58 protein-coding genes, 5 pseudogenes and 1 other annotated feature (2 of these 64 cut by a window edge) are annotated in these 56,585 nt (G+C 49.7%); of the genes and pseudogenes, 33 read left to right on the top strand and 30 right to left on the bottom strand.

Annotated elements, in window-relative coordinates; all coding sequences use genetic code 11:
• The 4 genes in view from I2123_RS25165 to I2123_RS25150 are tightly spaced (each overlapping or abutting the next) and all read right to left on the bottom strand, a layout consistent with a single transcriptional unit that may run on beyond the window.
• Positions 1 to 632, bottom strand: the 5' portion of a protein-coding gene (locus I2123_RS25165) for a hypothetical protein (RefSeq protein ID WP_213052980.1). The gene continues 202 nt to the left of window position 1, outside the view; the window shows 632 of its 834 coding nt (coding positions 1-632); the start codon lies at positions 630 to 632; the stop codon falls past the left edge of the window.
• The gene (locus I2123_RS25160; RefSeq protein ID WP_213052979.1) at positions 625 to 1,968 is read right to left on the bottom strand and encodes a lipopolysaccharide biosynthesis protein; all 1,344 of its coding nucleotides are present in this window, start codon (positions 1,966 to 1,968) and stop codon (positions 625 to 627) included. Before I2123_RS25160 ends, I2123_RS25165 begins: the two co-directional genes overlap by 8 nt.
• Entirely contained in the window at positions 1,965 to 2,714 is a 750-nt protein-coding gene (locus I2123_RS25155; RefSeq protein ID WP_213053060.1) for a nucleoside/nucleotide kinase family protein, read from the bottom strand. The genes I2123_RS25160 and I2123_RS25155 overlap by 4 nt, the downstream gene beginning before the upstream one ends.
• A complete protein-coding gene (locus I2123_RS25150) occupies positions 2,698 to 3,456 on the bottom strand; it encodes a nucleoside/nucleotide kinase family protein (protein ID WP_213052978.1) in 759 nt (252 codons plus the stop codon). Before I2123_RS25150 ends, I2123_RS25155 begins: the two co-directional genes overlap by 17 nt.
• Positions 3,457 to 3,806: 350 nt before the next feature.
• Between I2123_RS25150 and I2123_RS25145 the strand changes: the two genes are divergently transcribed.
• Entirely contained in the window at positions 3,807 to 4,529 is a 723-nt protein-coding gene (locus I2123_RS25145; RefSeq protein WP_213052977.1) for a dTMP kinase, read from the top strand.
• A gap of 58 nt (positions 4,530 to 4,587) precedes the next feature.
• On the opposite strand, the gene spt is transcribed toward I2123_RS25145, so the two are convergent.
• From spt to I2123_RS25125, 4 genes are read right to left on the bottom strand one after another with little or no spacing between them, the layout of a single operon-like run.
• Entirely contained in the window at positions 4,588 to 5,760 is a 1,173-nt protein-coding gene (gene spt, locus I2123_RS25140) for a serine palmitoyltransferase (protein ID WP_213052976.1), read from the bottom strand.
• Positions 5,747 to 6,007, bottom strand: coding sequence for an acyl carrier protein (locus I2123_RS25135; protein WP_213052975.1), 261 nt, complete (start codon positions 6,005 to 6,007; stop codon positions 5,747 to 5,749). The genes spt and I2123_RS25135 overlap by 14 nt, the downstream gene beginning before the upstream one ends.
• Before the next feature lie 30 nt (positions 6,008 to 6,037).
• The gene (locus tag I2123_RS25130; protein WP_213052974.1) at positions 6,038 to 6,952 is read right to left on the bottom strand and encodes an NAD-dependent epimerase/dehydratase family protein; all 915 of its coding nucleotides are present in this window, start codon (positions 6,950 to 6,952) and stop codon (positions 6,038 to 6,040) included.
• The gene (locus tag I2123_RS25125) at positions 6,952 to 8,685 is read right to left on the bottom strand and encodes a fatty acyl-AMP ligase (protein ID WP_213052973.1); all 1,734 of its coding nucleotides are present in this window, start codon (positions 8,683 to 8,685) and stop codon (positions 6,952 to 6,954) included. Before I2123_RS25125 ends, I2123_RS25130 begins: the two co-directional genes overlap by 1 nt.
• A 639-nt stretch (positions 8,686 to 9,324) precedes the next feature.
• Between I2123_RS25125 and I2123_RS25120 the strand changes: the two genes are divergently transcribed.
• From I2123_RS25120 to I2123_RS25850, 3 genes and pseudogenes are all read left to right on the top strand, one after another.
• The gene (locus I2123_RS25120) at positions 9,325 to 10,449 is read left to right on the top strand and encodes an N-acetyltransferase (RefSeq protein WP_213052972.1); all 1,125 of its coding nucleotides are present in this window, start codon (positions 9,325 to 9,327) and stop codon (positions 10,447 to 10,449) included.
• A gap of 197 nt (positions 10,450 to 10,646) precedes the next feature.
• Entirely contained in the window at positions 10,647 to 11,006 is a 360-nt protein-coding gene (locus tag I2123_RS25115; RefSeq protein ID WP_213052971.1) for a diacylglycerol kinase, read from the top strand.
• Between the two features lie 75 nt (positions 11,007 to 11,081).
• Positions 11,082 to 11,195: pseudogene (locus I2123_RS25850) on the top strand (hypothetical protein); the annotation flags it as partial.
• A gap of 32 nt (positions 11,196 to 11,227) precedes the next feature.
• On the opposite strand, the gene I2123_RS25110 reads toward I2123_RS25850, so the two are convergent.
• Positions 11,228 to 12,327 (bottom strand): IS3 family transposase gene (locus I2123_RS25110; RefSeq protein WP_213052970.1). Its coding sequence is split into 2 segments (ribosomal slippage): positions 11,228 to 12,066 and positions 12,066 to 12,327, totalling 1,101 coding nucleotides; the frame shifts between segments, so codons are not numbered across the junction.
• Between the two features lie 303 nt (positions 12,328 to 12,630).
• Between I2123_RS25110 and I2123_RS25105 the strand changes: the two genes are divergently transcribed.
• Positions 12,631 to 13,680, top strand: coding sequence for a tyrosine-type recombinase/integrase (locus tag I2123_RS25105; protein ID WP_213052969.1), 1,050 nt, complete (start codon positions 12,631 to 12,633; stop codon positions 13,678 to 13,680).
• A 91-nt stretch (positions 13,681 to 13,771) separates the two neighbouring features.
• Here I2123_RS25105 and I2123_RS25100 read toward each other — a convergent pair whose 3' ends face one another.
• Together I2123_RS25100 and I2123_RS25095 are read right to left on the bottom strand one after the other, a co-directional pair.
• Positions 13,772 to 14,251, bottom strand: coding sequence for a GNAT family N-acetyltransferase (locus I2123_RS25100; RefSeq protein WP_213052968.1), 480 nt, complete (start codon positions 14,249 to 14,251; stop codon positions 13,772 to 13,774).
• Positions 14,248 to 14,508 (bottom strand): type II toxin-antitoxin system TacA family antitoxin, encoded by a 261-nt coding sequence (locus tag I2123_RS25095; RefSeq protein ID WP_112198336.1) that lies wholly within the window; start codon positions 14,506 to 14,508, stop codon positions 14,248 to 14,250. The genes I2123_RS25100 and I2123_RS25095 overlap by 4 nt, the downstream gene beginning before the upstream one ends.
• 151 nt (positions 14,509 to 14,659) lie before the next feature.
• On the opposite strand from I2123_RS25095, the gene I2123_RS25090 reads away from it, so the two are divergent.
• The gene (locus I2123_RS25090; protein ID WP_213052967.1) at positions 14,660 to 15,001 is read left to right on the top strand and encodes an MFS transporter; all 342 of its coding nucleotides are present in this window, start codon (positions 14,660 to 14,662) and stop codon (positions 14,999 to 15,001) included.
• Positions 15,002 to 15,347: 346 nt separating this feature from the next.
• Positions 15,348 to 16,808: a sensor domain-containing diguanylate cyclase gene (locus I2123_RS25085; RefSeq protein WP_213052966.1), complete on the top strand. Its 1,461-nt coding sequence runs from the start codon at positions 15,348 to 15,350 to the stop codon at positions 16,806 to 16,808.
• Positions 16,809 to 17,113: 305 nt separating this feature from the next.
• Here the strand turns inward: I2123_RS25085 and I2123_RS25080 are convergent, their stop codons facing one another.
• Both I2123_RS25080 and I2123_RS25075 read right to left on the bottom strand, forming a co-directional pair.
• Positions 17,114 to 17,452 carry a type II toxin-antitoxin system RelE/ParE family toxin gene (locus I2123_RS25080; protein WP_244879964.1) on the bottom strand — a complete coding sequence of 113 codons (339 nt, stop codon included), beginning with the start codon at positions 17,450 to 17,452 and terminating at the stop codon, positions 17,114 to 17,116.
• Between the two features lie 14 nt (positions 17,453 to 17,466).
• Positions 17,467 to 17,736: a hypothetical protein gene (locus tag I2123_RS25075; protein ID WP_213052965.1), complete on the bottom strand. Its 270-nt coding sequence runs from the start codon at positions 17,734 to 17,736 to the stop codon at positions 17,467 to 17,469.
• Positions 17,737 to 18,277: 541 nt separating this feature from the next.
• Here I2123_RS25075 and I2123_RS25070 point away from each other — a divergent pair.
• A complete protein-coding gene (locus I2123_RS25070; RefSeq protein ID WP_213052964.1) occupies positions 18,278 to 20,899 on the top strand; it encodes a TrlF family AAA-like ATPase in 2,622 nt (873 codons plus the stop codon).
• 63 nt (positions 20,900 to 20,962) lie between these two features.
• Here the strand turns inward: I2123_RS25070 and I2123_RS25065 are convergent, their stop codons facing one another.
• From I2123_RS25065 to umuD, 8 genes are all read right to left on the bottom strand, one after another.
• Complete coding sequence (locus tag I2123_RS25065) at positions 20,963 to 21,562, bottom strand: DUF2913 family protein (RefSeq protein ID WP_213052963.1); 600 nt, start codon at positions 21,560 to 21,562, stop codon at positions 20,963 to 20,965.
• Positions 21,563 to 21,664: 102 nt separating this feature from the next.
• The gene (locus I2123_RS25060) at positions 21,665 to 22,603 is read right to left on the bottom strand and encodes an Rpn family recombination-promoting nuclease/putative transposase (RefSeq protein ID WP_213052962.1); all 939 of its coding nucleotides are present in this window, start codon (positions 22,601 to 22,603) and stop codon (positions 21,665 to 21,667) included.
• A gap of 423 nt (positions 22,604 to 23,026) precedes the next feature.
• A complete protein-coding gene (locus tag I2123_RS25055) occupies positions 23,027 to 23,908 on the bottom strand; it encodes a RepB family plasmid replication initiator protein (protein ID WP_213052961.1) in 882 nt (293 codons plus the stop codon).
• A gap of 327 nt (positions 23,909 to 24,235) precedes the next feature.
• Complete coding sequence (locus tag I2123_RS25050; protein ID WP_213052960.1) at positions 24,236 to 25,042, bottom strand: FRG domain-containing protein; 807 nt, start codon at positions 25,040 to 25,042, stop codon at positions 24,236 to 24,238.
• A 93-nt stretch (positions 25,043 to 25,135) separates the two neighbouring features.
• Positions 25,136 to 25,405 carry a ribbon-helix-helix domain-containing protein gene (locus I2123_RS25045; RefSeq protein WP_213052959.1) on the bottom strand — a complete coding sequence of 90 codons (270 nt, stop codon included), beginning with the start codon at positions 25,403 to 25,405 and terminating at the stop codon, positions 25,136 to 25,138.
• A 30-nt stretch (positions 25,406 to 25,435) separates the two neighbouring features.
• Complete coding sequence (locus I2123_RS25040; protein WP_213052958.1) at positions 25,436 to 26,086, bottom strand: AAA family ATPase; 651 nt, start codon at positions 26,084 to 26,086, stop codon at positions 25,436 to 25,438.
• A 499-nt stretch (positions 26,087 to 26,585) separates the two neighbouring features.
• Positions 26,586 to 27,860, bottom strand: coding sequence for a translesion error-prone DNA polymerase V subunit UmuC (umuC, locus tag I2123_RS25035; RefSeq protein WP_213053058.1), 1,275 nt, complete (start codon positions 27,858 to 27,860; stop codon positions 26,586 to 26,588).
• The gene (umuD, locus tag I2123_RS25030; RefSeq protein ID WP_213052957.1) at positions 27,860 to 28,282 is read right to left on the bottom strand and encodes a translesion error-prone DNA polymerase V autoproteolytic subunit; all 423 of its coding nucleotides are present in this window, start codon (positions 28,280 to 28,282) and stop codon (positions 27,860 to 27,862) included. Before umuD ends, umuC begins: the two co-directional genes overlap by 1 nt.
• A gap of 269 nt (positions 28,283 to 28,551) precedes the next feature.
• Between umuD and parM the strand changes: the two genes are divergently transcribed.
• The 6 genes from parM (at position 28,552) to I2123_RS25000 (ending at position 33,586) form a co-directional block, all read left to right on the top strand.
• Positions 28,552 to 29,517, top strand: coding sequence for a plasmid segregation protein ParM domain-containing protein (gene parM / locus I2123_RS25025; RefSeq protein ID WP_213052956.1), 966 nt, complete (start codon positions 28,552 to 28,554; stop codon positions 29,515 to 29,517).
• Between the two features lie 18 nt (positions 29,518 to 29,535).
• Positions 29,536 to 29,931: a plasmid partitioning/stability family protein gene (locus tag I2123_RS25020; RefSeq protein ID WP_213052955.1), complete on the top strand. Its 396-nt coding sequence runs from the start codon at positions 29,536 to 29,538 to the stop codon at positions 29,929 to 29,931.
• Between the two features lie 37 nt (positions 29,932 to 29,968).
• Complete coding sequence (locus I2123_RS25015; RefSeq protein WP_213052954.1) at positions 29,969 to 30,202, top strand: hypothetical protein; 234 nt, start codon at positions 29,969 to 29,971, stop codon at positions 30,200 to 30,202.
• Positions 30,203 to 30,500: 298 nt separating this feature from the next.
• On the top strand, positions 30,501 to 30,734 hold the full coding sequence (locus tag I2123_RS25010) for a hypothetical protein (protein ID WP_213052953.1): 234 nt from the start codon (positions 30,501 to 30,503) through the stop codon (positions 30,732 to 30,734).
• Positions 30,735 to 31,272: 538 nt separating this feature from the next.
• Positions 31,273 to 32,511: an IS110 family RNA-guided transposase gene (locus tag I2123_RS25005; RefSeq protein WP_213052952.1), complete on the top strand. Its 1,239-nt coding sequence runs from the start codon at positions 31,273 to 31,275 to the stop codon at positions 32,509 to 32,511.
• A gap of 652 nt (positions 32,512 to 33,163) precedes the next feature.
• On the top strand, positions 33,164 to 33,586 hold the full coding sequence (locus tag I2123_RS25000) for a GNAT family N-acetyltransferase (protein WP_095463659.1): 423 nt from the start codon (positions 33,164 to 33,166) through the stop codon (positions 33,584 to 33,586).
• 118 nt (positions 33,587 to 33,704) lie between these two features.
• On the opposite strand, the gene I2123_RS24995 is transcribed toward I2123_RS25000, so the two are convergent.
• Positions 33,705 to 34,016: a hypothetical protein gene (locus tag I2123_RS24995; protein ID WP_213053049.1), complete on the bottom strand. Its 312-nt coding sequence runs from the start codon at positions 34,014 to 34,016 to the stop codon at positions 33,705 to 33,707.
• Positions 34,017 to 34,045: 29 nt separating this feature from the next.
• On the opposite strand from I2123_RS24995, the gene I2123_RS24990 reads away from it, so the two are divergent.
• Positions 34,046 to 35,179, top strand: coding sequence for a glutathione-independent formaldehyde dehydrogenase (locus I2123_RS24990; protein WP_038626485.1), 1,134 nt, complete (start codon positions 34,046 to 34,048; stop codon positions 35,177 to 35,179).
• A 356-nt stretch (positions 35,180 to 35,535) separates the two neighbouring features.
• Here I2123_RS24990 and I2123_RS24985 read toward each other — a convergent pair.
• From I2123_RS24985 to I2123_RS25755, 3 genes and pseudogenes are all read right to left on the bottom strand, one after another.
• Positions 35,536 to 35,847 (bottom strand): annotated as a pseudogene (locus I2123_RS24985) (alpha/beta hydrolase); the annotation flags it as partial.
• 285 nt (positions 35,848 to 36,132) lie between these two features.
• Complete coding sequence (locus I2123_RS24980; RefSeq protein WP_213053048.1) at positions 36,133 to 38,784, bottom strand: excinuclease ABC subunit UvrA; 2,652 nt, start codon at positions 38,782 to 38,784, stop codon at positions 36,133 to 36,135.
• Between the two features lie 386 nt (positions 38,785 to 39,170).
• Positions 39,171 to 39,317 (bottom strand): annotated as a pseudogene (locus I2123_RS25755) (metal-sensitive transcriptional regulator); the annotation flags it as partial.
• 51 nt (positions 39,318 to 39,368) lie between these two features.
• Between I2123_RS25755 and I2123_RS24975 the strand changes: the two are divergent.
• Positions 39,369 to 40,504 (top strand): IS3 family transposase gene (locus I2123_RS24975; protein ID WP_213053047.1). Its coding sequence is split into 2 segments (ribosomal slippage): positions 39,369 to 39,615 and positions 39,615 to 40,504, totalling 1,137 coding nucleotides; the frame shifts between segments, so codons are not numbered across the junction.
• Between the two features lie 268 nt (positions 40,505 to 40,772).
• Here the strand turns inward: I2123_RS24975 and I2123_RS24970 are convergent.
• A complete protein-coding gene (locus tag I2123_RS24970; protein ID WP_213053046.1) occupies positions 40,773 to 41,078 on the bottom strand; it encodes a putative quinol monooxygenase in 306 nt (101 codons plus the stop codon).
• 125 nt (positions 41,079 to 41,203) lie between these two features.
• Between I2123_RS24970 and I2123_RS24965 the strand changes: the two genes are divergently transcribed.
• On the top strand, positions 41,204 to 42,190 hold the full coding sequence (locus I2123_RS24965; protein ID WP_048242218.1) for a GlxA family transcriptional regulator: 987 nt from the start codon (positions 41,204 to 41,206) through the stop codon (positions 42,188 to 42,190).
• Positions 42,191 to 42,268: 78 nt separating this feature from the next.
• Here I2123_RS24965 and I2123_RS24960 read toward each other — a convergent pair.
• Positions 42,269 to 42,436, bottom strand: a pseudogene (locus tag I2123_RS24960) (family 1 glycosylhydrolase); the annotation flags it as partial.
• A 297-nt stretch (positions 42,437 to 42,733) separates the two neighbouring features.
• Here I2123_RS24960 and I2123_RS24955 point away from each other — a divergent pair.
• Positions 42,734 to 43,729, top strand: coding sequence for a zinc-dependent alcohol dehydrogenase family protein (locus I2123_RS24955; RefSeq protein ID WP_213053045.1), 996 nt, complete (start codon positions 42,734 to 42,736; stop codon positions 43,727 to 43,729).
• Positions 43,719 to 44,738 carry a zinc-dependent alcohol dehydrogenase family protein gene (locus I2123_RS24950; RefSeq protein WP_213053044.1) on the top strand — a complete coding sequence of 340 codons (1,020 nt, stop codon included), beginning with the start codon at positions 43,719 to 43,721 and terminating at the stop codon, positions 44,736 to 44,738. Before I2123_RS24955 ends, I2123_RS24950 begins: the two co-directional genes overlap by 11 nt.
• Positions 44,739 to 44,760: 22 nt before the next feature.
• Here I2123_RS24950 and I2123_RS24945 read toward each other — a convergent pair whose 3' ends face one another.
• Positions 44,761 to 45,660, bottom strand: a complete 900-nt coding sequence (locus tag I2123_RS24945) for a LysR family transcriptional regulator (RefSeq protein ID WP_213053043.1) — start codon at positions 45,658 to 45,660, stop codon at positions 44,761 to 44,763.
• Positions 45,661 to 45,796: 136 nt separating this feature from the next.
• On the opposite strand from I2123_RS24945, the gene I2123_RS24940 reads away from it, so the two are divergent.
• From I2123_RS24940 to I2123_RS24910, 7 genes and pseudogenes are all read left to right on the top strand, one after another.
• Positions 45,797 to 46,537: an SDR family oxidoreductase gene (locus I2123_RS24940; protein ID WP_069729916.1), complete on the top strand. Its 741-nt coding sequence runs from the start codon at positions 45,797 to 45,799 to the stop codon at positions 46,535 to 46,537.
• Between the two features lie 121 nt (positions 46,538 to 46,658).
• The gene (locus tag I2123_RS24935) at positions 46,659 to 46,868 is read left to right on the top strand and encodes a DUF1471 domain-containing protein (protein WP_048242214.1); all 210 of its coding nucleotides are present in this window, start codon (positions 46,659 to 46,661) and stop codon (positions 46,866 to 46,868) included.
• A 202-nt stretch (positions 46,869 to 47,070) separates the two neighbouring features.
• On the top strand, positions 47,071 to 47,598 hold the full coding sequence (locus I2123_RS24930; protein ID WP_069729917.1) for a recombinase family protein: 528 nt from the start codon (positions 47,071 to 47,073) through the stop codon (positions 47,596 to 47,598).
• Positions 47,599 to 48,114: 516 nt separating this feature from the next.
• A complete protein-coding gene (frmR, locus tag I2123_RS24925) occupies positions 48,115 to 48,390 on the top strand; it encodes a formaldehyde-responsive transcriptional repressor FrmR (RefSeq protein WP_069729918.1) in 276 nt (91 codons plus the stop codon).
• Positions 48,391 to 48,420: 30 nt separating this feature from the next.
• A complete protein-coding gene (frmA, locus tag I2123_RS24920; RefSeq protein ID WP_213053042.1) occupies positions 48,421 to 49,530 on the top strand; it encodes an S-(hydroxymethyl)glutathione dehydrogenase in 1,110 nt (369 codons plus the stop codon).
• A gap of 41 nt (positions 49,531 to 49,571) precedes the next feature.
• Positions 49,572 to 49,970, top strand: coding sequence for a VOC family protein (locus tag I2123_RS24915; RefSeq protein ID WP_069729919.1), 399 nt, complete (start codon positions 49,572 to 49,574; stop codon positions 49,968 to 49,970).
• A 65-nt stretch (positions 49,971 to 50,035) separates the two neighbouring features.
• Positions 50,036 to 50,420: pseudogene (locus I2123_RS24910) on the top strand (alpha/beta hydrolase-fold protein); the annotation flags it as partial.
• Between the two features lie 41 nt (positions 50,421 to 50,461).
• Here I2123_RS24910 and I2123_RS24905 read toward each other — a convergent pair.
• Positions 50,462 to 51,672, bottom strand: a protein-coding gene (locus I2123_RS24905) for an IS3 family transposase (RefSeq protein WP_420834365.1) whose coding sequence is annotated in 2 segments (ribosomal slippage) — positions 50,462 to 51,387 and positions 51,387 to 51,672 — 1,212 coding nt in all. Because the reading frame shifts where the segments join, the coding sequence is not laid out codon by codon here.
• Positions 51,278 to 51,394, bottom strand: a sequence feature (AL1L pseudoknot). It overlaps the preceding gene by 117 nt.
• A 63-nt stretch (positions 51,673 to 51,735) precedes the next feature.
• Here I2123_RS24905 and I2123_RS24900 point away from each other — a divergent pair.
• A complete protein-coding gene (locus tag I2123_RS24900; RefSeq protein ID WP_213053057.1) occupies positions 51,736 to 52,083 on the top strand; it encodes a GNAT family N-acetyltransferase in 348 nt (115 codons plus the stop codon).
• Positions 52,084 to 52,170: 87 nt separating this feature from the next.
• On the opposite strand, the gene I2123_RS24895 is transcribed toward I2123_RS24900, so the two are convergent.
• On the bottom strand, positions 52,171 to 53,409 hold the full coding sequence (locus I2123_RS24895) for an IS110 family RNA-guided transposase (RefSeq protein ID WP_213053040.1): 1,239 nt from the start codon (positions 53,407 to 53,409) through the stop codon (positions 52,171 to 52,173).
• Between the two features lie 328 nt (positions 53,410 to 53,737).
• Between I2123_RS24895 and I2123_RS24890 the strand changes: the two genes are divergently transcribed.
• The 6 genes from I2123_RS24890 to I2123_RS24865 form a co-directional block, all read left to right on the top strand.
• The gene (locus I2123_RS24890) at positions 53,738 to 54,196 is read left to right on the top strand and encodes a plasmid SOS inhibition protein A (RefSeq protein ID WP_213053056.1); all 459 of its coding nucleotides are present in this window, start codon (positions 53,738 to 53,740) and stop codon (positions 54,194 to 54,196) included.
• A 629-nt stretch (positions 54,197 to 54,825) separates the two neighbouring features.
• On the top strand, positions 54,826 to 55,176 hold the full coding sequence (locus I2123_RS24885) for a hypothetical protein (RefSeq protein WP_213053039.1): 351 nt from the start codon (positions 54,826 to 54,828) through the stop codon (positions 55,174 to 55,176).
• Between the two features lie 50 nt (positions 55,177 to 55,226).
• On the top strand, positions 55,227 to 55,583 hold the full coding sequence (locus I2123_RS24880) for a hypothetical protein (protein WP_244879969.1): 357 nt from the start codon (positions 55,227 to 55,229) through the stop codon (positions 55,581 to 55,583).
• Positions 55,580 to 55,915, top strand: coding sequence for a hypothetical protein (locus I2123_RS24875; protein WP_420834364.1), 336 nt, complete (start codon positions 55,580 to 55,582; stop codon positions 55,913 to 55,915). The genes I2123_RS24880 and I2123_RS24875 overlap by 4 nt, the downstream gene beginning before the upstream one ends.
• A 50-nt stretch (positions 55,916 to 55,965) precedes the next feature.
• Positions 55,966 to 56,340: a hypothetical protein gene (locus tag I2123_RS24870; protein ID WP_213053038.1), complete on the top strand. Its 375-nt coding sequence runs from the start codon at positions 55,966 to 55,968 to the stop codon at positions 56,338 to 56,340.
• Positions 56,337 to 56,585, top strand: the 5' end (the start) of a protein-coding gene (locus I2123_RS24865; RefSeq protein ID WP_213053037.1) for an N-6 DNA methylase. Its footprint extends 552 nt past the window's final position; the window shows 249 of its 801 coding nt (coding positions 1-249); it begins with the start codon at positions 56,337 to 56,339; its stop codon lies beyond the right edge, outside the window. Before I2123_RS24870 ends, I2123_RS24865 begins: the two co-directional genes overlap by 4 nt.

Genomic DNA, 56,585 nt, shown 5'->3' with positions numbered 1-56,585 from the left:
AGAGTGTCATAAAAGGAAACCTGCTGACTGATGATTTTGCGGACATCGTGAAACTCCTTACCGGTCAGCATCGGGTTAGCGATCAACGTTTGCAGTAGCAGCAACTGCTCCTGACGATAGGCAATAAATCCGCTTTCTGTTTCTAATTCAAGATGACGCAGACCATAGCTGACCCGTGACCAGACCGGCTTACTGAGGAACACCCGCAAAATATTGCCGTAGAGATTCAGGTTCTTTTGATTTCCATTGCGGAAGGCATCCTGGAAGTGGCCAAGAAGCACGGTAGTCAGATGGAAAAGACGGCCCGACTGATGTTTTTTGCCATACAGGCGCTGAGCAAAACGTAAATGCTTATAGCGCGCGCGAATATATTTGTAGCGTAAACGCGTCGACGCCGACATTTCACGTCCCCTGAGGAAGTCACTCACCAGACCCAGTAACTCCTCACGGGTAAAGCCGTCCTCCCAAAATTGCAGGCAGAGCGCATAATTATTTCGCAGCCCCTCCTGAGAGCACGGCAAGGCGATCTGCTGCGGCAGACTGAAATTCGCATCAACAATGTCGTCCTCTTCCACCGCGGCAAATAATAATTCCGTGGTTTCCACAGAAAATTTCTTCCAGGTATTATCCATTTTGTTGGCTCTCTTGGGACAGGGTAAACCGCAGGGCAGTGCGATGGCGCCAGGCATGGAACGTGGGGATCATCGTTAATAATACGTCTAAGGATTGCCCACCAAAGTAGGCGAAGGCCGCGCCCCGCAAGCCAAAAAAGTGCGACATGCCGATCAGCAGGGCAATATAACAGAGCGAAGAAATCGTCTGCATAATCAGAAATGCCCGCTGCTTGCCCGCCATAAACAGCAATGACTCCTGCGGGAAGCCCAGCATAGAGACGATAATCGCCCCCAGCATTATTTGCATCAGGTCATAAGCCTGTAAATATTTATAGCCGAAGACCACGGAAATAAGCGGCTTGCCAACGACAAGTACGAGGACCGCAACCGCCACCCCTATCCCTCCGGCAAACAGCGCGGAGCGCAGGCCGAGTTGCCACGGCTTGCTGGTGCGCGGATCCAAACGCATGATTTCAGGATAAAAGCTTTTCTCCATCAGCTTAGCCGGCGTGCCGGTGGCATCAAAGAAGGTCAGCGCAATTTTAAACAGGCCGGCCGCCGCCGGACCTAAAACGATCCCAACCAACACCGTACTGCAGGAGTTTCGCGCTGCCCAAATGGTATGAGCAAAATTGGTGGTCCAGACAAAGTCCCACGCCCCTTCAATTCGGCGAGCGGTCTTCATCAGTCGGGGGGTTAACGCATTATGAATATCCCTGCTACGCAACTCGCGTGCGGCGAACCACCAAAACAGCGTGCCACCAATCAGGTTGGAAACATACCAGGTAATAATAAAGCCGGGGAAACCCAGCTCGAAATAGAAGCAGAAGAGACTGCCGACCGCCTGCAGGAACGGCTTAATCGCCTGCTGCACGGCAATTAAGTCGAAGCGGTTGAATGCCCGCAAAATACCGGTCGGTGTGGACGAGGTCATCGACGGAATTAACGTACAATAAAGCACCGCCAGCCAGAGGCTGTGAGTATCCAGACCCAGCGAGTGAGAAAGGAAAGGCAGCAGCGCCATTCCACCCAATACAGCCACGACGCTACTAAGAATATCGAGCCCGAAAGAGAACGAAATCACATCGCGGAAGCGGGAGATATTCTTCCCTTCCAGGGCCGGCGTGCCGAATTGCACCACGAACTGCCAGGTCTGGAACTTAATTAAATCACTGACCGCTTTGGTGTAGGCCTGAATAACCACCAGTACGCCAAACATTTCTGTCGACATGCCTTTGCCGGCACAGGAAAGCGCCACCAGGCCGAGCAAGGCACTTGCCACACTGCCGGATCCGAGGTAAGCGGCATTTTTCAACATAGTGCGAAAGGCGCCATCCGTAAACCAGTGCTTCATGATGTGGAACCGGCGGCAACAGCCGTGATCGAATCCAGCGCTTTCGCCAGTACTTCATCGTAAGGCGCGCGGGCGTCCAGCTCGATAATACGGGAACCGTTATAGTGAATTCTGACCATGGCAGAAATTTTATCTTCTAACTCTTCATAACTGTGGTCCGGTTTACGCGCATAGGCCGTATCCACATCAATATCCAGACGCAAAATAAGCTGCGGACGAATCAACGCCATCTGCTGATATAAGCGTCGTTCACTTTCGGCCAGTCGGCTCATTAACCAGCCTTTTGCCCTTTCCACGCCAATGCCGGGACCATCATAATAAAAACCGGAAATTTCAGCCTGGGGATATCGGTCGCTGATCACCAATACGCCGCTCTGCGCCAGACGGATGACCTTCTGTAAATTAGAGGCACGCCATAATGAAAAACCGTACATTATCAGTGCCGCCCAAAGCGCCGGTGGCTTATTACTCATGCGCTGAGTTTTATCCGATTTCGCCGCCAACCGACGTTCAAGCCAGATGCCAATAATGGGTAAGCGTTTAATTTTATCGCCATCTTCACCGGAGATAAGTCCTAAATAACGGCGTTCCGTCACCCTTTTCTTCTGCAAATTTCTGACCAAATCAACCGTCAGCGTTGATTTCCCAGTGCCGTCACTGCCAACGACCGCAATAAGCCCTACGATACAGGGAGAAACCTCTTTCGCTTCATCTTCTGTCGGCTCGGTATTAATTTTCTTCAGCATGATGGTCATGAAATAACTCTGTCTCTGAATAGGTTAATGAGGCCTGAACCGCACGTAATGATTCATCCAGAATTTTATTCTCCGGGTCCCTGCCATCGAGATCGAGAATGGTTGCGCCATTGAAGTTCAGATGAGGAATAACGGCAATTTTCTCGTGCAGCGCGGAGAGCGCGTGATCGGGTTTGCGGGCATGCGCGGTAGCCGCGTCGATATCCAGACGGATCAGTAATAATGGCGGATATGAGGCCATCCATTGATAGAGTTTTTGCTCTTTATTCCTGAGCCAGCCAATCCAGCGATTTCCGCCGCGGGTTTTGGCAAGCTGCGGCCCATCAAAGCGGAAGCCAGGCACTTCGGCCTGCGGGTAGCGGTCGGCGATCATCAACTGACCTGATTGATTTTTTCTGAGCATTTTCCAGAACTTATAAGCACGCCAGAATGAAAGCAGAAAAATAACCAGTGCGGTAACGTTGCCGGGAGGAGTCGAAGGCCGCTCGTGAACGCGATCGGATTTCTTCAGTAAATAGCGTCCAAATGGCGCACCTATTATCGGTAGATCGGCGATCCATTTTCCTATCAGCCCTGATGACTGACCAAGATAAATAAACTCCGTCAGTTGCTGCGAAGAGAAGTGGCTTACCAGACTGGCAGCTAACGTCGATTTTCCGGAACCATCGCAACCTGTAATAGCGATCACGCGTACCGGGGAATAACGCGAGTGGGAGTTTATCTTCTGGCGCACAACAAGCTATCCACAGGTAAAAAAACCATTTTATTCTGTTCCTATACGTGTTCAAGTCATTTATCAGCGGGCAGCAGGTATTGTTAAATACCTGCTAACAGCATAACCGAAAAGCCTTTTCATTCTTTTTTTCTTATTATTTCGTGCTATAATAACACAAAGTATACCTCTCACGATTTATATACCCTTGCCCGTCCGCAGAATAAATCACCTGGAAAAGACGCAACCACCTGATTTAATTTTTCGCGCACAGCTTTGACAACAAGTAGCATTTAATAGCCATGTCTCACTAACGACTTCTTGCGGCCAAAATGCTAAATTCGCATAGTGTTTATAAAGAGCAAAGTATTATGACCTCCAGACTCCCGCCGCTTATTGCGGTAATTGGCAGTGATGGCTCCGGAAAGTCGACTGTCTGTGAACATCTGATTGTTCATGTCAAAAAATACGGTCCTGCAGTAAGGGTTCACCTCGGTAAACAGGCCGGAAATGTCGGACGTGCCGTTTCACAACTGCCTTTAATGGGCAAATCCGTCGAGCGGGCTATCGAGCGGAATACCAAAAAAGTTAAAACCAAAAAGACCCGCATTGGCTTGTTGCCCTCAGTGGTGATCATGACCTTTGTCGTGCGCCGCTTATTACGTTTTCGCCGCATGCTGGCTTATCGTCGACAAGGGCTCATCGTATTAACCGACCGTTTTCCACAGGCGCAAATTCCCGGTGCCTATGATGGAACGGTATTTCCACCCGAAACCCAAGGTAACGGCCTGGTGAAATGGATGGCCGGTCGCGAGCGTTCAGCCTTCAAATGGATGGCCGCGCATAAGCCGGACCTGGTCATCAAACTGAACGTTGACCTCGAAGTTGCCTGCGCACGTAAGCCCGATCACCGCCGAGAACAACTGAGCAAAAAAGTGGCGGCCACCCCGCTTCTGACTTTTGAAGGCGCACAGCTGGTTGATATTGATGCCAATAAACCTGTCGACCAGGTGATTAACGCGGCGGAACAGGCTATCTCTGAGTTTATGGCCGCCCAGGGTTATGAAGGTGAGCCGGTCGCCCACTCGCAATAACCTCCCCTTTCAGCTTGCTTTCACTGCTTATGGTCACCCAAAAGCAGTGAGTGGATAATTACTTTTTCAGTTCCGCAAACGCCTGAATGATCTTATCAATCTCTTCTTCACTGTGTGCCGCATTGACGCTACAGCGCAGCAGCGTTACGCCAGACGGCGCCGCCGGCGGCAGAACCAGATTGACGTAAACTCCAATCGCTATCAGATCACGCCAGAAATTCAGGCCGTCTTCTTTCGAGCCAATCATCACCGGCACTACCGGGCTGATACGTGGCCCCAACTCATAGCCGATCTGCGCCAATCCCTGGTAAAGACGGTTAGCATTACTCCAAAGCTTTTGGCGTAATTCGGGCTGCTGCGCGATTTTTCGCAGGGAGGCACGCACCGAAGCAATGCTGGATGGTGAAGGTGACGCGGTGAAAATATAGGGACGACTGCTGTAGCGCAGCACCTCCATGGCCTTACTACCCACCGCAAAACCACCAATCGACGCCAGACTTTTGCTGAAGGTGCCGAGGATAATATCGACCTCCTCTTCCACGCCCAGTTCTTCTGCCAGACCGCGACCGGTTTCGCCCATCACGCCAAAGGAATGAGCTTCGTCGACCAGCAAATACCCGCCTAACCGGCGTTTGATATCGACAATTTCCACCAGTGGGGCAACGTCGCCGAGCATGCTATAGATGCCTTCGACGATGATGATCGCCTCTTTTGCCCGTTCGCCAAGACGCACCATCCGGCGTTCCAGATCTTGAGCATCGTTGTGACGGAAACGGATAATTTCAGCGCCGCCCAGGGCACACCCATCATAAATACTGGCGTGGCTGTCGGCATCGATCAGCACCACCGCGCCGGGGCCCGCAAGGGTGCTGATGACGGCGAGGTTAGCGGTATAGCCAGTGGAGAAGACGATGGCACAGGGGCGGTTGAAAAAAGTCGCCAGCTCCTGCTCCAGTGCGAGGTGTGAACCATAGCTGCCGTTAGCCATACGTGAGCCGGTGGTGCCGGTTCCCTGCACGGCTAATGCAGCCCGACCGTCAGCGATGGCCTGCGCATCAAAGGTCAGCCCAAGGTAATTGTTGGTGCCTGCCAGCACAATTTTCTGGTCGCCGATGCGCCCTTCCGTCGCGGAGTAGATCTCATCGATACAGGTGCCAAATGGATTCAGTCCTGACGTCTGGAATTGCTCACGCTCACCTGCCAGGCGTGAAAACTTATCATACAGGCCCATTGGCGTTCTCCAGGTGAGGTTGCAGCGCGACAAGCAATTGCTCAGGCGTTCTGACATCGAGCAGGATGTTAATCGGAATAGAAATATCCAGTTTGTCTTCCAGCATCATCAGCAAATCCATCACTCTGATTGATTCCAGGCCAAGATCGTTGACAAGATCGCTGTCCGGCCTGACATCCACCTCACCTTTAACGATGTCCTGTAAGCAGGTAAGAATATAATCCATCACTTCGTCGCGATTTAGCATAAGAACGTTGAAAACCTCTACTCGTAAGAATTAAAACAGTCTTTCACGCAGCGCGCGTTCCAGACTGACCTCTGGAAACCAGTGGATGGTTTCAGATAAAGATGTGTTGCTTGCCGACCAGTCCTGATGGGTTAATTCGCGGATTTTGCTGTGGGTCAGCATCGGCTCTTTTCTGGCCAACCAGTTCCACAAAATACTGACCTCGGCGAAGAATTTAAGCGCCGGCCACGGCACGCCCAGTAACCACACCGGGCCTCCGCGCACCGCTGAACCGATAGCCTTTAATCGCAGCCAGTTATATCCCCCCTGCACGCCATCGCAGAGCTCGCAAATTTGCGTCTCCGGCACCTCGGCCAGCAGCCACTGGCTGACGGCTTGCGCAAGATCGCTCACATGCAAGAAAGAGAGCTTCGCTTCTGGCGAGCCCAATCGGGGAAGTACACCGCGTAACAGCCAGTCGAAAACCGGCTTCAACTCTTTATCACCAGGCCCGTAAACCGCCGTCGGGCGAAATATGCCCAGAGACATGCCAACGGCCATCGAGATCAGCTCCCTCTCGGCGGCAAATTTTGATCGCGCATACCAGGACAGTTGAGGATGGCGGGCAGCCAGAGACGACAGGAACAGGAATCGCTTACAGCTGCCGCTTAACCGGGCAGCCTGCATCAGGCCGACGCTGCCGTTAACGTTGCATTGGGTGAAGGTGTCTTGCGAACTGCCCCGCACCTGCCCCGCGCAGTGCACAACACTGGTTGCCCCGCGCACCAGCTCCCAGAGCGAAGCCTGATCTTCCAGCGAACCGTGGATCCACACCAGATTGTCGTCGGTGGAGGGTTGCGGTGTGCGGGTTAACGCCCGCACCCTGAAGCCCCGCGACAACAGATTCCCGACGATGTGTTTACCAATGAAACCCGTTGCGCCCGTCACTGCTACAGTGGTGCTCATCAGACCAGCCCTGCCAGTTGCACCGCCGGATAGAGTGCTGCGGATAACCAGCGTATTTTGGCTTCAGCACGCGCAGGTTTTCCTGATGAGGTGCGTGGAATGCTGTGAGGTGGCAGAAGTTCTATGTCCACCGCCACGCCGAATTCGCTTTGAATGCTGGCCGACAGCGAGTGAACAATCTGCTCCCTGCGTTCCTCAGAACCGATCCTGCACTGGATCTGCAATATAATTCTGGCGCCCTCGCCGTGCTCTTCAGTAACAAACGCAATCGCATCGCCGGCATGAATTTCCGGCTCCGCTTCAGCAACATATTCAATATCCTGCGGCCAGATATTGCGGCCACGAATAATAATTAAGTCTTTCTTACGGCCAGTGACATACAGATTTCCGCCTGACAGATAGCCCAAATCGCCGGTATCCATCCAGCCCGTCGCCTTGATCATTTGCTGCGAGACATCGTCGCGGAAATAACCCTTCATCAGGCTGGGGCCTGAAATATAAATATGCCCGATCTGACGCTCAGGCAACGTCGTTCCGTTTTCACTACGAATATCGATGCGATGCCTAGGTAAGGCTCTGCCGCAATTCACAAAGGATGAGGTGGTCAGCGTATTTTTGCCTGGCGCGACAGCCCGGCCTTCATATTCCAGCACTTCACGGTCAATCTCATGAATTTGCGCACCGGCATTCTCTTCCGAGAAACTCACCGCCACCGTATTTTCAGCTAAGCCGTAGCAAGGCATAAAAGCATTGGGATTGAAGTTGAGTTCACTGAAATGCTCACCGAACTGCCTGAGCAATTCGGCAGGAATAGGTTCCGCACCCACACCCGCCACGCGCAAGCTGGAAAGGTCCAGCCCGGCCAGCTCTTTCATGTTGCTGCGTCGCAGGCACAAATCGTAGCCAAAAGGTGGCGCGACAGTCACCGTGCCACGATTTTTGTCGATCAGTTTCAACCACTGCAAAGGCCGCATAGCGAAATCTTGCGTCCGCAGATAATCGACGGAAAGCTGTGTCGCCACTGGCGTTAGCAGGAAACCTACCAGCCCCATATCGTGATAGAACGGCAGCCAGGAAACGCAGCGGTCGCCAGCGCGTAATTTGATGCCGTCGTGGCTGATAACCTGCAGATTCGCCATCACTGAACGCTGGGTAATAATCACCCCGCGCGGGAAACGGGTGCTGCCGGAGGTATATTGCAGGTACGCAATATCATCGGCGGCAGGTTTGTTGAGCTCAATATCCCATTCCGGCAAGGCATTGAATTCGGCATTGCTGAGAATATGCGGAGGTGGTGCATTCTCTGTGGCTGAGCTGATTAACGGCACCCACTCTTCACTGCTGATAATCGCCGCAGGTGCGCAACTGGAAATCAATCCTTTCAGCTTGGTGACATACGAAGCACGCTGCCCGATACCCATAGGAATGGCCAGCGGGACCGCGACCAGACCGGCATACTGGCAGGCAAAGAACGCTTCGACAAAACCGACGCTGGTCTCTGCAATTAGCGCAACACGGTCGCCCTTTTTCAGATCCAGCGAGAGCAGACGACGAGCGCCACTTATCGCCCGCTCTTTCAGCGTCCGATATTCCAACACGCCGACAAGTTGATTGCGACGGTCATAGAAGTTCATTCCCGTGCTGCCCTGGGCGGCGTAATCTAACGCCTCCACCAGTGAGCCAAAATCGGCATAGCGCATAGGAAGAGAATGGGTTGAGCTCGTTTCAGACATAGACAAATCAGCCATAGATTAAAATCACCAAATGCGACAGGCAAGGTTGGCGAGAGAGTTGATGTTTTATTATGAATTTTTTTTATAATCCGTTATTTAACTCTTTTTTATTCCGCCATTAACTTCGCAGGCAGTTTTGCATTCGCAAACCACCCATTACTAAAAAAAGAGTCTCACTGGCATTCATATTCAGGATGCCAGGATATATTCCGGCATCTTCACATGTTCATCACTGAACCTAAACACTTCATAAACAGTAGCCGGAAGCCGGTTAAAAGTGAATAGCTGATTCACGATGATTATGACAAAAGCATTAAGTGATAAAAAATAGCTTCACGTCAGAAAAATAAAATCAGTAGACTGCAAATGATCAGAGGTCTTTACAAAACTAATAGAATGAAAGAGTAAAGCATAAATTGCTTACCCTGTTGCGGATGTACTCTGCCAATAATTCCAGCAGCACGTAATGTTTAAATTAACGCTTACCAGCGCGAAGCCAGATTTTTATTAACAAATAATGCTTTTGCCATCATCTGCATCAGCTTTCAGGCCTGTTTAATCATCGCTTTGAAAACTTAAAAATGCCTGCCAACTGGCCTTGGGCTTCTTCGAACAGACGAAAATAATTAAAGGTTTTTTATGATTCATATTAAAAAAGTCACTGAAAAGCGTGATTTGAAGGCATTTATCGCTTTTCCCTCCTCACTGTATCACGGCGATCCTAACTGGATTGACCCGTTATTTATCGAGCGTGAGGAGCATCTATCAAAGAAGAACCCGAGCGTTGAGCATATTGAGTGGCAGGCATTTCTGGCAAAAAAAGAGGGTAAGATTGTCGGGCGAATTACCGCGCAAATTGACAGTCTTCACCGCGAGCTTTATGGTCAGGATACCGGCCATTTCGGCATGATTGATGCCATTGACGATGCGGAGGTCTTTGCGGCGTTATTTGCGGCGGCAGAGGCGTGGCTTAAGTCGAAAGGGGCAATGAAGATAACCGGCCCTTTCAGCATGAATATCAATCAGGAAAGCGGCTTATTAATTGAGGGCTTCGATACCCCACCTTCCGCTCTGATGACGCATGGCAAACCCTATTACGCTGATTACATTGAACAACAAGGTTATTTACAAGGCATTGATCTGTTGGCCTATTGGATGAAGCGTACCGATCTGCATTTTGAACCTTCGCTGACTAAACTGATGGCTCAGGTGAGAAAAAAGGTCAGTATTCGCCGCCTTAATCGTAGAAAATTTGCTGAAGAAATGCAGGTATTGAGGGAAATCTTCAACTCCGGCTGGCAGAACAACTGGGGGTTTGTGCCCTTCACCGAACATGAATTCGCCACCATGGGCGATCAGCTGAAATACCTGGTCCCTGACGACATGATTTATATCGCCGAAGTGGATTCGGTGCCCTGCGCATTTATCGTTGGCCTGCCGAATATTAACGAGGCTATTGAAGGGTTAGAAGGCCGTTTATTCCCCTTCGGCTGGGCAAAGCTGTTGTGGCGACTGAAGGTTAGCGGCGTGCGCACTGCGCGGGTTCCATTGATGGGGGTTCGCCACGATTTCCAGTTCAGTCGGATGGGGCCAATTATGGCGCTATTGCTGATTGAGGCGCTGCGTGATCCCTTTGCCAGACGCAATATTGATGCGCTGGAGATGTCGTGGATCCTCGAGTCCAACACCGGCATGCGCACTATTCTGGAGCGCATTGGTGCAGTGCCTTATAAGCGCTATCGCCTCTTTGAGAAGACGCTCTGATCGGTCTGCAGGCGCTAACTTCCCTGAGCTCTCGCGGTGGTGTTGCTTATCCGCAACCGGACATGTTGCTGGCTGCTGTTAAAGGCTATCGCCACGAGGTGATTAATTAATATAATTAATCATTATAAAACCAATATAACTCACCTGACGTTATTAGTTGGGTGGGTTAATTCAATCTAATTTATAAGAGTAAACGCATGTCCTTTGAAAAGAAAAAAGGCATAAATCGCTTCATCAGCAGCGTCAATAATTCATGGGAAGGTTTGAAAGATGCCATCTTCACCGAAGATGCTTTTCGCCAACTCATTATCATTAACGCATTCTTACTAATCATTACATTTTTTCTGGGCATCACTAAAACAGAACGGCTGCTGTTAATTGCTACCTGCTTTATTTTGCTGATCGTTGAATTATTGAATACCGCCATTGAAACTGTGGTTGACCGTATCTCTTTGGAGATCCATCCCCTATCCAAACGAGCCAAAGATATTGGCGGTGCAGCACAGTTAGTGGCAGTGATTATGACGATAATCATTTGGCTTAGCGTTATCTTTTAGCGATTACCAGGGCTTAAACCGCAAAATAAAAGCGTTTATCGTATGCTGTCGCTAGCTTTGGTGAGGCTTTGTTGAATAAATCGAACTTTTGGCCGTAGTCAGGATCAGATCTTCACACTCCTGATCCTGCAGCGATATCACGTGGCAAAACAAAAGTTCAAAATCACCAACTGGGCTACCTACAATAAGTGATCTCTTCCCAATATCGGTGCCAGGCTAAATCAGAGATCCGGGCCTGTTTGCAGGTTTCGGATAAATTCTGCCGGAGTCTGGTTATTTAACGAGGAATGTGGCCGGTACTGGTTATATTCCTGCCGCCAGTGCTCGATCTTCTCCTGAGCATCTTCCAGTGACAGGAACCAGTGCACGTTCAGACATTCATCACGCAGGCTGCCGTTAAATGACTCAACCAGGGCGTTATCTGTGGGCGTCCCGGGGCGTGAGAAGTCCATCGTTACCCGGTTTTCATACGCCCAGCGATCCAGCGTTTTCGAGATAAATTCGCTGCCGTTGTCCGTCTGTAGCCGCTGTGGTACACGCTGCTGTGTCTGCCTGATCCGTTCCATCACGGCGACCACATCGTCACCGCGAAGTCCCTGGCCTACCTCGATCGCCACGCATTCACGACTAAAATTATCGACTACAGTCAGCGCACGGATCCGGCGCCCGTTGAACAGATTATCAGCAACGAAATCCATGCTCCAGCACTGATCCACAGCGGTCACGGCCGGGCGGATACGCCTGTGCCTGGCCGTCACGTGCCGCCGCGGGCGTTTTGACCGCAGGTTCAACCCTTCCAGACAGTAAATCCGATGGGTTTTCTTGTGGTTAACCAGCCAGCCCTCGCGCCGCAGCAGGATATGGATCCGCTGCACACCATAACGAATGCGGGTTTCTGCAATCTCCCGTATCCGCTGCGTGAGGGCCCGGTCATCGCGGCAGCTGCGGTAGTTGTAGACCGTTCGGCTCTGCATCATCAGCCGGCATCCCCTGCGAACCCCGATGCGGTACGCCGCCAGCAGGTATTCGACCGCCTCGCGTTTCTGCACCGGCCTCAGAACTTTTTTCGGATGACGTCCTGCAGCATTTCCTTGTCCAGACTGAGATCGGCGACCAGCCGTTTCAGGCGGTGATTCTCTTCCTCCAACTGGAGCAGCCGACGCAGTTCCGTCACGCCCATGCCGCCAAACTTCTTCTTCCAATTGTAAAAAGTAGCCTCAGAAATCCCCATCTTTCTGCACACTTCCTCCACCCGAGTGCCGGTTTCGGCCTGTTTAAGGGCAAAGGCTATCTGTTCTTCGGTATAACGGGTCTTTTTCATGGTTGATATGCCTCTCAGTGAGATGAAAGAAAGACCGGATACTTCAGTTTAGACTGGCACTGTTTTCAGGGAGGAGATCAAATTCAGTGGTCAATATTATTAACTTTATATAATGGGACTTATATAAAGTTATCTATTCGCTACAGTAGCTGATAATCTATCCAGTAGTTATAGGGGCAGGTAATTTTTCGCAGATGACCTTGTAGGTTTTGCTACGTGAAATCTGCAAGGGAAATCCCCTGCATCTTTCTCAGAATCCACGTAGCGTTGTCAGTGACCGGGAGTTCGCTTTTTAAGCTATATATGGGCAAATTGTCACCAACCAACCAGGCACTACCTGCTATCCAGGCTGAAGAGGATGTTCTGGCGAGGCTTAAGGAATTTGTTCAAGACAAAGAGGCGTTTTCACCCAATACCTGGCGACAACTGATGAGTGTTATGCGGATCTGCCACAGATGGTCGATTGAAAATAGCCGCTCGTTTTTGCCCATGCTTCCGGCCGACCTTCGCGATTATCTGAACTGGCTGCAAGAGAGCGGTCGCGCTTCTTCAACGATTGCGACGCATGGATCATTGATTTCAATGTTACACCGTAACGCTGGCCTAATCCCCCCTAATACTTCACCGCTGGTTTTCCGCGCAGTGAAGAAAATAAATCGTGTTGCAGTTGTCACGGGTGAACGTACTGGCCAGGCCGTACCCTTTCGTCTTGAAGATCTGCTTGAGCTTGATGCGCTCTGGTCTGACTCGATATCGCTTCGCCATAAACGTGATTTGGCATTTCTGCATGTCGCTTACAGCACGCTGCTGCGTATCAGTGAATTAGCCCGTCTCCGTGTTCGTGATATCTCCCGGGCAACAGATGGCAGAATCATCCTTAATGTGAGTTACACCAAAACTATTGTTCAAACTGGCGGCCTGATCAAGTCCCTAAGTTCGCAGTCCTCCCGCCGGCTAACTGAGTGGATGTCGGTGTCTGGTATCAATGCTGAACCTGACGCCTTCCTCTTTTGTCCGGTGCACCGCTCTGGGAGTGCAACTCTTTCAGTCACCCGTCCGCTGAGCACGCCTGCGATTGAATCAATTTTCGCACAGGCCTGGCTTACAATTGGAGCAGGTGAACCTATCATTCCAAACAAAGGGCGCTATACGGCCTGGACTGGTCACAGTGCCCGCGTAGGCGCTGCACAGGATATGGCGGGACGTGGCTATGCTGTTGCTCAGATCATGCAGGAAGGGACATGGAAAAAACCTGAAACATTAATGCGTTATATCCGTAATCTTCAGGCGCATGAAGGTGCGATGACCGATATTATGGAAAAAAACACTCTAGATCATAATAATACAAAATAACAAAAATCACACTTCATCATTATGAAGTATTACTTCATATTTAGTGTTTTTCGGTTTCATCACATGCTGTGCTTCATAGTCTTTGGAAACGCTAAAGGCGTAGCATTAATGTCATCGGATTAATTGGCGATGATGTAAAACCGTAGTGTTCATAAAATTGTTTAGCCGGTTCATGAAGTGCATGTACGAGCAATGCTCTGACCCCTGTGTTTTCAGCAATTGAGTGAACTCGAAGAACGGCATCCTGTAGCAATGATGAACCTAACTTTACTCCTTGAGTACGAAGGTCGACCGCCAGTCTTCCCAATACAATGACCGGAATAGGATCAGGCATATTACGCCGAACAGATCCTGCCGCTTCCCTGTGCGACACAGCACCGGCTGCGAGTGCATAATAACCAACAACACTTTTATCGTGAGCCGTGACAACAAAAGTACGACTTGCACCGTTTAAGTGGTTTGTCAGAGCGAGCCGTTTTAACCATTCATCTAACGTTGTTTCCCCACAACCGAAAGCGTCAAGGATATGTGCAGTTGTAAGTGGCTCAGGAGCAGACAATTGTAAACTCATGCCCAAGGCGCTTTAACTGCCATCAGACGTTCCAGACCTTGATTTGCATTTTGAGGTGCGTCAAGCATCGCTGTGAATTCATGAAATTTCTCAGTATCTAACTGGAAAAAAACTTGGTCGAGCAGAATAGCTTGTGCGCGCTCACACGCTACTTCCAACATAAAATCAGATCGGTTTTTACCTAATAGGCTGGCGGCTTGATCTATGAGATCACGTTGTTCCGGCAAAGCACGCAAATTAATCGCAGCGTCACGCATTTTTTATATCTCCTGTATTGACAATGGATATACATTATAAGATTGTATATCTATTGTCAATACACTATGCCTTTGGGCAACTCTCGATAGATGTGTAAGCACACCTGTTTTAGTTCCACGCACTTTTTTCGGTGCATCAGGATTTGGAATAATGGTTCTGGGCCTGACGGCGACGCCCATCGCAATGAAGCATTACGGTTTCGATTTGTCACAAATCGCCGCCGAGATCCAACTCTATATACTGAGCCGGTTTGTAACGTCGTTTTGCTCAGGAAAACTGATCGACCGGTTCGGTGTCATTAAAATTAAGCTGACGGGTCTGCTTCTTATGCTTGCCTATATTGCTCTGGCTGTTTCGGATGTCTTGTGTGGGATATTTGCCATTACATTAGTCCTGATGGGACTAGATTGGAATTTTCTCTACACCGTCGGAACCAGCCTGCTGGCAACGACTTACACCACGGGTTATGCTGGGGTGCATTATATGTTTTAGTTACCGGAAGATATTTTTACGGGCGAGTTAGGTACATTAAATTTCAATATAAACAATGGATTAACCTCTTAGCGTGGTTTTTTTACATCATTGGCCCTCGGCCTCCAATACGGTGCATAAATAAATGCTATACAGGAGTTTGTCGCTCAGTAGAACGAAATTCGTAATAATATTGCTGTGCCGTAACGGATCACAGGATCGCGAAACGGCTAGAATTATTGGCACGAGGGAGCACAGATGAGATCATTTAGGTTCCAAAGGGTCACTAACTAATAAGAGTAACAGGCCCGGCTTAACTGCCTAGACAAAGTGCATTTACCATTAAAAGACATTTTAGGGAAATTGAATGAACAGCCCTTATTGGTTGACGAAAAGACGGGTCATTATTTTATTTACTTTCATGCTATTAACCGCTTTTATGCTCATCAGCTGGAGCAGTTACGAAGTCGCTCGGCAATCCCTAAATAATGAAATTGAAGAAAATATCCTGCCTCTAACCAGCGATAATGTCTATTCAGAAATTCAGCAAGATCTGTTGAAACCCATTCTTATTGCATCTTTGATGGCTCACGATACTTTTGTTCGTGATTGGGTTCTAAATCGTGAACAGGATCCTGATGCAATGATTCGTTACCTCAACGAAATAGACCATCGTTTCGATACTATTTTTTCCTATTTCGTTTCTGATAAAACCTACCGTTACTATGACCCCAAACGCATCCTCGAAACAGTCTCTGAAGAGAGTCTACGGGACCGTTGGTTCTTCCTGGTTAAAGCGCTGCCCGTGGACAAACCCTATTCGATTGATGTCCGTCCAGATCCAGAGGACCATACCCATCTTGACGTATTCGTTAACCATAAGGTCAATGACTATAAAGGTGACTTTATCGGCGTTACTGGTATTGGTATTTCAGTGGAAAAGATTAAGGTGCTGATTGAAAAATATGAGCAGCGCTATAGCCGGACTATCTACTTTGTAGATAAAAGCGGACAAGTAGTCCTGCATGGTCAATCCTTCCAACGAGCAGCGAATATCAGGCAGCAACCAGGATTAGGTCCACTGACTACCGCTATTCTTACTGTTCCCGGCGGAAGCTACCGGTATCAGGTCCAGGGGCAGCAAGTGCTACTCAATACTCGTTTATTACCCGAGTTCGATTGGTATTTGATGGTAGAACAAAGCAATCATCCTCTGGAAAAGGTGCTTTTCATCACGCTACTGAAGAACCTGAGCATCGGCATTGTGGTCAGTGTGCTGTTTTTATTACTGCTATGGCTGACCATCGGCGGATATCAGCGCCGGCTGGAGCAAATGGCCACCAAAGATAAGCTCACTGGAGTCATGAACCGCCAGGCATTTGAACATCATTTCCTGCGTATGCGTTCAAATATGTTGCAACAGGGCAAGCTGGCGAGCTTGACGATAATCGACATAGATTATTTTAAACCCATCAACGATCTTCACGGTCATAGCATTGGCGATCTGGCCATTGGGCACATCGCCAGGCTGATACAAACATCTCTGCGGTACACCGACGGCATGTGTCGCTGGGGGGGGGATGAATTTCTGGTGTTGATGCCGGAATGCAACGGCGAGCAAGCTGTGGCGCGTATGCGAACCCTGTCCGAGCACATTGCACAATCACCGTTAATCTCAGGAAGCAAAACCATACCGACCACCATAAGCTGTGGAATTGCAGAGACCCAAGGCAATGAGGAACTGAGATCCTTGGTGGAGCGCGCAGATATTGCTTTATATCAAGCCAAGCGGCAGGGGCGGAATTGTGTCGTAAAAATGGATGAATAATCCGGCAGGCAGCGGAGTGATGGGCTGCCGCGATGCTGATACTGATCGTTTCTACATAAGAAGGCGACTTACCTCACTATGTGAAACACTGTAATTCTAGGTGTCATCGACGGCGATTTGCCTCAAATACTGCATATTATCAGCTAATGTTAATTGCTGCCCGGCACACGCCAATGCCAATAAAGAATGGCGTCTTGCTGACCTGCCGCTAGGATTAGATACAAGGCTCAGTTAGTAATGTCGGACCTTTGACCCGCTCCCTTAAAGCAGACATAAAAAAGCCCGGTATAACCGGGCATTGAGCATCATTTCAGAATGTTATAACGGTAAAGCAACTTCCCAAAATCTTGTTTCATACTAACAAAAAGCAGTATCTCAATATTCGTGCCGTCAAAATCGTAGAGCACACGATACTCACCTTCTACATCAAGCCTTTCACGCAACATCAAACCACGATCTGAAAGGTATACGTTGAAGCGATACCTCTGAGGATCTTCAGTAATGTTAGCAACAGATTCTGTTAGTAGGTTATCGACGAAACTCGCAGCCTGTTGCTGCCCGATCGTCCCACTTTTATATGATTCAATATCTTCCAAGCACTGCTGCGCCATTGGCGCGACTACAACTGAAAACTGATTTGACACTCAATACCCCACTATTATTTTCTTGCGGCACGTAGCCTCCCTAAAACATCTTCTGGGGTCATGCCTTTGCCATCTGCGATTTCCTTTTTAGCCATCATTGTCAGCTTAAAAAGGGCATTTATATTTCTTTCCTGCTCAATTTCTCTCAGTTCCGCCTGACGTTCTGCGGCGGTCTGAATGAAAAGCTCTGCGACACCGTTTTTTGTTACGTACATACCTCCCTCAAAAGTTTGTGCATTTCCAAGACTGTCTCTGGCAAGTTTCTGCGACATGGTCTGAGTCATATTTTTTCCACTTAAAGCGAGATCTACTGGCGAGAACAGTAATCTCGTTGCTCCTCGGATAGGGCTTCGCATAATTGCTAAGCTAATTTCTCGCTCGCGCGACTTGTGCGCGTTATAAGATTATAACATCTCGGGTAATATTGTGTACATATTTGTACGCGCTGGGTCTCGCCACGAGTAGATCCGCTAAAATGCCCATCGTGACGAGTGTCTTTCCGCATAGACTCACGCCGTATAAAGTGTGGTGAAATCATCCTGAGGGTTGAAAATTTTCAACACATCACAAATGACATTTAGGTATACCTAAATATCATGTTAATTTTAATAATCACATAGATAAAATTAACAATTGTTATTAATTTGGTGCGAAGTGTTCTATAGGACAATACCAGCGGACCTTTTTCCTTGAGTCGGAACTTTAGGCAGATCGTGAATTCGCTTGATGAAAACGAAAAGGGAGTGAAGCTGAATTTAATCCGGCCTAGAATCGACTCATACTGCTCATGAGTCATTGAGCTTTTAATGAATAAGGTGTCAAGGAATGTTTCCCATCTTCAACAATGGCAGTTGCTGGATTAAAGCCGATTTTCATCTCCATACACAGGCAGACAAAGAATTCAGGTATAGAGGCGAACCGGACAGATTTATTTCTGACTACGTGAAGACCCTCAAAGAGGCGGATATAGGGCTGGGGGTTATCACCAATCATAACAAGTTTGATGTTGATGAATTTAAGGCTTTGCGTAGAGCGGCTGGTCGGGAGGGGATCGGATTACTGCCGGGAGTGGAGTTGTCGGTCAATGATGGTAAGGCAGGTGTACATACTCTTGTGGTATTTGCAGATGCCTGGTTCATTAATCAGCAGCAGACTAATCATATACAGAGCTTCCTTACTGCAACCTTTGCAGGGATTGATAACTTTGAAAATGAGAATGCCAGGTCTACGGAAAATATTGTTCAGACCATCCGTAGCCTAGACCGATATGGACGAGATTACTTTATTGTCTTTGCTCATGTTGAGGCAGATAACGGATTATGGGGTGGGATGACTCCTGGTAGGATTAAAGAACTTTTTGAAAATGAGCATGTTTGCCACCGTGCACTTGGTTTTCAGAAAGTCACGACTCGTGATTGGCGCGTAAAAATTCAGGAAAGTCTTGGTTGTCTTTATCCCGCCGAATTACAAGGTTGTGATGCAAAAAAACTTGAAGATATAGGTGCCAGAAAGGTCGCCTGTTACCTAAAATTGGGGAACTATAGTTTTGATGCCGTGCGTTTTGCATTGCAGGATTTCAATAATCGGGTCAGACCCGATATGCCGCTAGTAACACACAGCCATATCCGACAGATAGCGTTTGAGGGCGCCGGCTCTCTGGGAGGAACTGTTGTGAGATTTTCTCCAGAGCTTAATACCTTGATAGGGATCCGCGGAAGCGGAAAGTCATCCATTTTAGAAGGGGTGCGTTACGCTCTCGATATACCGTTCGGTGAAAAGGCCTCTGACAGGGAGTATAAGGAAAATCTCGTCAGCAATCTGCTGAAAAGCGGTGGAAAAATTACAGTGGATGCGATTTGCCGTCGTGGGATGGCTTATCAGATCACCCGTATCTACGGTCAATCGCCTGAAATCACCGTAAACGGGCAGGTACGAGACGGAATTGCCTTGCGAGAGACCATCCTGCATAAGCCTGTCTACTTTGGTCAAAAAGATTTATCCAATACCGGTGCTGGATTTGAAAATGATTTAATTGAAAAACTTGCGGGGGAATTATTGATTCCTGTTCGCGAGAAAATAAGCCACCAAAACGCTGTTGTCATTGACGTGTTACGCCAGTTGCTACGCCTGAAAAAAACGGGTGAAGAGTTGGCAGAGTGGCAGGCGAAAGAGAAGGATGCAAAATTTAGACTCAGTTTTTACACACAACACGGTATTGAAGAAAAACTTGAGCGGCAGACAATCTTTGAACGCGATGAGCGTTACATTAGCAGTACCAACAAGCAGGCAACCGAAGCTCTGGACGCATTGCACGAAAAAATTGACGAAACTCTCGCTGGATTGAAATCCGAGCAGGTACATTTGTCAGCCCATAACCAACTCGACATTGATGATTACCGTGCGGGGTATGACCGCCTAACTGCTCACCTTGACACACTGTCTACTGTCATGGCCGATTCTCGCCAAATCCTTGAAGAACTAAATGGAAAACAGCAAGCTTTCACTCAGAAAAAGCATGCTCTGAATGATGAATTTGCCGAAATTGAACGTAGTCTGGCCGAAGACTTGCGACAGGCAGGTGCAGATAAAATTGACCCGACCGAGTTTCTGCAACTCAAATCAGGACTGGAAACAGCGGAGCAGAAGATCGCTGGGCTCATCCGAACCGAAGCCGGAAAAGAAGCCCTGAACCAAAGACTTAAGGAGGAACTGTCCAAACTGGGTGATCTATGGGCAGGGGAATACAAAGAAATTGAAACGGTATTAGCCTCTGTCAGCCGAGCGGATTCAGCATTGAAGATTATCCCCGCCTTTGCGAATGATAAAAAAACCATGCTGATAGTTTTGAAAGAGGCTTTTACCGGTAGCCGATTGCGGGAAAGCACTATCCAAGCTGTTATTGATGAATTCAGTGACTTTGGAGGACTCTGGTTAAACAGGGACAAAGTTTCAACCATCGTTACGGGATCCGCCGACACATTTATCGAACATTTAGAAAAGCAGATAGAGACTCTCATTACTTGGCAGCCACGCAATACCTATGCCATCGAGTTCAAGGGCAAACCGTTGGAGGAACATTCACTAGGCCAACGAGCTTCAGCGTTAATGCTTTTTGTCCTGAATCAGCAAGATAACGATGTGGTAATTATCGATCAGCCAGAGGACGACCTTGATAATCAGACTATCTATGATGATGTAATCAAGATTATCAGGATTATGAAACCCAAGACCCAATTTATCTTTGCCACGCACAATGCCAATATTCCAGTTCTAGGCGATGCAGAAAACGTGCATACCTGTGAATACGAACGTGGCAAAATTAAGTCTACTGGGGGCGGAGTTGATGCGCCGACCGTTCAGAAGCAAATTATTGCTGTAATGGAGGGGGGACGTGAAGCCTTTGAGCGACGCCGGGCTGTTTACGGTTCCTGGCTTAGCCAGAGTTGATTTAATCAGGCCTTTCTAAAAGCAGGCCTGAGAGCATTCGTTTACTCGCTTAAACTTTGGCAATTAGCTTGATTCAAGGGTAAAAACGGAAAACTCTGTTAATTCAGGTTGCTGTCGGAAAGAGAGGTAACACTGTTCCATTAGGGCGTAAATACCTGAAATATCGCCCGTGAAGCGTATTGGCAAAGATTTTATCAGCGCTCCGGTGTCATCAAATGACGGATGAAGCTGGGCTTTTGGGGTATAGACGGCACTAGCTGTTTCAGAGCACTTCCAGCCGTTCTCCCAGTCTTTAGGCGGAACCAGAAAATCTAGCCATCCCATTGTCTTAAGGGTTTCGATAAAATAGGTGAAGCGAAAAAGTACGCTCTGGGTGGCGAGTTCGCCCACGCTGGAACGATATATATAATCTATTTTGTTAAACAGATTGGCAGAGAAACCATATTTTTTGCCCTGAGCCAACAACCATGCAATATCCGGTGCGACGTTTTTGGGCAGCAGACGCCGTTTCTGTGCGGTCATCAGCCACTGCATGATAAAGAGGTGTTGTTGCAGTTGGGACTGCGCTTTTCCTTCCTGCTGCGCGAGGCGGACAGCGACAAGCGCACACCAGGCTAAGTGGGATAATTCGGATGTCGGGCGGGGTTCGTAAGCGGCGGTCACTGGGCAATCTCGTAGTCAGATGTGGCGAGGCGTAATAGCTCAGCTCATGAGTGCGGAAATAAAATTAAAGAGAGGTCGGGTAAGTCCCAACCTCAGAGAGTATTAGTGGCGGATTTGCTCGACTTCAGTTTCGGTCAGACCGGTCATTTTCATGACCATTGCGCGATCGAGACCGCTGGCCAACATCGTGCGGGCAATTTTTAATGCAGCTTCGCGTTCGCCTTCTTCACGCCCTTTTTGCTCACCTAATTGCAGACCTTTCTGGATTCCGCGTTGTTCACCCTCAAGGCGTAACTGCTCAGCGATGGTCATAAGAGTCTCCTCATGTTGCGGCACGCGTGATGCCAACGTATTAATCAGGGCTGCCGGGTCACGGGATTCACCGGCCTGAAGCATATAGTTTATCACAGATATTAACTGTTCCTGCGTGGTGTTGCCACCGAGCAACAAGGTAGTCAGCTGGTCCAACAGTTCTGTCAGGTCGCGCTGGCGAATGTGTTTTTGCAGCAACTCAAGTATGGCCATCCGACGATGCTGCATAATTTCATCATCCGGGATTATCGTGATATCTACCAGTGGAAAATTTTCACCATACAGGGTTCGTGCATATTCAGGCGTTTCAAACTCATCCAGCCAGCTCATCGAATACGGGTAAGGACTGACTTTGCCCTGGTAAAAGAGAACCGGGATAACCAAAGGCAAAGTTTTATGCCCTGCATCGAGATGGCGTTGCATTGCCGCAATGGCATATCTCATGAGGCGGAACGCCATGTGTTTATCTGGCGTGCTTTGGTGTTCGATGAGGCAATAAATATATCCTTCACCATTGCCCGCCTTCAGGGAGTACAGCACATCGGAATAATACGGCCGCAGGTCGTCTTCGATGAAAGATCCCGACGCCAGCTGCAACGTATTTAAATCACAAAGTTTACGCAACGCCGGTGGCAGATGGATATCCAGGAAATCGCGAGCAGTTTCGGGATGGGTCAAAAACTGTTTGAACACAGCGTCATGTAATGTTGGGGTCGTATTCTTCTTCATGGCAACTCCTGCCGACATATTCCTGTGATGATCTTACCATAGGCATCCTTCTGGCAATATTCATCCTTGCCAAACTTCCCATTCAGCCGTGTAATCACACTAATATTATTTTTTAAACAGCTAAAATGACTATTAACATGGAATTTTTCAATATCTATAAAATATCATTTTAATATTAAATTAATAGGTTTTTGCACATCCAAACCGCAAAGCGGTTACTTTCATAATGAAGGCGGTCACTTTCATAAAATCTGGTAAAATGATGCTGCTTTCATAATACACCCCTTGGATTTGTATACTATTCGTACATAAACGGTGAGAAGCGAAGACAATTTTAATGATATTTATGAAAGTGGCCGCTTAGCTCAAGGTTTTTATGAAAGCAACCGCTTTTCCCGCAAACATTTATGAAAGTGACCGCTTTTAAGAAGTCGCTAATCCGAGCTTGGGTGAACGGGTATGGATTATGAACATAATCTCCCTGCCCTTTTTCGTCTCTGTGTAGTCGATATAACCGATTTTCTTCAAATCAGTCATTGCTCGGCGGATCGTCGCGTTTTGGTCTTTAACTTGCGATTCCATCGCCAGACGCTCCCGGAGACGTTTCATTGAAATAAACAATGTAGATGGGGGCATACTTTCAAAGTACACATACAGTGACTGCGCTGCTTCTTTACGGGATAGCTCAGAAAGTGCTTTTAACCCAAGCAAAACCTTGTGGTCGTATCTGTAAAGTTCCCAAAGGCTTGGATCCCCAACAATTTCAACCAGATCAGCATCCATATCTAACACCGCACGTTGAACTAGATGCGTCACTAGGGAGCGTTTGCCATCTTTGCTGCGAAATGCCAGGGTAACACTCGATAAATTGAACAGAGAGTCGCTGAGACGCGTTCTGGCTCGTCCGTTGATATCTGTGGGCTTCAAACCACACATACGTGCAAACTCAGAAAACGGTAAGGTTATCTTTTCACTGGAATAACCGTATTTTGAAAAGGCAGAGATGATCCCTATCCACGTTTTGAAATCAGTGGACATACCGAGCTTGGCGCCCTGAATTTTGATATTTGTATACCCTTCCTGCCTAGCTACCTCTAAGCTGGAAAGTTCTTCTGACGCATCAATCAGAAATTCCCGCTTCCCCTTTTCCTTAGGTGAAACAGGGGTAAACACGCTCAATCTAAGTAGTGCTACAGGCTGGACAGTTTTGCTGCTGTTCGGGATCAGTTCATAAGCTGTGCCTGAATCTTTCTTGATGATCGCGAATGGACTTTCTGGTGGATTGATATCATTAGAGTTTTCCATTTATCCACACCGTATTTGAAATTTGAGAACTTTTTATGAAAGTAACCGCCTAAAGGTTATGAAAATAACCGCCTTTATTATGAAAGTAAACGCTAAATTTATGAAAGTAACCGCTTTTCTTATGAAAGTAACCGCCAAGCGTGCCGATTTAAGTAATGTTTTCAATAGAATACGAGGCTGGTGATCTGTTTTTCTTTAATATGATCTAATTATGATCTTAAGAATTGTTATATCAGGTGTATATGTGGATAACTTATTGATACTAAAGTCTCTGACTAGATCTTGTCTTCAGTGCGGTACGGGTTAAAGGGTTATTCTCCCATTCCTTCACCATCTTTCGTTGCTGTAACGTCCAAAATTTTCACTGTTGGCATAACCGAAACCGTCGATATCAGGAAACAAAGTTAACTGGCGTACATCAAAGCTATCTTCGAGTATCCTTAAACAAACGCTTTTCATTTGAGGCGTAAGACCAATCGCCAGGAATGCCTTCTTTTCTTTTTTAAACGCCAAACTACTTACTGGGTCATCACAAACTCTGCTGTATAAAAATTCAGCGCTTTGAGCAGCAATTCTTTTTGTTACTACAGGTGGTTGCCAGACAACAGGATGTGAGCCCGTATCAAGACCTTTAGTGTCCCCTGCCCCAAAAATTTCGTTATATCCCCTTTCTTCAGAACGACCTTCAAAACCCAGAATATTACTTATATGCCATCCCAGTAGAATGCCTGTTTTGTCAGTTTGCGATCTGCAAGCGAACCATAAAGCCACTAACATATTTCTTGATACATCGATCAGCCTTGTTGCAGCACCATGGTGTTGAAGCTTTGCCAGTAACTCAAAATCAGTCAACTTCCTGCCATTTTCATAGCCATAGCCCTGATGCCAAGCGTTAAGTAGCAGATCTCTTTCATAATCGCGCATCGTCATCTCAGAAGGTGGCTCTTCCCAGCGTCTTTCTTTCAAGAGACGGCGATATGCTGAACTATGTATTGCCCAACTCACATCACCCTGCCCTCTCCACATGTATACACTTCGTCTGTCACCAGAATGGTCATCAATAATTTCCAAAATCTGGCTAAATTTACTAGGAGTGTATATTTCACCAAACAACAAAGTCTGCGTTTTATGCACGTGTTTAACCATTATTACGAATCTAAAAACCAATCAATTTAATATCATAATGATAGTATTATAAGTGTTAAAAGAAACGATAGAGAATATCCTCTAGTCTTTCTTCCCACCAATCATTGCGCCTTCATTAAGTACATGCCGGATCCCGATGTTGATCAGAGCCGCGCGCGAAAGCCCTAGGTCACCTGCTTTCTGGTCTAATTGGTCAAGGATATCTGGGGTGATAGTTAACGTGATTTGTTGTTTTTTCCCTTTAATGACACCTTTCTTTTTGGCTGACTGGCCATCTGGAGCACCTTCGATGAAAGCATCTAGTTTAGCGCTGGCTTCATTTGTTTTTTTTGGTGGTTTGGTAATTGCCATTTAATATCACCTTAATATTAATATGATGTTTTATTGATTGTTAAATAGGATGTTTATGAGGGTAGTAAGTTCCAGATTAGCTTTAGCATCTTGTGGCTTATATTCAAAGACGCATTGGCCTGAACCAGCAGCATTTGAAAATGCTTTACGGCCAACAATATGTTCAGGGATAAACTCAAGCTCCGGGTAATCGGTAAAGATGGCTGCAGCTTCTCTATTGTCTATTGAGTTACGATTTGCATCGGCAACGTTAATGATTGAGTAAGCTTTCAACCCGTCACGCACACTACGTGCCTCTGTAATTAGGTCTGAAATATCCTGCAAAGCCCATACATCAAAACTGCCTGGACGGTAGGGAACTAAAAGTACATCTGTCAAAACGAGTGCTGCACGCAATGCTGTTGAGTCCCTGCCGCCAGCGTCAATGATCACATCATCATACTTTGCTTTTTGCTGCATAAGTTGTGAGCGCAGAATCGGGCCATCGGCATAAGCCGAGCATGCGATACCTGGTTGGATATCGTTTTGTGCTCTTATGCTGATTGCCGTCTGTGCTGTCTCCTGCCGGTCAGCATCAATAAGTAGGACATCGCGGCCTTGCATGGCTCTGGCGGCAGCAATATTCACTGCAAGTGTTGTTTTCCCTACACCACCTTTAGTATTCCCAACTGTAAGAATCATTTTTTACCCTCATTTTAATATTAAAATGCTGTGCTTATGATGTTCTTATACTAGCAGTAAAATATCTTTTTAAACCAGCATTTTCTTAGATAATCATCATAAAATGATATCTTTTTAATATTAATATGATTTGTTTTTGATGTGTAAGTGATTGTTAGCTAGATAAAGATAAATTTCATGCATGGGTTAAATGGGCTAGATGCAATTGCTATTGCATCAGAGTCACTTTTTCTCCACTTAGGTGGCTCTTCGATAGCCCTAGTTTTTAAAATACTATTTAAAATATTCCAAGCATAAAACTCCCGTCCGACCATACTGTGGGAATTGGGTAGGTAGGGCAGAGTAGAAGCACAATCCAGATTTTAAATGTTGAGATGGATTAATGGTATGTAAGTTATTTTAATATCATTTTAATATTAAAAAAATATTATTTAACAATCACAATGATTTTTTTTTAATATTGTATTGCGGCTAAGATTTACACGCAGATAGAGAAGGGTCAACGAATAGAGGCAACCGGTAAATCCGACCATCTTGTGGTGTAAGCAGGGGATAGCATGTCACGTTTCATCTGCCATTCGGGTGCAATCCCACGCCCCGCAAACCATATCTTTCCCAGACCCGACTGATTGATACCATCGAGAACGTGCATCAACGCGTCACTGGCAGGGCGGGGCCTAACTTCATCGAACAAATCCAACTGTGACACACCGTTTGGTGTGAAATCATTGAGCATGATTCCGGCCTTTGCGTACCGGCGGCCATTGTCCCAGATGCGATCGAGCGCCTTCATTGCGGCCGCTATAATATCGCGGGTGTCTCGTGTCGGTGTGGTGAGCTTTTCAGAGGCCACGTTGCTGTAATAGATTTCGTTGGCTGCGAAAGGTGATGTTTTCACGAAAACGGAAATATGCCTGCAGTACTGATGTTCACCCCTGAGCTTTTCCGCTGCCCGTTCGGCATACTGGCAGACGGCCTGATGCATAGCCTCATAGGTTGTGATCCTCTCGCCGAAAGAGCGGCTGCAGATAATTTGCTGTTTGGCGGGCGGGGCTTCCTCCAGGCTGATACAGCTTTCGCCCTTCAGTTCCCGACATATCCTTTCCAGGACAACGCTAAAGTTCTTCCTGATAAAAGTGGGATTCGCGCGAGCGAGCTGCAGGGCAGTGTGAATACCCATCAGGTTTAGCTTTTTTGAAATCCGGCTTCCGCAGCCCCAGACTTCCTGAACGGGCATCAGCGATAACAATTTTTCAGTCCGCCGGGGATTACCCGGCGTAAGAGCCAGTACACCCTTAAATTGTGGCCATTCCTTCGAGGCCCACTGAGCGGCTTTGGCCAAAACTTTGCCGGGTCCCATCCCTACACCGATTGTCAGGCCAGTTCCCTTCAGAACGTGGGCGCGCAGCTGGTGGCCAAAGGTTTCAAAATCCATGCAGTTATCGATGCTTCTGATATCAATAAACATTTCATCGACGCTGTATTGCTCCACGCGTGGCGAAAGTTCCTCTAAATGACTCATCACCCGTTGGGAAAATGAGTGATATAAGGAATAGTTGCTGGAGAACGCGTACACCTTCTCAGGGAACGACATCTGCTGGATCTGAAACCACGGCATGCCCATTTTTATGCCTAATTTTTTGGCTGCTGCGGATCGCGCCACGCAACAACCATCATTATTGCTCAATATTATCAATGGTTTGTCGCGAAGTTTTGGGTTAAGAACCGCTTCGCAGCTTGCATAAAATGAATTTACGTCCGCCAGGGCAAACATCATTCACCGCCCCGGGTTTTATGCACAAAAGCCATCACGACTCCAAAAATCTGCAAGTCCTCCGGATAGATTGTCGGAAAGTTAGGGTTCATGGCCTGAAGCCCGGGGCGAGGTGTCAGTAACAGTCTCTTTACCGTGAATTCACCGTCTATCTCCGCTATCACAATGTCACCATGATGTGCCTCTTCTGCCTTATCTACGACCATCAGATCACCGCTGTGCAAACCGATATCGGTCATCGAATTTCCAATCGCCCGGACGAAGAACGTGGAGGATTTTTTCTTTATACAGTAATCGTTCAGATCCAGTTCTGCGTCAGCGTAGTCGGCACAAGGGCTGGGAAAACCGGCGGGGCATCGTTCAATAAACAGGGGCAACGAAACCTTCACCGGATCAACGGCGACGGGAGTGATATGTAGCATGGCAACTCCTTTCAATAACACTGTATATAATTACAGTATTATTGTTGTGAAAAATCAGACTTGCAAGCGCCGTATGGCTTCTTTTAACTAGCTCTCTGTTTTCTCAGGCGGAAATAATTCGTGGGAACATTCTTTGAACAAAATGCATTTCACCGCAAATAAATCCCTTTTTGACGATTTAATAATACTCATAATGAGTATTATTAATTGCCATTAGTCCTTTTTGGGGTATTATATTTACTCTAATTGAGTAAATATAAGGGTGTGTCATGAAAAAGATGGGTTGTGACGACGGTTCGACGAACGTAAAACTGGCCTGGCGGGACGGCGATGAAATCTGTACCTCTGTCTCGCCGAATTCGTTTAAAGCGGGGTGGAAGGTCGCCGGGATCGGCAGCAGTGAAACGTACAACTATGAAATTGACGGGCTGAAGTACTCCTTTGACAGCGTCAGCCATCAGGCGATCAATACCACCAACATTGAATATCAGTATGGCGACACCAATTTGCTGGCCGTACATCATGCACTGCTCACCAGTGGCCTGCCGCCACAGTCGGTAAGCCTGACGGTCACCTTACCTATCAGTGAGTTCTACACCAGCGACTGTCAGCACAATGACGTCAACATACAGCGTAAAATTGACAATCTGCTGCGGCCGGTAACGCTGAACAAGCGCGAAACCTTCACCATCGCGCATGTTGACGTCATGCCGGAATCGTTGCCTGCCGTGATATCGCCGCTGGAACGTGCAGGGGTAGGGGCGCTGGAAACCTCGCTTGTGATTGATCTGGGGGGAACGACGCTCGATGCCGGTGTTCTGGTGGGGCAGTTTGAAGATGTCAGTGCCATTCAGGGCAATTCTACGATCGGGGTATCGATGGTGACACAGGCCACACTCACGGCACTGCGTATGGCCAACAGCGACACCAGCGCCTTTGTGGCCGATCAACTGATACAGCGACGGCATGACCGCGAGTTTGCCGCCACAGTTGTCAACGATGAGTCAAAAGTGGACTATGTGCTGGACATGATAAGTTCGTCCATCGAGCGACTCGGGGAACGGGTGGTCAATGAGCTGTCGGCGTATCGCCAGGTGAACCGGGTTTGGCTGGTGGGGGGCGGGGCGTCGCTGATTGAGGCTGCCGTGCGCCGTGCCTGGAAACTGGCCCCCGACCGTATTGTGGTGGTCAATGAACCCCAGACGGCGTTGGTTCGCGAACTTGTTTTACTTTAATTCCAAGGAGCGCTATCCGTGACCGACAAACGTAAGAAACTGACCGTCTATTTGCACCCTGAAGACGACAGTCAGGATGCCAGGGCGATGGAGATTATCGAGTCAGTTCCCCTGCGCACCCGTGGTGATTTTTTCCGGGCGGCGATCGTGGGCGGAAGCGCGTTATACCAGCTGGATAAGCGTCTGCCTTATCTGTTGTCCATGCTGTTCGATGGCCAGCTGACCGCCGATCAGCTGGTGGGTATTATTCAGCAAACGACGGGATGGCAGCCCACGACGGCCAGCATTCAGGAAGTCATTGCCGCCTGCGCTGGCCAGGTGCCTGCCCCCTCAGTGCTCCCGGAACCCACCGGCAGTACGGAAGGGGAAGGGCAGGCCCGAACTAATTTCAAACGCATGCTGAAAAAAGACTGAAGCCCTCCGGCGTGCCGGATGATTTGTGGAGAGAACCATGTCATTGATGCTGTTATGCAAAGGGATAATCGGACTGGAGACGCTGACGGGCAGGGCGCGCAAAAGCGCGGCGGAGTGGTGTTTTCTCCTCAGCTGCCTGTTTATTGTGCCGCTGCTGATATTTGACGGATTCAGTGTGCCGGTGAAGATACTCCTGCAGCTGTGCTGGGCGATCGTGGTGGTACGCGCGGCCTTTCTGGCCTCTGAAACCTGGAAGAAAAACCGTAAGTAAAACCGATCATCGTTTTTCCGCCGGCCTGGGTGCCGGTTTTTTTTATGGCTACATCAGGCCGGGAGTGTGCGGTTTTCACCTCAGCTGCAGACGATATGACGCTTCCTCGTCGCGGCTGTTCGTTCCTCGCGGTGCTGCGGTACGCCTCAGCCGAGTCTGCGGCGAGCGTTGCGGGTTTTTACAGGGTGGACTTTTTTTCCACTTTTCGACATTCTCAAGACGACGGCCCGGTCGTGCTGGACGGCATCAGGACCCGGACGCATGATAAGGGGGCGTTTAACCCCGCCGGAGACATGAAATGGTCATTAATCCCCGCTTTCCTAAAGAGCTGATTTTCTTCTCGGACGTCAAAGATGCCGTCGCTGACGCGGCGACCCGCATTTTTCTGACAGGTAAAGAAATCTGTCACGATACCCTGGTGGAATGCCTGGCCGACCGGCTGACTTTTGCGAAAATCATTGAAGACAACTATACGGCCGGCGTGATGCAGCAGGCGATTGATCTGCTTGAAGAGCATCGTGGCCACCTCTGAACCGCCCGCGACGAACAGAATGTCATCCTCATTCATCGGCCGGCCTGGCCGGTGTCTGTCCTGCTGCAATTCATTTCGGGTACCGCGACCGTCGTCGCAGACTACCGCCTCATTTTCAAACCGCAGCCGGTTATCCACAGATTCACTGAGTAACTTCGGTATTCGCGGGGGATAAGTCGGTGTACCTTTCTGCGCCTGTCCTTTCCCTGGCGGCTTTTAGCATAAGATACCCTCTTAACTTGCAAGCGGAGATCAGGATTAAAAGGGCCATTTTCGAAGGACAGGGAAAGTAAAGGTCTGCTTTGAGCGAGGTATAGTCATTCGCACCCTGAGAATTACACTTTGAAGTGATTCAGGGTATGCGCTTACTGGTTACGAATATTGAGCGAGAATCATGCGATGATCGCCGCTTTTCTTTCGAGCCAGTAGGTGCTCCACGTTCGCTAACGAATACTCAGGGCATGCAGATAAACTGCTGGCTATATTTCTTTCGAAGAGCGTGGAATGCATACCAATCCCCGATGAAAAGGAGTTGGTGATGACTGCGACTAATCAATTTGCTGCGCACGTTGGTCTGGACTGGGCAGATAAAAAACACGATGTCTGTGTTCAGTTTAAAAACGGTGAACGCGTATTCCATGTGATTGAACATACAGCAGAAGCGCTTGATGTCTGGCTTACCGAGTTACACCAGAAGGTAAAAGGCAGGATCGCTATCGCCGTTGAGTTGAAGAAAGGCCCCGTGGTGTATGCTCTTCAGAAATATCCGTTTATCACCGTTTTCCCCGTCCACGCTTTGTCCCTAGCTCGTTACCGGCAAGCCTTCTCGCCCAGCGGCGCTAAAGATGATCCGCAGGATGCCGAGCTGGCATTAGAGTTAATGCTGCGTTACCCCCAGAAGATAAAAGCTATTGAACCCGCCAATGCGGATATTCGCTTACTTCAGCAGCTGGTTGAGCAACGTCGTCAGTTGGTTGAAGATAAACGCCGTTTTGTGAACCGGATAATCAACACGCTTAAACAGTATTATCCTCAGCCACTGGAGTGGTTCTCACATCGGGGTAGCTTACTGTTGTGTGAGCTGATTATCCGGTGGCCCAGTTTGCAACAACTGAAACGAGCCAGGCGCGAGACGATCCGCAACTTTCTGAATGCCAAAGGTGGCCGCGCAATAGCCCTTACCGAGCAGCGTATTGCGAGTATTGATAACGCGATCTCATTGACGACAGACCCGAGTGTTATAGAGGCTAATGCTTTGATGGCAACAGCACTGGCGACACAAATTAAAGTCGTGAGTGAAATCATCAAAACCTATGACGAACGAATCGAAGCGCTGTTTGACACATTGCCAGATGCGGGGCTGTTCAAATCACTTCCGGGCATGGGGCCGTGTATGGGCCCACGGATGCTTGCTGCACTTGGTGATAACCGTAACCGGTTTAACAGCGCTGAAGAAATTCAAAACTACGCAGGTATTGCACCGGTGACAGAACGAAGTGGCCAGAAATCCTGGGTTCACTGGCGATGGCAATGTGCCAAGTTCGTCAGGCAGACCTTTGTTGAATGGGCTGCCAAGACGATTAACTCATCATACTGGGCCAGACTTTATTATCAGGGACTGCGAGAAAAAGGAAAATCTCACCAGTCTGCAATCCGGGCTCTTGCCTTCAAATGGATAAGGATCATTTACCGCTGCTGGAAGACCAGAACCCAGTACGATGAAGCGAAGTATTTGATGGCTCTCGAAGCGCGACACTCGCCCTTACTTAAGCCATAAAAAGCTTGTCGAATGTCTCAGGGCGTGATATAGCCATCAGTTTATCTGCATGCCCTGAGTATTCGTTAGCGAACGTGGAGCACTTACTGGCTCGAAAGCAAAGCGGCAATCATCAAATCACATGATTCTGGCACAATATTCGTAACCAGTAAGCGCATACCCTGAATCACTTAAAAGTGTAACCCTCAGGGTTCGAATGACTATATCTGGCACAAAGCGACCTTTGTCATGAATCCTGACTCACTGTCTGAGGCAGGAGCAGGCCCGCTGAATGCGGCTTTAGCGGCAGGAAGCGTTAGATAACGTTGAGCTGAACGGCGCCGTAAGCCCGGCTCCGCCGGTTATATTCTGATATATGGCGCTCCCCATTCCTGTCAGTGTATCGAATCTCACAGGTGAACCAGCCGCAGACTGCTTCCATAGGCTGCAGGTTAAAACGTTTGCTTACTTTCTGAATCATGAGGGCTTTTCTGGTGGCCCAATATCCGGTTAACGATAACTTTCAGAAAATGAACCCTGCCTCTCTGGGATGATTAGGATTAACTAATCATCTTATGGAATTGTAAAATCCCGTATGAAATTAAAAAATCTGTGCGGGATTGCCGTTTTATTAAGGCTGCACTGCAGTCAATTAAAGAGAGGGAGACTGAATATGCGTGTTCGCCTGACCACTGAAAACGATGCTATATCCCTGATTACTATCGACATTGTTGCCCAGAGCCAGCCAAAAGGTGCGGCGCAAATCCGCATCTGGTGTGCCTGGTCTGTCTGTTATATTGCCGAACTGCAGGGAATAGCGATGGGATATGGCGTGCTGAACTACCATTTCTTCGGCTACGGCTTTATTGAAATGCTGATGGTAGGCGAACACTACCGCCGCAGGGGTATCGGTCTGGCGTTGATTGCAGCATTGAAGTCCCGCTGCCAGCACCCGAAGCTGTTCACCTCCACCCATCGTTCTAACCTGCCAATGCAACGGCTGCTGTTGAACGCCGGATTTATCCCCAGCGGTCAGGTCGACAATCTCGATGACGGGGACCCGGAAGCGATATTTTTTATTCCAGCCTTAACGTAGCGCAGAGAGAAGGGTACACAGACACCCATATCCAGGGTGCCAGGCTCAGCGAGGCCAGGGTTTTAGCGACATCTGTATCTAACGGGAAGTGCCTCTCTGAGAAGGTTCTGGCAGTGAATCAGGCAAAAACTGGCCGGGTGTAAGGTAAATCATCTTTCTGATAAATCGGGTCTTTACCTTCAGGCTGCGTCTGAGATTGCTGCCGATAATTGATAACTGTTTTACGCAAATATTCCCGCAACGCTACCGGCTGCTGCCGCTCGGCTTGATGCGGCATGATCCTGACCTTTTCCCGGCTGTCTTTGACCGTCATCCCCGGCCAGCATTCCTCAACGTATCCGATAAGAAACCTCCCGATTGCCTTGCTGTCGATTGCGTTATCAATCATGGCAGCTAAACTTAGTTGACACTTACCCGGTCGGGCAGCCACACCTTTCCGGCCGCAAGCGGGAGAAGATCATGAAAGCAGTTATTTACAACGGTCCCTATGATGTAAAAGTTAAAGACGTGCCGGATGCAAAAATTGTTCGCCCCACCGATGTGCTTGTCCGCATTACCACCACCAATATTTGTGGATCGGATTTGCACATGTACGAGGGTCGGACCAGCTTTGAGCAGGGACGTATTTTGGGGCACGAAAACCTGGGTGAGGTGGTTGAAATTGGCTCAGGAGTGGAGCGTGTTAAGGTCGGTGACTATGTCTGTCTGCCATTTAATGTCGGATGCGGTTTTTGCGAGAATTGTGAAAAAGGTCTGACCGGTTTTTGCCTCACCACCAATCCCGGTACTGTGGGCGCGGCCTATGGTTTTGCTGAAATGGGCTCCTGGGAGGGTGGTCAGGCGGAACTGCTTCGGGTCCCCTTTGCAGACTTTAACTGCCTGGTGCTTCCGCCTGACGCAGTAGAAAAAGAAGATGATTATGTGATGCTCTCTGACATTTTCCCTACCGGCTGGCATGCGACAGAACTCGCCGGATTAAAGCCTGGCGAAAGCGTAGCCATTTACGGCGCGGGGCCGGTGGGTCTGATGGCCGCACACTCAGCCATGATAAAAGGCGCTTCACAGGTATTTGTAGTGGATACACACCAGGACCGTTTAGCGCTGGCAGAGAAAATGGGGGCGACGGGCATCAATGCGACCGGCGATGAAGCCGTGCAACGAATTCTCGACTTAACTGACGGACGCGGCACTGACTGTGGCTGTGAATGCGTGGGCTATCAGTGCTGTAACAAACATGGCCATGAAGATAATTCGGTCACTATGAACAGCCTCGTTGCATCAACCAAAGCAACCGGGGGAATTGGTGTGGTTGGCGTGTTTATCCCGCAGGATCCGGGAGCTGCATCAGACCTTGCCAAAGAAGGTAAGATGCCGTTTGATTTCGGCAGTTTTTGGTTTAAAGGACAGTCAATCCGCACCGGCCAGGCGAACGTCAAAGCCTATAATCGTCAGCTGGCCCGTCTGATCCATCAGGGTAAAGCCAGCCCGGGCGGCATAATCTCACACCGTCTTTCACTTGCTGAGGCGCCTGAGGGATATAAGCACTTTGACGATCGCGATGAGGGATGGACGAAGGTTATCCTTAAGCCTTAACTGACGCTGATCGGTTATAAAAGTTAAATCGGAACAATTAAACCGGAACAATGTAGAAATATCGACGGGATACCATTGCGTATCCTGTCATAATATTTATCTTCTGCTGCCAGGCTCGCCCCTGTATCTATTGTGATGTTTAATGACGCATTATGAATATTATCAGGACCTGTGAATAGCGCCCGATCTTCTTCAGGCATAAACGAAATAAACGCTATTCATGTAATAACGATGAGAGTGGGTGAGAATGAAGTGCGATATTATAAGGATTCTATGTAACATCATGTCGGGATAGATCCAGAGTCAAAGCCACCTGAGTATTACAGGTGGCTTTTAAACGATTCTGAGCTGCGTTTTTACCTTAAGCTGGTTTTGAAAAACTGTTCAAACCTGGCAAAAGGGATCTTACCTGCAGCGTTGTCGTATAAGTCCACGTGGTTTGCGCCGGGGACGATCACAAGCTCTTTTTCAGTGCTGCCAACCGCTTTGTAGGCATCTTCTGCAAAATAGCGCGAGTGCGCTTTTTCACCTGTAACAATCAACACAGGAATAGTGATTTCATTTGCGTAGCTAAGCAGCGGCATATTCATAAACGACAAGGGCATCGTTGCATTCCATGCGCCATTAGAGTTAACAGAACGCCCATGGAAGCCGCGTGGCATTCTGAACCGCCCCGGTAATCCTGGTTACCTCTCTCAAAGAGTGTAGTCTCCAGGATTACCGGGGCGGTTCAATGGTGAATATTCTCATCAGATTATCTTTTACCTGTTCACAACAGTGTTAATAAGCGCCGTATGAAAATCATGATCCCGGCACGCTATTTTGTTATCCATTACTGAAAAATTTCTCGTTAGTCCAAGTATCACAATAAATATAATATACCTGCGGGAGATTACTGATACAGAACACGCCGGGAATGTGCCGCCATTGACGCAATGACGACACAGCCCTTTTTAACCGTTCCGTGAGAGTTCCCTGGCAATATACTGTGCGGTACGGCTTTCTTTGACCTGCGATACCTGTTCGGGAGTTCCTGCGGCAACCAAGCGTCCTCCCTCATGTCCCGCTCCAGGACCGATGTCGATAACCTGGTCTGCCTGAGTAACCGCCCGCATATCGTGTTCAATCATTATCACTGTATTTTCTGCATCAACAAGCCGCTGCAGCTGCACAAGGAGGCGGTCGGCGTCTGAAGCATGCAGGCCGGTTGTCGGTTCATCTAGGATATACAACGTGTGGCCACGTTGGCTACGTTGTAGTTCGGTTGCCAGCTTGATCCTTTGCGCCTCCCCTCCGGATAACTCGGTTGCTGGTTGTCCCAGACGCAGGTAGCCCAGACCAATTTCACTCAGCAGACGGAGGGGACGAGCCACTGGTTCTTCAGTCGCAAAGAACTGACTGGCTTCATCCACCGTCATATGCAGGACCTCCGCGATATTTTTGCCCTGCCAGCAGATCCTGAGAGTATCCCGGTTATACCGCGCGCCATGGCAGGCCGGGCACGGTGCATACACGCTCGGCATAAACAACAGCTCCACGCTGACGAATCCTTCACCTTCACAGGTTGCACAGCGGCCTTTTGCCACATTGAAAGAGAATTGACCCGCATCGTAATGATGGAGTTTGGCGTCAGTCGTTCCGGCAAAGAGCTTACGAACAGGATCAAACAACCCGGTATATGTCGCCAGGTTTGAACGGGGGGTCCTGCCTATCGGTTTCTGGTCAACCTGAACCAGACGCTTTACCAGTCCGGTATCACCGGTCAGGGTACCGTACGTTTTCTCCGTTACGGATGGCCCCTCAGCGTCGCTGGCTTCGGAAAGCACGTCTTCTGGCTCACCGCCAAGTGAAGAAAGCACCAGTTCCGGTAAGGCCTGGGCAATCAGACTGGATTTACCGGAGCCAGAGACTCCCGTCACGGCTGTCAGCACACCCAGAGGAATATCAACATCGATCCACTTAAGATTGTGGCGATGGATCCCCTGCAGTTTCAGCCACCCGGATGGGATACGGGCAAAAGATTGTGGTGGCCGGACTTCATCAAATAAATAACGCGCGGTACGAGATTGGGTGACGGCTTTCAGATCTTCAGGAATTCCACTGTAGAGAACATGTCCTCCCTGTTCACCAGCCGACGGTCCCACATCAACAAGCCATTGCGCCCGTCGCATCAGGTTAAGATCATGTTCAACGACAAACACCGAGTTTCCGGCATCACGAAGGTTCTCAAGCGCATCGTAAAGCGCTTTACTGTCTGAGGGGTGCAGACCCGCAGACGGTTCATCAAGAACATAGACCACACCAAACAGCATCGAACTTAGTTGCGTGGCAAGACGCAGTCGCTGAAGCTCTCCGGCAGATAGAGTTGGGGTTGCTCTGTCCAGCGTAAGATAACCCAGCCCCAGTTTCTGCAACTGATACAACCGGGCCATGACACCACCGGTCAGCCGTTGTGCCGCCAGTCGTTTCTCTTCCGATAACGCCGATGTCCGGCGGACATCGGGTGTCACGGAATGGACCGCTTTTCCGGATGCAGCACGCTCTGTCCGATCCCGACGGGTGATATCCCTGTCGGCATCTGCGCCGGCGTGGTGGGCACTGAAATCCCCCCGGGAGATTGGAAGGAGCAATTCCGCCAGCTGGTCTAAGGGCATCTGCATAAATTCACCAATGTCCACACCGGCAAAGGTGACGGACAATGATTCTGACTTCAGTCTTTTCCCGTGACAGACCGGACAGAGCTTGCCTTCCATAAAACGGGAGACTCGTTTTCTCATCAACGCGCTTTGCGTGCTGGCGAAGGTATGTAGCACATAACGACGTGCCCCGGTGAAGGTCCCCATATAACCCGGCGTCATTTTTTTCCTGACGGCTTCGCGCGTATCTTCCGGACTCAGTCCCGGGAAAACCGGTACCGTGGGGGTGTCTTCGGTAAAAAGGATCCACTGACGGTCTTCCGCTGGCAGATTTTTCCAGGGAGTGTCGATGTCATACCCCAGCGTCACCAGAATATCCCGCAGATTCTGTCCGTGCCAGGCCGGGGGCCAGGAAGCAATAGCCCTTTCACGGATACTAAGTGAGGGATCGGGCACCATCAGTGTTTCAGTTACCTCATAGATATGGCCCAGACCATGGCAAGAAGGGCATGCCCCCTGCGGCGTGTTGGGAGAAAAATCCTCGGCATACAGCATCGGTTGTCCGGCAGGATAAGTGCCCGCCCGTGAGTACATCATTCGCACCAGACTGGATAAGGTGGTCACGCTGCCGACAGAGGAGCGCGCGTTACTGGCACCGCGTTGTTGCTGAAGCGCAACGGCTGGCGGCAGTCCGTCAATGGCATCCACATCCGGAACCCCGACCTGATCAATGAGGCGACGAGCGTAAGGGGCAACCGATTCAAAGTAGCGCCGTTGCGCCTCAGCATAAATGGTGCCAAAGGCCAGTGAAGACTTACCCGAGCCTGACACACCCGAAAAAACAACCAATGCGTTGCGCGGAATGGAAACATCCACCTCTTTAAGGTTGTTCTCGCGAGCACCGCGAATCACAACTGAATTGCTGTCGTCAGTCAGGATGGGATGATAACCGAAAAGTTTCTTTGCCATAGAATTTCCTGTGTTAGGTGTGTCCGCTCTTAATAAGGCCACCTCTTGTGACGGTATCTGGTGTGCCGGACCGCTCGATCAGAAAGCCCGTCGAAAAAAGCGTTTGTGTGACCGGAAACAGATTGCTGAAGCTGGGCCCGGTGGTACCCTGCGGATCCGCCTTCTGTATGAGAACTGGCTGGCGGCGTACCCGGGACCGGAGATTTGGCTCCCGTGATAATGCGGGCTCCCCGGTACGCGACGCTGTGGTTCCAGACCCAGCTGATGGCGACACTCAGGCGGTTTCGGGTACCAATTAAAAAATACAGATGAATAATGCACGTGATTTCATATGTCATTTCCTTTCATTACAGTTTTAGACCCCATCAGACATCTGCCTGGCAGAGTTAACGGAGATAGGAGCGGACTATCGAAATGGTGTCGTCGATTGACCTCTTCTGCGACTCATTTCGTTTGCCCGTATCGGGGAATTCCTCCCGAAGATAGCTTTCCAGAACAACCGCCATCAGGTCGTTAACGGCTCCCTGGACTGACCCCGCTCCGGTAGACGATCCTGCCCTATAGTTTGAGTATAGGAGGAGCGTATGGGCACACCACGATTTACACCTGAATTTAAGGAAGAAGCCGTCCGTCAGATAACGGAACGCGGTTATTCCGTCGCCGAAGTATCTGCGCGTCTGGGCGTCTTTGCACACAGCCTCTACAAGTGGCTACGGGCTATCAAACCTGATAACAGCGAGCAGCATGCCCGGGATTTACTGGAAGCTAAAAGCGAGATCCTGAAACTCCGGGCGCAGCTAAAACGCACCGAAGAAGAACGGGATATCCTGAAAAAGGCCGCGCGGTACTTTGCAAAGGAGCCCGACTGAAGTACCGCTTTATCAATGAGCACCGAACTGTATGGGGTGTGATGACGATGTGTCGGGTACTGAATGTCGCCCGGGCCGGGTTCTATGCGTGGCTGCATAACCCTGTCTCGGGGCGTGATAAAGATAACCAGCGCCTGCTGATGCTTATCCGCGACTCATATTCCCTGAGCGGAGGCGTATACGGTTACCGGCGGGTTCATGGCGATCTGAACGAAATGGGGGAAACCTGTGGTAGAAACCGGGTGGGTCGGATCATGCAACTGAACCGGATTAAAGCTGTGCGCGGCTATAAAGCGCCACGTCGTATCGCTGGCAGGCCTTCAGTCGTTGCTCCTAATCGCGTGCAGCGGCAGTTCACCGTTGTCCGGGCCAACCAGGTCTGGGTCACCGATATTACTTATATCCGCATCTGGCAGGGCTGGCTGTATCTGGCGGTGGTTATCGATCTCTTCGCCCGTAATGTGGTCGGCTGGTCGATGAAACCCACTCTCTCACGCGAACTGGCGCTCGACGCGCTGATGATGGCGGTCTGGCGCCGAAAACCAGACAGCGAGGTTATCGTACATAGCGATCAGGGCAGCCAGTACGGCAGTGACGACTGGCAGCGCTTCTACCGGGCCAATAACCTGGCGCCGAGCATGAGCCGGCGTGGCAACTGCTGGGATAATGCGGTGGCCGAATCGTTCTTCAGTTCGCTGAAAAAAGAACGGATCAGAAAACGCATATATAAAACCAGGGATCTGGCCCGGGCGGATATCTTCGATTACATTGAAGTCTTCTATAACCGGTCCCGGCGCCACAGCCACCTCGGCGGCGTCAGTCCGGAGGCCTTCGAACAGGCCTCGTCGTGAGGACAGGATTTGTCTACAGGCGTGGGGTCAGTCCAAACTATAGGGCAGGATCGTCTACCGGGGCGGGGTCAGTCCATCAACGGCTCGGAAGTGTCTAGATTATCCGTGGCGATTCAGGGGTGACTTTTGGGTATACCCGGTCAGATTTGGCTGCTTAGGGTTACCGCTCTAGAATTTTCATCAAAAATGTCCGCGAAAAGCGGACATGTAAAATTTACAGCCTTCTATGTGCGCTATGAGATGTGAGCTGAACTCATAACGTACCGAATTAAATACCTTTTGCCGCAATCAAAACCGCAGGATGAATTTGTGGCTCTTCTGCCAGCAGAGCGGGTACGGTAGCGAATATTTGTTTAGCTGCTTCACCGGACATATGGAGTTCCCTTGAGTCTGTACTACTGAACAGATCTACAAGGAAAACCGTTTCAGGACTCGTTTCTGAGCGGATCACCAGCCAGTGAGTGGTGCCCTCTTCTGCATTAACATGAGGCAAAGCAGCGGCTATGCGCTCTGCTACTTCAGCGCCTTTTCCTTCTCTCGCTTTAAATGAAATCAGTCCTGCTGTTGTACTCATTGTTTCTTTCTCCTGTTGTAATAATCATGGCTTTCTTACGAGAATTATTGTATCAGGGTTAGGCAACATGGCACTGTGGCGAATCTGCCATTAAACCGGCATTTTCGGCCAATTACAGGACTGAGATGAAAAAGATAGTCATTATTGCTTCCCCGGGATGCCTTGCTTCAGGCTATACCGGGCTGGCTGATATGTTCTCTCTTGCCGGAAGAGCCATATCAGCTGCTCGCAAGGAGCCGTCACCCTTTAATATCATGACAGCAAGTCCGGACGGGCGGCCTGTGACCGACGGAAGCGGGCGGTTACTGACCGCCGATGCGGCACTGGCAGATATCAAATCATGCGATGCGGTTCTGATCCCCGGGTTTGTACCCGATGCATCAAACACACCGCCACAGCTCGGTAAGCTGGGCAGCATAGCATCATGGATACGGCAACAGTACGTGCATGGCGCGCTGGCTTGTGGCTCGTGCAGCGGAGTGTTTATGCTGGGCGAGGCGGGGCTGCTCAACGGCAGAAAATGTACGACAACCTGGTGGCTGTACGATGAGCTCAAGCGCCGTTACCCCCGGGCAAACGCCATCTGGGGCAATGCTCTGACTGAGGATAACCGTATAGTTACGGCTGGCGGGCCGCTTTCATGGATTGATGTGGCCTTACACGTTGTGCGTCAGCTTGAGGGGACGGAGGCTGCGCGCATTGCAGCAGAATTTGCTGTAGTGGATACAACGCCTCCCGCAAGGGCTGTTTATATGCCCACCGCGCACCTCAGCCGGCCGGACAGTATTCTGCCCGGTGCAGAATTTTTTATAAGGCAGGAAGCATCAACGCTGCTTACCACAAGAGAGCTGTGCCGGCGCCTTGCCATTTCGGAGCGAACCTTTCACAGGCGTATAAAGGCGGAAACAGGCGAGTCACCGAAACAGTTTATCGACAGGATCAGGTGTGAAATGGCAAGGCTGGCACTTGAAACATCCGCTAAAACCATAAAGCAGATCGCAGCTGATGCAGGTTACGCGGATGAGGGCAGTTTCAGGAGGGTCTTCAGCCGGATGACCGGTATGAATCCGGCATTATACCGCCGTTGGGTGAAAGACCGTACCCGGGAATAATGCACAGTAGGACCGGGAGGTATCCGCGCGGAATTATGGGACGCCCTGACAGCACAGTGCTGCCAGGGCTGTGCTGTGTTAACTACTGAGGTCTTTTCCGTTCGTGGCGATGACTTTTTTATACCAGTGGAAGCTTTTCTTACGGGAGCGTTTTAGTGTTCCGTTCCCCATATCATCCTGGTCAACATGTATAAATCCGTATCGTTTGGACATCTGAGACGTGCTTGCGCTGATCATGTCTATAGGTGTAGCGACCTGCATTTGAAATAGGTACGACCTGCATTTACCGCTGATTATCAGCTCACATTAGCTGCAACCAGCGCAGCTCTCAAACCCACAATACCTGCAAATGAGCCTGCATTTATCCCTGTCGACCTGCATTCCATTTTCACAAACCCACATTAACTGAAAACACGTCAGGCATCCCAACGATATATCTGATTGGTATTAATTTTGGAATTATATAATCCACACTATGCCATTAAATGGATTACTGGTTCCTGTTATCTTCTGTCCGTCCCCAATTACATAACAGGAATACACATGAACCAGACAATGACTGCTCTCGTACTCGAAAATTTCGGTGATGATAAATTTGCCCGTAAAGAACTCCCGGTGCCACAACCACAGGCTGGTCAGGTTCTGGTGCGTGTTCATGCCAGCGGTGTAAACCCGATTGATTATAAAATTCGTCTTGGAGAGGCTCCGTACGCCATGCCTCAGCTCCCTGCTGTGCAGGGTACTGATATGGCAGGGGAAGTGGTTGCTGTCGGTGAAGGCGTAACCCAGTTCCGTGTTGGAGATGAAGTCTACGGCCTGACCGGTGGCGTTCGCGGCCTTCAGGGTTCACTGGCTGAGTTCATTGCTGCAGATGCAGACCTGCTTGCCATCAAACCACGTAACCTTTCCATGCGTGAAGCCGCAGCTCTGCCGTTAACGTTCCTCACGGCATGGTCTGGCCTTGTTGATAATGCCAATGTACAGGCTGGTCAACATGTGCTGGTACAGGGTGGCGCCGGTGGCGTAGGTAACATGGTTGTCCAGCTGGCAAATGCACTCGGTGCAAAAGTTGCTGCAACCGGATGTACGGCAGATCAGGAGCTGATTACAACGCTGGGCGCATTCCCGCTGGATTACACAAAGGTTTCCACGCAGGACATCATTGAGCAATGCACCGATGGTGAAGGCTTTGATATCGTTTACGATACGGTTGGTGGCCCTGTCCTCGACGCCTCACTTTCCATGACGCGCTATTACGGCCATATCACCAGCTGTGCTGCATTTGGTGACCATAACCTGGCTACGTCATCGCTGCGTTGTGCAACCCTGTCGGGTGTCTTTATTCTGCTGCCAATGCTCACAGGTGAACGTCGTGCTCATCACGGTGAAGTTCTGAAAACCGCCACCCGTCTGGTTGAAGAAGGAAAAATTCGTCCGGTCGTTGATGCTCGTCATTTCTCACTAGACCAGGCCATTGATGCCCACCACGCAGTTCAGGATGGTTCAGCTTCCATCAAGGTTGTGATTGATGTCATTTAACGGCCTGATGGCGAGAACCTGGCGCTTTAACTGCACCGGAGAAGCCGACGTCCTTGAACTCGAAAACCTGCCTGTTGCCTTACCGGCAGCAGGTGAGGTGCTGATTCAGATGAAAGCTATCGGTCTTAACCGGGCAGACACCATGTTCAGACGGGGTACTTATATCGAGAAGGCCGTATTTCCCTCTCGCCTTGGTTACGAAGGTGCTGGCGTGGTGCTGGCTACGGGCGAAGGTGTTAAGCAGTTCTCTCCTGGAGATAATGTTTCAGTGTTGCCTTCTGACAGCTTGGCGCGTTTTGGCACTTGCGCAGATAAGCTGCTGATCCCTGAAAGCTATCTGGTGCATAAACCTGACAGTCTGAGCTGGGAAGAAGCCTCATCAGTATGGATGCAATACCTTACCGCCTGGGGTGGGATCGTGCATGCCGGGGAATTGACAAAGGGTGCGTCCGTACTGGTCACTGCTGCATCAAGCAGTGTTGGCCTGGCTGCGGTTCAGATTGCAGAAGCTGCCGGAGCCAGAGTGATTGCCAGCACCCTGACGATGGAGAAAAAGGAACGTCTGCTTGCCTTAGGTGTGAAAGATGTCATTGCCAGTGAAGATGAACCTGACCTCTATCAGGCGATTGTTTCGCGGTTGGGGGGTGAGCATCTTGATATCGTGTTTGATGCTGTTGGTGGACCTCAGATTGAACATATCGCACAGGCCATGTCCGCAAAAGGACGTATGGTCATGCATGGTGCGCTGAGTCCTGATGTAACGCCTTTTCCTCTGCGACTGGCATTACGCAAGAGTCTCACTATGCGGGGCTTCCTCTTTTTGGAAGTGTTGAATGATCCAGCCATTCGGGAAAAAGCAAAGCGTTTTATCCTGAGCTGCATGGGGGCCGGTTTTCTGAAGCCACAGATAGATAAATGCTTTAAATTTGAAGAGCTGCGGGAAGCACACCAGTATCTCGAATCAAATCAACAAATCGGAAAGATCATTGTCAGGGTTGATCCTGTCTGAATAAACCTGACCCCTTTTCGGGTCAGGTTTCCAGTTCACCCAGCACGTCTACAAGATAGTCAAACAGCGCTCTGATCCTCAATGGCGTTGGCCCACGCTGAGGGCGGTAAAGGTACAACCGCCAGACGGGTGATGTCTCCTCGGTGAGTATCTGAATAAGCTTGCCACTTTTAAGCCACGGCAGAACTAAAAATCCCGGCATATGCCCAAATCCAACACCGGCCAGAATAGCCTGGAACTCAGCCTCAAGATCATCGGCAATAAAGCGAGGTTTCGACGGGATGAAGCTGCGGCTTTCGGTAAATGTCCAGGGCCAATAGCGACCCGTCTTATGATCAAACAATGCCGTCAGAGGATAGGAATCCAGCTCAGCGATGCTGGCAGGCATTCCAACCTTATCAATCAGCTCAGGTGTACCGACAGGGTAAAAATGAATCTTTGCCAGTTCGCGCGCCACATACCGGTTGTCAGGCAAAAATCCAAAACGGATACCTATATCGATACGTTCATCGATAACATCGCTGTGCGAGTCGGTCAGCACACAGTCCACCACGATATCCGGGTACTGACGCGCAAATTCAGCCAGTGCAGGAACAACCAGTTTTCGGCCTAATACCGAAGACATAGTTAATCTCACCGTCCCCCCCATTTCATCAGTTTTATCCTTAACGCCTTTTACTAACAGCGAATCAAGAGAGTCAACCGCCTGGCGCGCCTGTTTTGCAAGACGTTCTCCATCTGCAGTTATCTTTATTTGTCGGGTACTCCGGTAAAATAAAATTTCTTCCCGCTGCTCTTCAAGTTCCTTTACTGCCCGGGTGACTGCCTGGGGCGATATCCCCAGTAGCATCGCCGCTTCCTTAAAATTTCGTGATTCGGCAGCCACGCAAAAAATACGCAGCATCTCCAGCTTGTTTTGCATCGTAGCAGCTCCTTGAAGTTTCATGGTTCCATATTTAGGAATTCTGAAAAGTATTAATTTCCATTTATTATGCCACTTTGCGCTGCGATACTTAACCCCGTTCAGAAAGTAATCATTCATTTCAGAGGCTAATACGATGAATAATATCGATAAAAAGGTTGTCGTCATTACAGGTGCGAGCAGTGGACTGGGTGAAACTACAGCCCTGAACCTGGCAAAAAAAGGCGCTATTCTGGTGTTGTCTGCTCGCCGCAAGGAGCGTCTCGACCAGCTGGCTGCCCGGATTATTGCTGATGGTGGCCAGGCTATTGCTGTTGAAGCTGATGTGACGCGTAAAGCAGATGTCCAGAATATTATCGACAAAGCCATTGAAGCTTTTGGCCGTGTTGACGTGATGGTGAATAACGCGGGTCTGATGTCGATAGCTCCACTCAGTCTTGCCAAAACCGACGAGTGGGATCGCATGATTGATATCAACATCAAAGGCGTTCTTTATGGTATTGCGGCAGCCCTTCCTGTTTTTGAAAAGCAGCAATCCGGTCATTTCATTAATCTGGCGTCGGTTGCAGGTATCAAGGTATTCAGCCCTGGCGGCACGGTATATAGCGGGACCAAATTCGCGGTGAAGGCTATCTCTGAGGGTCTGCGTCATGAAGTGGGTGCGCATATTCGCACGACCACTATCAGTCCCGGAGCCATCGACAGTGAGCTGAAGCTGGGGAGTTCTGACCAGGATAGTTCAAACTTCGTCATCGACTTCTATAAACAAGCTATTCCTGCCGATTCGGTAGCAAGAGCGATTGCCTATGCCATCGAGCAACCTGCCGATGTTGATATCAACGAAATTGTTTTGCGCCCAACCAGTCAGGAATTCTAATTCCCCAAATCTGTAGCCACTCAGTGGTCATTTCCTGAATATTTATGTCATACCAGCCACTTCCGTGGATGAGCGGAAGTGGTCTGGTATGCATGTCATCATGATGTAACGAGTTTATTCCATGTTTTCAGCTAAACGTATTGTGTTAATTTCTGTTCTGGCTTTTATGAGCGCAAATGCCTTTGCTAAAACGGTCAGCGTGACTGATTCGACGCTTGAAGGTGCAGAGGCAAAAGTGGCTCAACAGGCAGTCAGTGAAAATGCATCCTATAAAATCGTCAGTGCCTTGTATAAAAACCGCGTATACATGACAGCAGAACTCAGCAATTAAATTCCTGGACAGAAGATCCCATGCAAAGGGATCTTCTGCTTCAAGAGCCACAACGCTTACCTTCCATAAAACGACCGTTTTTTGGACTCACTCCCGTCTCATTATTAAGTGACCTGCACCCGCGATGCAGGATTACACCATCTCATTCCAGTATTCATTTTCCATCTATACTCAAATCAGGTGACTTACTGGAATCGATACAATGCTGATTGGTTACGCGCGGGTTTCCACCGACGATCAACATCTCGATCTGCAACGTGATGCCCTGATGCTTGCAGGGTGCGAGCGCATTTTTGAAGATAAAGTCAGTGGTGCCCAGGCAGAACGCGAAGGACTGGCCAGACTGAACAATTCTCTCCGGCCCGGTGATACCGTCGTTATCTGGCGGCTGGACCGACTGGGGCGATCGCTGAAAAATCTGCTGCAATTGGTCGAAAGACTTGACGGATTGCAGGTGGGCTTACGCAGCCTTCAGGAAGATATTGATACCACGTCCAGTGGCGGCCGCCTGGTTTTCCATCTTTTTGGTGCACTGGCGGAGTTCGAGCGCAATCTGGTATGTGAACGCACCCAGGCTGGTCTATCGGCCGCCCGTATGCGGGGACGTCAGGGCGGACGACCAGCTCTGCTCAGTCCGACGAAAAAAGCATTGGCGCTGAAGTTACATCAGGAGCGCAACCCACGAGAGCCATCAATGCCAGACAGCAGCTCGAAGGATACGTCCAGGTAACCATCACTGAGCATGGTCACAGTCATGTCGCCCACTTTTTTGCGATTTATGGCCGGTGCCTGCCAGTTAAGTTGTGAAGTCATGTGTTACTCCGTTTCGATGATGTGATTACAGGGAGATTACCGGGATAATCGTACCGTGATTGATGAAAGAAACTGCTCAACATGGTACGTGAAACGCTCAAAGTGGAATGCCAAAGCACTGAGCGCTATTAGGGGTCAGTTTGGATATCGAAAATTATTGTACGTTAGGCTCATTTTTTGACCATCAATGATGAGCCAATATCTGCCGAAATTTAACAGAACCGCCTATGCCCCAAATTCCGTATCCGTAGATATCATTTTTGTAGTAACTTTCCTTCCGGCAGCATCACAACCAAAAACCATATAAATATATGATTTATATCGTAAATATAAATAATTGTGTTTATCCTTCTTTGTACTATAGTGGAGTATGTATTGACGTCAGTTATATACTCCACTATAGTATATAAAATCAAAAATGGTGAGGTAAATAATGCCCAGTACTCCTGAAGAGAAAAAAAAGGCCCTTACCCGTGTTCGCCGCATTCGGGGTCAGATTGATGCTCTGGAAAGAGCGCTGGAAAATGGTGCTGAATGCCGTTCCATTCTTCAGCAGATAGCTGCCGTTCGCGGAGCAGCTAACGGTCTTATGGCAGAGGTGCTCGAGAGCCACATACGGGAAACCTTTGACCAGAATGACAGCTACAGCCATGAAATCAGTAAATCCGTTGACGATACGATTGAACTGGTTCGCGCCTATCTTAAATAGCTAAGCCATCACATTGAGGATAATTTACATATGAAATCACGTGCTGCCGTTGCATTTGCACCAGGGAAGCCCCTGGAGATTGTTGAAATTGATGTTGCACCACCTAAAAAAGGCGAGGTGCTGATTAAAAATACCCACACCGGTGTCTGCCACACCGATGCCTTTACCCTCTCCGGGAACGATCCTGAGGGCGTTTTCCCGGTGGTTCTCGGCCACGAAGGGGCCGGTGTCGTCGTGGAGGTCGGTGAAGGCGTGACCAGCGTGAAGCCGGGAGACCATGTGATTCCGCTTTACACCGCCGAATGCGGGGAGTGTGAATTCTGTCAGTCCGGGAAAACGAACCTCTGTGTATCGGTTCGCGAAACTCAGGGAAAAGGACTGATGCCTGACGGAACCACCCGCTTTTCTTACAACGGCCAGCCTCTTTACCACTACATGGGATGCTCCACCTTCAGTGAGTATACGGTAGTGGCCGAGGTTTCTCTGGCAAAAATTAACCCGGAGGCAAACCATGAACACGTCTGCCTGCTGGGCTGTGGCGTGACTACCGGGATTGGCGCTGTTCACAACACAGCGAAAGTACAGCCTGGAGATTCTGTCGCTATTTTTGGTCTTGGCGCAATCGGTCTGGCTGCCGTTCAGGGGGCTCGCCAGGCAAAAGCAGGACGCATTATCGCTATCGACACCAACCCGGCCAAATTCGAACTTGCCCGTCAGTTCGGTGCAACCGACTGCATCAACCCGAACGACCATGACAAACCGATTAAAGATGTGCTGCTTGAAATCAACAAATGGGGCATTGACCACACTTTTGAATGTATCGGTAACGTCAACGTTATGCGTGCGGCGCTGGAAAGTGCTCACCGTGGCTGGGGCCAGTCCATTGTCATCGGCGTGGCCGGCGCCGGGCAGGAGATATCCACCCGTCCATTCCAGCTCGTTACCGGGCGCGTATGGAAAGGTTCTGCTTTCGGCGGAGTGAAAGGCCGTACGCAGCTTCCGGCCATGGTAGAAGATGCCATGAAGGGTGAAATTGAACTGGAGCCATTTGTTACCCACACGATGACGCTGGATGAAATCAATGATGCCTTCGATCTTATGCATGAAGGTAAATCAATCCGTACGGTAATCCGTTACTGATAGCGTCTCAACTGAGTCAAACCAACTGAAGGAAATGGATCATGGCAACACCTGTAATTTCAGGTAATGACGTTTTTTCCCACGTCTTCATCGGTGCATCCGATGTTGAAAAATCCGCTGCTTTTTACGATGCTGTCCTCGGTACGCTTGGCATCAATAACCTCGGCCCGTTTGGCAATGGCTGGGTACTTTATGGTCGCGAAAAGCCAGCCTTTATTATTGCACGTCCGGGCAACGGTGAAGCGCCATCGGCCAACGGCGTTACTGTCGGCTTTGCAGCTGCAAGTCCGGAAGAAGTTGATGCTTTCCACGCCGCGGGCCTTGCCGCCGGAGGGAAAGATGAAGGTCAGCCTGGCCCGCGCAGCCATCTCCCTGGAGCCTATGCAGCCTACCTGCGAGACCCTGCGGGTAACAAAATCACGGCTTATACGTTCATCTGACGTCCGGCTATGAATAGACCTCCCCTGACTCCCTGTCAGGGGAAATAACCATGAGACAGAGGCTGATGGAACTCATCGAGCAGCATGCCAGCGCTGGCGGCTGGCAAAACGTATACCGCCATAATTCACAAACACTTAATTGTGAGATGAATTTCGGTGTTTATCTTCCCCCCCAAAGCAGCAACAGAAAAACTGCCGGTGCTGTACTGGCTCTCGGGTCTGACCTGTACGGAGCAGAATTTCATCACCAAATCGGGTATGCAGCATTATGCCGCCAGGAACAACATCATCGTCGTTGTTCCTGATACCAGTCCCCGTGGAGAGCATGTCGCAGATGCTGACAGCTACGATCTGGGCCAGGGTGCCGGATTTTATCTGAACGCGACGGAACATCCGTGGAACATCCATTACAGGATGTATGACTATATTCTCCATGAGCTTCCGGATGTTGAACCGCTCCGGTTTTCCTGGAGAGTATTTTGCCTGAGTGATCAGGCTGCCACATCCCGGTCATTCAGCGAAGCGTAATAGGCTTTTTCTGCCTCCACTGGCGGGATATATCCGGTCCGTTCCATCAATCGGTGATTATTGTACCAGTCCACCCATTTCAGCGTAGCCAGCTCAACATCCTGTCGGGTTTTCCAGCTTTGCCTGTGGATCACCTCCGCTTTGTACAACCCGTTGATACTTTCTGCCATCGCATTGTCATATGAGTCGCCCGTGCTGCCTGTTGAAGCCAGCAGCTCCGCGTCCTGCAGCCGTTGCGTGTACGCCAGTGACACATATTGCGAACCTTTGTCGCTGTGATGGATGGTACCGCTCGGGCGTCTGGCCCACAGCGCCTGCTCCAGTGCATCCAGCACGAACGACGTTTCCATCGTGGATGAGACCCGCCAGCCCACGATAACACCGGCGAACACATCAATGATGAAGGCCACATATGCGAACCCCTGCCAGGTGCTGACGTAGGTAAAATCGGCCACCCAAAGACTATCGGGCCGTTCAGCCACGAACTGCCGGTTCACCCGATCCTGCGGTGTTTCGGCTTTGTTGCTGCGGGTGGTTCTGACACTTTTGCCGCGTGTCACCCCACGTAGCTGCAGGGCTTTCATCAGGCGCTCAATGGTGCAGCGGGCAACGCCGACACCTTCACGTTTTAGCTGTCGCCAGACCTTACGCACACCGTAAACGCTGTAGTTTTCTTCGTATACGCGCTGTATCTCAGGTATCAGCACGGCATCGCGTTTATCCCGACTACTGCGTCGTTCAGGACACTTCCGGCGTTGCTGATGCCAGTAGTACGTTGACGGAGCAATATCCAGCTCATGACAGACTGGCCCGACCCCGTGTTCACCGCTCAGATTTTCCAGAAGCGGCATTATTTTTTCCAGTGGCGGTCGAGCTCCGCCTGGGCAAAATACGCTGAAGCCTGAGGCAGAATATCATTGCTGCGGCGCAGCTCGCGGACTTCCCGCTCCAGTTCTTTCAGACGCTGGCGTTCGCTGGCAGTCAGCGCATTCTGCTCATCATCAACGGGCTCCTGCTGACGGATCCAGATACGCAATGTCTCGGGAGTGCAGCCGATCTTAGGGGCAATGGAGCAGATAGCGGCCCATTGTGAGTTGTAGGTATTCTGGTTTTCCAGAACCATACGAATAGCGCGTTGACGAACTTCAGGGGGAAATCGGTTATGTTTTGTCATCCTGGTTACCTCTCTCAAAGAGTGTAGTCTCCAGGATTACCGGGGCGGTTCAGGGCTAAAGAGATTGATCTGGCTACTGTCAATGTATCAATCGAAAACAGCCTTAATTTTGGCGTTTATCATGATAAAACCCAGATAGGTTTCGCGCGTTTGATAACAGATTACGCTACGTTCGCTTACCTTTGTGATGTTTATATTCTGGAGAAATATCAGGGAGAGGGGCTGGGAAGATGGGTGATGCAGTGTATTCATCATCATCCTGTCTTTGAGCAGCTTCGTAGAATTATGTTGTTTACAACGACAGCTCCCTGGCTCTATGAAAAATTTGGCTACGAACCTGTTAATCGGAAAAACTACGCATGGAGCATTACCCGGCCTGATATTTATAACCACGAAAAAAAACCTGACTAACCTGCGCTCATACTCATCTCCAGGCTGGCGTATTAGCTCCTGAGTTTGCATAGTCCGCTTCACGCCCTGAGACATTCGACAAGCTTTCTACAGCATTAGTAAAGGCGATTTTCGCGCTTCCAGTGCCAGCAAATATTTCGCTTCGTCATAACGGGTTCTGGTCTTCCAGCAGCGGTAAATAATCCTTATCCATTTGAATGCCAGAGCCCGGATCGCTGATTGATGAGATTTTCCTTTTTCTCGCATCCCCTGATAATACAGCTTGGCCCAGTATGATGAGTTAACCGTTTTGGCGGCCCATTCGACAAAGGTTTGCCTGACGAACTTGGCACACTGCCATCGCCAGTGAACCCAGGATTTCTGGCCACTTCGTTCAGTCACCGGTGCAATACCTGCGTAGTTTTGAATTTCCTCAGCGCTGTTGAAGCGGTCGCGGTTATCACCCAGTGCGGCAAGCATACGTGGGCCCATACACGGCCCCATGCCCGGTAGTGATTTGAACAACTCTGCATCCGGAAGCGTATCGAATAACGATTCGATTCGTTCGTCGTAGGTTCTGATAAGTTCACCTACAAGTTTGATTTGTGATGCAAGAGCTGTTGCCATTAGCGCGTTCGCCTCGATGACACTTTTATCAGTGGTCAAGGGAATCGCGTTGGCAATGCTTGTGACCCGCTGTTCTGTATACGCAACAGCGGGACCACCTCTTGCGTTCATAAAATGACGGACGGTATCACTCCGGGCACGTTTGAGCTGTTGCAGGCTTGGCCAGCGGATTATGAGCTCACAGAACAATGAACTGTCCCGATGCGAGAACCATTCCAGGGGGTGAGGATAATACTGCTTAAGCGTGTTAATGAGCCGATTAACAAAGCGGCGTTTGTCTTCTACCAGCAGCCTACGCTGCTCGACTAGTTGTAGAAGTAAACGGATATCAGCATTGTCGGATTCGATGGCTTTTATCTTTTGGGGATAGCGAAGCATCAGATCTAACGCCAACTCGGCATCCTGAGGATCATCCTTCGCACCACTTGGCCAGAAGGTCTGCCGATAGCGGGCCAATGATAACGCGTGTACAGGAAAGACAGTAATAAAGGGGTACTTCTGGAGAGCATATACTACCGGACCTTTCTTCAGTTCAAGGGCGATAGCGATCCTGCCTTTGACCTTCTGGTGCAACTCATTGAGCCAGGTATCAAGCGCTTCCGGCGTATGGTTAATCACATGGAATGTGCGCTCACCGTTTTTAAACTGAACGCAGACATCGTGCTTTTTATCCGCCCAGTCCAGACCAACATGAGCAGCAAACTGATCTATAGCAGTCATCACCAACTCCTTTTACCGGGGATTGGTATGCATTCCACGCCCTTCGAAAGAAATATAGTCAGCAGTTTATCTGCATGCCCTGAGTATTCGTTAGCGAACGTGGAGCACTTACTGGCTCGAAAGCAAAGCGGCAATCATCAAATCACATGATTCTGGCACAATATTCGTAACCAGTAAGCGCATACCCTGAATCACTTAAAAGTGTAACCCTCAGGGTTCGAATGACTATATATGGCACGATGCGGACAATGTGCAACATTATCTGCAGTGAGAGACCAGTGGAAGTTAGCGATTTTCCTGGCTGACGATCGATACTTTACTATCATAGCTGCGTATTCATCTACGGGGAGCAGGTCAGCACAGCCTGTTCCCTGAAGTTGAACGCAGAGAGCGGCAGCGGGGGGAACAGCGTGCCCGTCTGAAGGCTAACCGCAGGCAAAATGTTGAAGCAAAAGCAGGGGAACAGAAGCGGATACGCTATGAAACGCTGTTGGGGCAGGCTGAGATCGAGCTGGCATTTTGTACCCCGAGCACGGTAAGGCCGTGGTACGACAACTGGTCGCGCAGAGACTTGCTACTCCACGATTTAGGCGAACTGGTTTACGCGTGGTTTTCACGCTTTCCCAGTCTCGGGCATTTTGACCGGTACTTTCTGCGGTATGAACCGCTGTGGGTGGTGATGCTGGAAGTAAACCGGCACGCTGACGAACAGAGTGAGTTTGAGGTCTACCTTGATCGCCTGATGCTGCCGAATCGTCTGTCTGACCTGGAGAGAAAAGAAAGATAAACCCGCAAGCTGCTGCGGCTGCGCCGCGGCGGCTTTGCTTTGCCTCCGGTCTGTTTCACCGGCTTCTCTCTTTCATTCCTTTCGTACGTTTCCTCTCCTGGCTTCCCCTGTTCTCCTTCATTTGCTTATTTCTTTGATTTTTCTCCCTGTCCATCGATGTCCGGCTTTTCTTTTCCACAACAAACCACAAAGGCTGGAACCTGTCCCCCTTCGGCTCATGACCAGCAGGCTGGTCAATCGTCGAGCCCGACTACGCTAACCGGCAAGCCGGTAAGCTCCGCGTAACCCCACAGGGGTTACGGCCTGACGGCTAGGGTCTGATGGTAAAAAGCCAGGTCAACCCCCGCAGCCGGCTGCGCCGCCGCACGGACACTGGCCGGTAAACCGGCCGCTAAGGACGCCGGCGCGTTCCCCGCCGTCGGGTGTGTGCATTCTGCCGGGTGCGGTTATCCATCTCGCGGCAAGCCCTTACGCGGAGGGCTGGGTGTAGCACCGCCACCCAGGTTAACGCAAGGGTGAAATGCACGCCTGCGGCGCCCTTGCGTTCCCCCGTGCGTCGTCGCTACTTCGCCCTTTGCCGCGAAAGAACTCACCGAGAGATGACATTTAACCTGAAGGGGACCTGAAGAATGCACACACAAAACGTCAAAACCGCCGCTCCTGAATCTTCCGAAAGATGGGTGAAAAACACGTCATTAATCGTTGCCGAACAAGGAGCCTTGTTGGATGAACTCTCCGGCCTCTACATCTATGAGGTCGCAACGGGCGAGGATGAAATGGTTGAAATTTTACGCCGCTATCTGGTTCCGCTGGCCTTGAATGTTGCTGAGACCACCGGTGCCGGTAAAGACGGTAAACCGTGCGTATTCTTCCCTGTCGCACAGTGCTGGATGCTGGCGAAACGTGTTGTAGAGAGTCGCTACAGCCTTCTGGGTCTTCGGGCGTGGGAGCGCGTTCGCGCGGAAACTTTTGGTCATTAGTGATACCGGAAGGCGGGATTTCCCCGCCTTCACTTAACAGGAGAAACACCATGTATACACCCGACATCATCACCGGCGACGCGGGTAAAAACCGGTTCGAATGGAGCGCAGGCGCGGAGGCCGCTTACTGGGAGGCGCGGGCAAAATCATATGTGACCGCGCCGGTGGAAATCGACCTGCACAGATATATGGACGTACTGGGGACGTTACCGCCGATGGACTGGCAGGGCGATCGGGACAGCGAATCATTCAAGTTTGCCGAAATGATGTGCGGCAGTGTGACGGACATTTACGCGAAAGTCGAAGGCCGGTATTTCCAGCTATGCGATGAATGCACCCTGAGCCATGCCGAAATTGTGGGACGTATTAAGGAGGTGTTAGGCAAAGAAACCGTAGTGCAGAAATGAAAAAAGCAGACTTTCGTCTGCCTTGTCATGCCGGTTTGTCCCGCAAAAGCCAGACCGGCTATCAATACTCGATTGGATTTCATGCCATGAATACTGAAGCACAGATAATTGCATCCCCCATGCCGTTTGTAAAGTCTGAGACGGCAAAAAAGCACCCGCGCATTGTGCGGGAACCGCTAAAAAGTCAGGACATCACCGTGCCGTTTAAGGCGCTGGGGCGTCACATCGCAAAATGTCAGCGCAAACGCCAGTCCGTAAGAGTGCCCGCCATGCGAGCCAGTGAACTCGGTCAGGTGCTGCGCACGCTGGAACTGAAACGGGCTTATGCCTGATGACCTTGCCGCCCTGCGGGGCGGCAATTCAATGATTTTTGGGGGGCAGGATGAGTAAACAACTGATGTTCAGAGCGGAAACGCTGAAGCCGGTCATGATGGATCTGAAAACGAACGGCGGCGCGTTGCTGCTGGTCGGTGAGGAAGGCATTTTTCTGACCGCTGAAAAACCGTCTTACGTGGGGGCAAAACGCACCATTGCCTATGCCGAAGGGTTTGATCTTGAGCATTGGGATGATATCGGGGAGCTGTTTGTCGCAATGGATGAAGCGACAGGCATTGAGGGGGCAATGTTGGAAGTTCTGAACGTTGAACCTGAGATGCTGGAACTGCTGACTAGCCGCGTTGCCGATCTGACGGTGAGCATTGATGGCGGTGAATTTTCCCTGAGGGAGGCGGTGTGTGAAACGGGCAAAACAGCATGAGCCAGTTATCTTTTGATTCGCTGTTTTCTCAGCCTGAAATGCCGGAGTCCAGCGCAGTTAAACCGGTTTTCGTGACAGCCGTACCGCACGCTGACGTGATTGCACCTTCCCGGCCTGTGCGCGACAGCGCCGTTTCGCCGCTGGATAATCACCGCAAAGATTTTGTGAAACTGTTTCGTGAAACGGCTCGCTATCACAACCGGTATCAGGTGTTCAGGGACTTTGTGACGATGGCCGCCGTGGCT

Origin of the sequence: Rahnella inusitata (assembly GCF_018288855.1) — a bacterium.
GTDB lineage: Bacteria > Pseudomonadota > Gammaproteobacteria > Enterobacterales > Enterobacteriaceae > Rahnella > Rahnella inusitata.
The sequence above is the reverse complement of the archived record's forward strand: the minus strand, read 5'-3'. Positions and strand labels throughout refer to the sequence as shown.

Bases quoted from the DNA above. Each gene is read 5' to 3' on its own strand.
- I2123_RS25120 (WP_213052972.1), top strand. From the start codon at position 9,325: ATGATTCATATTAAAAAAGTCACTGAAAAGCGTGATTTGAAGGCATTT.
- I2123_RS25105 (WP_213052969.1), top strand. From the start codon at position 12,631: ATGGGCAAATTGTCACCAACCAACCAGGCACTACCTGCTATCCAGGCT.
- I2123_RS24915 (WP_069729919.1), top strand. From the start codon at position 49,572: ATGGCAACACCTGTAATTTCAGGTAATGACGTTTTTTCCCACGTCTTC.
- I2123_RS25090 (WP_213052967.1), top strand. From the start codon at position 14,660: ATGGTTCTGGGCCTGACGGCGACGCCCATCGCAATGAAGCATTACGGT.
- umuC (WP_213053058.1), bottom strand. From the start codon at position 27,860: ATGTTTGCCCTGGCGGACGTAAATTCATTTTATGCAAGCTGCGAAGCG.
- I2123_RS25015 (WP_213052954.1), top strand. From the start codon at position 29,969: ATGTCATTGATGCTGTTATGCAAAGGGATAATCGGACTGGAGACGCTG.
- I2123_RS25000 (WP_095463659.1), top strand. From the start codon at position 33,164: ATGCGTGTTCGCCTGACCACTGAAAACGATGCTATATCCCTGATTACT.
- I2123_RS25130 (WP_213052974.1), bottom strand. From the start codon at position 6,952: ATGAGCACCACTGTAGCAGTGACGGGCGCAACGGGTTTCATTGGTAAA.
- I2123_RS25115 (WP_213052971.1), top strand. From the start codon at position 10,647: ATGTCCTTTGAAAAGAAAAAAGGCATAAATCGCTTCATCAGCAGCGTC.
- frmR (WP_069729918.1), top strand. From the start codon at position 48,115: ATGCCCAGTACTCCTGAAGAGAAAAAAAAGGCCCTTACCCGTGTTCGC.
- I2123_RS24935 (WP_048242214.1), top strand. From the start codon at position 46,659: ATGTTTTCAGCTAAACGTATTGTGTTAATTTCTGTTCTGGCTTTTATG.
- I2123_RS25045 (WP_213052959.1), bottom strand. From the start codon at position 25,405: ATGGCAATTACCAAACCACCAAAAAAAACAAATGAAGCCAGCGCTAAA.
- parM (WP_213052956.1), top strand. From the start codon at position 28,552: ATGAAAAAGATGGGTTGTGACGACGGTTCGACGAACGTAAAACTGGCC.
- I2123_RS25125 (WP_213052973.1), bottom strand. From the start codon at position 8,685: ATGTCTGAAACGAGCTCAACCCATTCTCTTCCTATGCGCTATGCCGAT.
- I2123_RS25095 (WP_112198336.1), bottom strand. From the start codon at position 14,508: ATGCGTGACGCTGCGATTAATTTGCGTGCTTTGCCGGAACAACGTGAT.
- frmA (WP_213053042.1), top strand. From the start codon at position 48,421: ATGAAATCACGTGCTGCCGTTGCATTTGCACCAGGGAAGCCCCTGGAG.
- I2123_RS24990 (WP_038626485.1), top strand. From the start codon at position 34,046: ATGAAAGCAGTTATTTACAACGGTCCCTATGATGTAAAAGTTAAAGAC.
- I2123_RS25075 (WP_213052965.1), bottom strand. From the start codon at position 17,736: ATGACTCAGACCATGTCGCAGAAACTTGCCAGAGACAGTCTTGGAAAT.
- I2123_RS25070 (WP_213052964.1), top strand. From the start codon at position 18,278: ATGTTTCCCATCTTCAACAATGGCAGTTGCTGGATTAAAGCCGATTTT.
- spt (WP_213052976.1), bottom strand. From the start codon at position 5,760: ATGGGCCTGTATGATAAGTTTTCACGCCTGGCAGGTGAGCGTGAGCAA.
- I2123_RS25160 (WP_213052979.1), bottom strand. From the start codon at position 1,968: ATGAAGCACTGGTTTACGGATGGCGCCTTTCGCACTATGTTGAAAAAT.
- umuD (WP_213052957.1), bottom strand. From the start codon at position 28,282: ATGCTACATATCACTCCCGTCGCCGTTGATCCGGTGAAGGTTTCGTTG.
- I2123_RS24970 (WP_213053046.1), bottom strand. From the start codon at position 41,078: ATGAGTACAACAGCAGGACTGATTTCATTTAAAGCGAGAGAAGGAAAA.
- I2123_RS24940 (WP_069729916.1), top strand. From the start codon at position 45,797: ATGAATAATATCGATAAAAAGGTTGTCGTCATTACAGGTGCGAGCAGT.
- I2123_RS25060 (WP_213052962.1), bottom strand. From the start codon at position 22,603: ATGAAGAAGAATACGACCCCAACATTACATGACGCTGTGTTCAAACAG.
- I2123_RS24955 (WP_213053045.1), top strand. From the start codon at position 42,734: ATGAACCAGACAATGACTGCTCTCGTACTCGAAAATTTCGGTGATGAT.
- I2123_RS24945 (WP_213053043.1), bottom strand. From the start codon at position 45,660: ATGCAAAACAAGCTGGAGATGCTGCGTATTTTTTGCGTGGCTGCCGAA.
- I2123_RS24930 (WP_069729917.1), top strand. From the start codon at position 47,071: ATGCTGATTGGTTACGCGCGGGTTTCCACCGACGATCAACATCTCGAT.
- I2123_RS25100 (WP_213052968.1), bottom strand. From the start codon at position 14,251: ATGAGTTTACAATTGTCTGCTCCTGAGCCACTTACAACTGCACATATC.
- I2123_RS25005 (WP_213052952.1), top strand. From the start codon at position 31,273: ATGACTGCGACTAATCAATTTGCTGCGCACGTTGGTCTGGACTGGGCA.
- I2123_RS25155 (WP_213053060.1), bottom strand. From the start codon at position 2,714: ATGCTGAAGAAAATTAATACCGAGCCGACAGAAGATGAAGCGAAAGAG.
- I2123_RS25085 (WP_213052966.1), top strand. From the start codon at position 15,348: ATGAACAGCCCTTATTGGTTGACGAAAAGACGGGTCATTATTTTATTT.
- I2123_RS24950 (WP_213053044.1), top strand. From the start codon at position 43,719: ATGTCATTTAACGGCCTGATGGCGAGAACCTGGCGCTTTAACTGCACC.
- I2123_RS25010 (WP_213052953.1), top strand. From the start codon at position 30,501: ATGGTCATTAATCCCCGCTTTCCTAAAGAGCTGATTTTCTTCTCGGAC.
- I2123_RS24885 (WP_213053039.1), top strand. From the start codon at position 54,826: ATGCACACACAAAACGTCAAAACCGCCGCTCCTGAATCTTCCGAAAGA.
- I2123_RS25135 (WP_213052975.1), bottom strand. From the start codon at position 6,007: ATGCTAAATCGCGACGAAGTGATGGATTATATTCTTACCTGCTTACAG.
- I2123_RS24980 (WP_213053048.1), bottom strand. From the start codon at position 38,784: ATGGCAAAGAAACTTTTCGGTTATCATCCCATCCTGACTGACGACAGC.
- I2123_RS24880 (WP_244879969.1), top strand. From the start codon at position 55,227: ATGTATACACCCGACATCATCACCGGCGACGCGGGTAAAAACCGGTTC.
- I2123_RS24895 (WP_213053040.1), bottom strand. From the start codon at position 53,409: ATGACTGCTATAGATCAGTTTGCTGCTCATGTTGGTCTGGACTGGGCG.
- I2123_RS24965 (WP_048242218.1), top strand. From the start codon at position 41,204: ATGAAAAAGATAGTCATTATTGCTTCCCCGGGATGCCTTGCTTCAGGC.
- I2123_RS25055 (WP_213052961.1), bottom strand. From the start codon at position 23,908: ATGGAAAACTCTAATGATATCAATCCACCAGAAAGTCCATTCGCGATC.
- I2123_RS25145 (WP_213052977.1), top strand. From the start codon at position 3,807: ATGACCTCCAGACTCCCGCCGCTTATTGCGGTAATTGGCAGTGATGGC.
- I2123_RS24870 (WP_213053038.1), top strand. From the start codon at position 55,966: ATGAGTAAACAACTGATGTTCAGAGCGGAAACGCTGAAGCCGGTCATG.
- I2123_RS24875 (WP_420834364.1), top strand. From the start codon at position 55,580: ATGAAAAAAGCAGACTTTCGTCTGCCTTGTCATGCCGGTTTGTCCCGC.
- I2123_RS25040 (WP_213052958.1), bottom strand. From the start codon at position 26,086: ATGATTCTTACAGTTGGGAATACTAAAGGTGGTGTAGGGAAAACAACA.